Origin of the sequence: Runella zeae DSM 19591 (assembly GCF_000423565.1) — a bacterium.
Taxonomy (GTDB): domain Bacteria; phylum Bacteroidota; class Bacteroidia; order Cytophagales; family Spirosomataceae; genus Runella; species Runella zeae.
This window is the reverse complement of record NZ_KE384046.1, coordinates 8,387-66,057: the sequence shown is the minus strand read 5'-3', so window position 1 is coordinate 66,057 and position 57,671 is coordinate 8,387. Positions and strand designations below refer to the sequence as shown.

51 protein-coding genes (1 of these 51 cut by a window edge) are annotated in these 57,671 nt (G+C 41.9%); 15 read left to right on the top strand and 36 right to left on the bottom strand.

Annotation, left to right across the window (positions count from 1 at the left end; translation table 11 throughout):
• From G563_RS0131870 to G563_RS0131860, 3 genes are all read right to left on the bottom strand, one after another.
• A protein-coding gene (locus tag G563_RS0131870) for an NAD(P)/FAD-dependent oxidoreductase (protein WP_028668907.1) crosses the window boundary here: on the bottom strand, nt 1–1,053 show its 5' portion. Its footprint begins 267 nt before the window's first position; only the first 1,053 of its 1,320 coding nucleotides appear in the window; it begins with the start codon at nt 1,051–1,053; the stop codon falls past the left edge of the window.
• A gap of 124 nt (nt 1,054–1,177) precedes the next feature.
• Entirely contained in the window at nt 1,178–2,311 is a 1,134-nt protein-coding gene (locus tag G563_RS0131865; RefSeq protein WP_084651026.1) for a 5-(carboxyamino)imidazole ribonucleotide synthase, read from the bottom strand.
• A gap of 39 nt (nt 2,312–2,350) precedes the next feature.
• Nucleotides 2,351–2,581 carry a hypothetical protein gene (locus tag G563_RS0131860; RefSeq protein ID WP_028668905.1) on the bottom strand — a complete coding sequence of 77 codons (231 nt, stop codon included), beginning with the start codon at nt 2,579–2,581 and terminating at the stop codon, nt 2,351–2,353.
• Between the two features lie 277 nt (nt 2,582–2,858).
• Here G563_RS0131860 and G563_RS38750 point away from each other — a divergent pair, with 277 nt between their 5' ends.
• The 3 genes from G563_RS38750 (at nt 2,859) to G563_RS0131845 (ending at nt 4,968) form a co-directional block, all read left to right on the top strand.
• Entirely contained in the window at nt 2,859–3,416 is a 558-nt protein-coding gene (locus G563_RS38750; protein WP_028668904.1) for a collagen-like triple helix repeat-containing protein, read from the top strand.
• A 92-nt stretch (nt 3,417–3,508) separates the two neighbouring features.
• Nucleotides 3,509–4,273: an alpha/beta fold hydrolase gene (locus tag G563_RS0131850; protein ID WP_028668903.1), complete on the top strand. Its 765-nt coding sequence runs from the start codon at nt 3,509–3,511 to the stop codon at nt 4,271–4,273.
• Nucleotides 4,270–4,968: an SAM-dependent methyltransferase gene (locus G563_RS0131845; protein ID WP_028668902.1), complete on the top strand. Its 699-nt coding sequence runs from the start codon at nt 4,270–4,272 to the stop codon at nt 4,966–4,968. Before G563_RS0131850 ends, G563_RS0131845 begins: the two co-directional genes overlap by 4 nt.
• Nucleotides 4,969–5,034: 66 nt before the next feature.
• On the opposite strand, the gene rho is transcribed toward G563_RS0131845, so the two are convergent.
• Nucleotides 5,035–6,786, bottom strand: coding sequence for a transcription termination factor Rho (gene rho / locus G563_RS0131840; protein WP_028668901.1), 1,752 nt, complete (start codon nt 6,784–6,786; stop codon nt 5,035–5,037).
• Between the two features lie 434 nt (nt 6,787–7,220).
• Here rho and yidC point away from each other — a divergent pair, with 434 nt between their 5' ends.
• Complete coding sequence (yidC, locus tag G563_RS0131835) at nt 7,221–9,101, top strand: membrane protein insertase YidC (protein WP_028668900.1); 1,881 nt, start codon at nt 7,221–7,223, stop codon at nt 9,099–9,101.
• A gap of 108 nt (nt 9,102–9,209) precedes the next feature.
• Here yidC and hisS read toward each other — a convergent pair whose 3' ends face one another.
• Together hisS and G563_RS36430 are read right to left on the bottom strand one after the other, a co-directional pair.
• Complete coding sequence (hisS, locus tag G563_RS0131830; protein ID WP_028668899.1) at nt 9,210–10,598, bottom strand: histidine--tRNA ligase; 1,389 nt, start codon at nt 10,596–10,598, stop codon at nt 9,210–9,212.
• Nucleotides 10,599–10,923: 325 nt separating this feature from the next.
• A complete protein-coding gene (locus G563_RS36430) occupies nt 10,924–11,280 on the bottom strand; it encodes a hypothetical protein (protein WP_037328759.1) in 357 nt (118 codons plus the stop codon).
• Nucleotides 11,281–11,370: 90 nt separating this feature from the next.
• Between G563_RS36430 and G563_RS0131815 the strand changes: the two genes are divergently transcribed.
• Nucleotides 11,371–12,135, top strand: coding sequence for a class I SAM-dependent methyltransferase (locus G563_RS0131815; protein ID WP_028668898.1), 765 nt, complete (start codon nt 11,371–11,373; stop codon nt 12,133–12,135).
• Between the two features lie 172 nt (nt 12,136–12,307).
• Here G563_RS0131815 and G563_RS0131810 read toward each other — a convergent pair whose 3' ends face one another.
• From G563_RS0131810 to G563_RS38320, 6 genes are all read right to left on the bottom strand, one after another.
• A complete protein-coding gene (locus G563_RS0131810) occupies nt 12,308–12,709 on the bottom strand; it encodes a hypothetical protein (RefSeq protein WP_028668897.1) in 402 nt (133 codons plus the stop codon).
• Between the two features lie 154 nt (nt 12,710–12,863).
• A complete protein-coding gene (locus G563_RS0131805) occupies nt 12,864–13,148 on the bottom strand; it encodes a hypothetical protein (protein ID WP_028668896.1) in 285 nt (94 codons plus the stop codon).
• A 282-nt stretch (nt 13,149–13,430) separates the two neighbouring features.
• A complete protein-coding gene (locus G563_RS0131800; protein WP_157585764.1) occupies nt 13,431–13,829 on the bottom strand; it encodes a hypothetical protein in 399 nt (132 codons plus the stop codon).
• A gap of 524 nt (nt 13,830–14,353) precedes the next feature.
• Complete coding sequence (locus tag G563_RS0131795) at nt 14,354–15,718, bottom strand: HAMP domain-containing sensor histidine kinase (protein WP_028668894.1); 1,365 nt, start codon at nt 15,716–15,718, stop codon at nt 14,354–14,356.
• A complete protein-coding gene (locus G563_RS0131790) occupies nt 15,715–16,404 on the bottom strand; it encodes a response regulator transcription factor (RefSeq protein WP_028668893.1) in 690 nt (229 codons plus the stop codon). The genes G563_RS0131795 and G563_RS0131790 overlap by 4 nt, the downstream gene beginning before the upstream one ends.
• A 230-nt stretch (nt 16,405–16,634) precedes the next feature.
• Nucleotides 16,635–16,796 carry a hypothetical protein gene (locus G563_RS38320; RefSeq protein ID WP_157585762.1) on the bottom strand — a complete coding sequence of 54 codons (162 nt, stop codon included), beginning with the start codon at nt 16,794–16,796 and terminating at the stop codon, nt 16,635–16,637.
• Between the two features lie 473 nt (nt 16,797–17,269).
• Here G563_RS38320 and G563_RS0131780 point away from each other — a divergent pair, with 473 nt between their 5' ends.
• Entirely contained in the window at nt 17,270–18,085 is an 816-nt protein-coding gene (locus tag G563_RS0131780) for a Cof-type HAD-IIB family hydrolase (RefSeq protein WP_028668892.1), read from the top strand.
• Here the strand turns inward: G563_RS0131780 and G563_RS0131775 are convergent.
• The 6 genes from G563_RS0131775 to G563_RS0131750 form a co-directional block, all read right to left on the bottom strand.
• Nucleotides 18,054–20,315 (bottom strand): ATP-binding protein, encoded by a 2,262-nt coding sequence (locus G563_RS0131775; protein ID WP_028668891.1) that lies wholly within the window; start codon nt 20,313–20,315, stop codon nt 18,054–18,056. The two genes, G563_RS0131780 and G563_RS0131775, sit on opposite strands and share 32 nt — an antisense overlap.
• A 7-nt stretch (nt 20,316–20,322) precedes the next feature.
• Nucleotides 20,323–20,937, bottom strand: coding sequence for a biliverdin-producing heme oxygenase (locus G563_RS0131770; protein WP_028668890.1), 615 nt, complete (start codon nt 20,935–20,937; stop codon nt 20,323–20,325).
• Between the two features lie 132 nt (nt 20,938–21,069).
• Nucleotides 21,070–21,504, bottom strand: coding sequence for a response regulator (locus tag G563_RS0131765; protein WP_028668889.1), 435 nt, complete (start codon nt 21,502–21,504; stop codon nt 21,070–21,072).
• Between the two features lie 141 nt (nt 21,505–21,645).
• Nucleotides 21,646–22,995 (bottom strand): 1-acyl-sn-glycerol-3-phosphate acyltransferase, encoded by a 1,350-nt coding sequence (locus tag G563_RS0131760; RefSeq protein WP_028668888.1) that lies wholly within the window; start codon nt 22,993–22,995, stop codon nt 21,646–21,648.
• Nucleotides 22,996–23,135: 140 nt separating this feature from the next.
• Nucleotides 23,136–23,714, bottom strand: a complete 579-nt coding sequence (locus tag G563_RS0131755; RefSeq protein ID WP_028668887.1) for a TetR/AcrR family transcriptional regulator — start codon at nt 23,712–23,714, stop codon at nt 23,136–23,138.
• Between the two features lie 17 nt (nt 23,715–23,731).
• A complete protein-coding gene (locus G563_RS0131750) occupies nt 23,732–25,222 on the bottom strand; it encodes a S41 family peptidase (protein WP_169579828.1) in 1,491 nt (496 codons plus the stop codon).
• Nucleotides 25,223–25,399: 177 nt separating this feature from the next.
• On the opposite strand from G563_RS0131750, the gene G563_RS0131745 reads away from it, so the two are divergent.
• Entirely contained in the window at nt 25,400–25,873 is a 474-nt protein-coding gene (locus G563_RS0131745; protein WP_028668885.1) for a hypothetical protein, read from the top strand.
• A gap of 125 nt (nt 25,874–25,998) precedes the next feature.
• Nucleotides 25,999–27,693, top strand: a complete 1,695-nt coding sequence (locus G563_RS0131740) for an AsmA family protein (protein ID WP_028668884.1) — start codon at nt 25,999–26,001, stop codon at nt 27,691–27,693.
• Between the two features lie 15 nt (nt 27,694–27,708).
• On the opposite strand, the gene G563_RS0131735 is transcribed toward G563_RS0131740, so the two are convergent.
• The 7 genes from G563_RS0131735 to G563_RS0131705 all read right to left on the bottom strand — a co-directional run bounded on the left by G563_RS0131735 (nt 27,709) and on the right by G563_RS0131705 (nt 36,936).
• A complete protein-coding gene (locus G563_RS0131735; protein ID WP_028668883.1) occupies nt 27,709–29,283 on the bottom strand; it encodes a glycosyltransferase family protein in 1,575 nt (524 codons plus the stop codon).
• Nucleotides 29,284–29,294: 11 nt separating this feature from the next.
• Entirely contained in the window at nt 29,295–30,488 is a 1,194-nt protein-coding gene (locus G563_RS0131730) for a hypothetical protein (protein ID WP_028668882.1), read from the bottom strand.
• Nucleotides 30,489–30,585: 97 nt separating this feature from the next.
• Complete coding sequence (locus G563_RS0131725; protein WP_028668881.1) at nt 30,586–33,078, bottom strand: PIG-L family deacetylase; 2,493 nt, start codon at nt 33,076–33,078, stop codon at nt 30,586–30,588.
• Nucleotides 33,079–33,235: 157 nt separating this feature from the next.
• Nucleotides 33,236–34,339 carry a mannonate dehydratase gene (locus tag G563_RS0131720; RefSeq protein WP_028668880.1) on the bottom strand — a complete coding sequence of 368 codons (1,104 nt, stop codon included), beginning with the start codon at nt 34,337–34,339 and terminating at the stop codon, nt 33,236–33,238.
• A gap of 93 nt (nt 34,340–34,432) precedes the next feature.
• Nucleotides 34,433–35,494 carry a magnesium/cobalt transporter CorA gene (gene corA, locus G563_RS0131715; RefSeq protein WP_028668879.1) on the bottom strand — a complete coding sequence of 354 codons (1,062 nt, stop codon included), beginning with the start codon at nt 35,492–35,494 and terminating at the stop codon, nt 34,433–34,435.
• Nucleotides 35,495–35,524: 30 nt separating this feature from the next.
• Nucleotides 35,525–36,271: a 3-deoxy-manno-octulosonate cytidylyltransferase gene (gene kdsB, locus G563_RS0131710; protein ID WP_028668878.1), complete on the bottom strand. Its 747-nt coding sequence runs from the start codon at nt 36,269–36,271 to the stop codon at nt 35,525–35,527.
• 77 nt (nt 36,272–36,348) lie between these two features.
• Nucleotides 36,349–36,936, bottom strand: a complete 588-nt coding sequence (locus tag G563_RS0131705; protein WP_028668877.1) for a Uma2 family endonuclease — start codon at nt 36,934–36,936, stop codon at nt 36,349–36,351.
• 137 nt (nt 36,937–37,073) lie between these two features.
• Between G563_RS0131705 and leuS the strand changes: the two genes are divergently transcribed.
• Nucleotides 37,074–39,887 carry a leucine--tRNA ligase gene (leuS, locus tag G563_RS0131700; RefSeq protein ID WP_028668876.1) on the top strand — a complete coding sequence of 938 codons (2,814 nt, stop codon included), beginning with the start codon at nt 37,074–37,076 and terminating at the stop codon, nt 39,885–39,887.
• Between the two features lie 59 nt (nt 39,888–39,946).
• Here leuS and G563_RS39275 read toward each other — a convergent pair whose 3' ends face one another.
• From G563_RS39275 to G563_RS0131670, 7 genes are all read right to left on the bottom strand, one after another.
• Nucleotides 39,947–40,165, bottom strand: a complete 219-nt coding sequence (locus G563_RS39275) for a type II toxin-antitoxin system death-on-curing family toxin (protein WP_169579827.1) — start codon at nt 40,163–40,165, stop codon at nt 39,947–39,949.
• Nucleotides 40,102–40,338 (bottom strand): hypothetical protein, encoded by a 237-nt coding sequence (locus G563_RS36425; protein WP_037328755.1) that lies wholly within the window; start codon nt 40,336–40,338, stop codon nt 40,102–40,104. The genes G563_RS39275 and G563_RS36425 overlap by 64 nt, the downstream gene beginning before the upstream one ends.
• On the bottom strand, nt 40,338–40,532 hold the full coding sequence (locus G563_RS0131690) for a hypothetical protein (protein ID WP_028668875.1): 195 nt from the start codon (nt 40,530–40,532) through the stop codon (nt 40,338–40,340). The genes G563_RS36425 and G563_RS0131690 overlap by 1 nt, the downstream gene beginning before the upstream one ends.
• A gap of 76 nt (nt 40,533–40,608) precedes the next feature.
• Entirely contained in the window at nt 40,609–44,163 is a 3,555-nt protein-coding gene (locus G563_RS0131685) for a DEAD/DEAH box helicase (protein WP_028668874.1), read from the bottom strand.
• A 62-nt stretch (nt 44,164–44,225) separates the two neighbouring features.
• Nucleotides 44,226–44,684, bottom strand: coding sequence for a hypothetical protein (locus tag G563_RS0131680; protein WP_028668873.1), 459 nt, complete (start codon nt 44,682–44,684; stop codon nt 44,226–44,228).
• A 110-nt stretch (nt 44,685–44,794) separates the two neighbouring features.
• Nucleotides 44,795–46,261, bottom strand: a complete 1,467-nt coding sequence (locus G563_RS37415; RefSeq protein WP_051211334.1) for a M56 family metallopeptidase — start codon at nt 46,259–46,261, stop codon at nt 44,795–44,797.
• Complete coding sequence (locus G563_RS0131670; protein ID WP_028668872.1) at nt 46,258–46,629, bottom strand: BlaI/MecI/CopY family transcriptional regulator; 372 nt, start codon at nt 46,627–46,629, stop codon at nt 46,258–46,260. Before G563_RS0131670 ends, G563_RS37415 begins: the two co-directional genes overlap by 4 nt.
• A 129-nt stretch (nt 46,630–46,758) precedes the next feature.
• On the opposite strand from G563_RS0131670, the gene G563_RS36415 reads away from it, so the two are divergent.
• The 3 genes from G563_RS36415 (at nt 46,759) to G563_RS0131650 (ending at nt 51,309) form a co-directional block, all read left to right on the top strand.
• Nucleotides 46,759–48,231: an endo-alpha-N-acetylgalactosaminidase family protein gene (locus G563_RS36415; protein ID WP_051211333.1), complete on the top strand. Its 1,473-nt coding sequence runs from the start codon at nt 46,759–46,761 to the stop codon at nt 48,229–48,231.
• A 285-nt stretch (nt 48,232–48,516) separates the two neighbouring features.
• A complete protein-coding gene (locus tag G563_RS0131660) occupies nt 48,517–50,793 on the top strand; it encodes a hypothetical protein (RefSeq protein ID WP_028668871.1) in 2,277 nt (758 codons plus the stop codon).
• 159 nt (nt 50,794–50,952) lie between these two features.
• Nucleotides 50,953–51,309 carry a hypothetical protein gene (locus G563_RS0131650; RefSeq protein ID WP_028668870.1) on the top strand — a complete coding sequence of 119 codons (357 nt, stop codon included), beginning with the start codon at nt 50,953–50,955 and terminating at the stop codon, nt 51,307–51,309.
• A gap of 137 nt (nt 51,310–51,446) precedes the next feature.
• On the opposite strand, the gene G563_RS0131645 is transcribed toward G563_RS0131650, so the two are convergent.
• From G563_RS0131645 to G563_RS37410, 4 genes are all read right to left on the bottom strand, one after another.
• Entirely contained in the window at nt 51,447–52,253 is an 807-nt protein-coding gene (locus G563_RS0131645; protein WP_028668869.1) for an FRG domain-containing protein, read from the bottom strand.
• A 67-nt stretch (nt 52,254–52,320) separates the two neighbouring features.
• Complete coding sequence (locus G563_RS0131640) at nt 52,321–52,656, bottom strand: ubiquitination-like system serine protease family protein (protein ID WP_028668868.1); 336 nt, start codon at nt 52,654–52,656, stop codon at nt 52,321–52,323.
• Entirely contained in the window at nt 52,653–54,059 is a 1,407-nt protein-coding gene (locus G563_RS0131635; RefSeq protein ID WP_028668867.1) for a ThiF family adenylyltransferase, read from the bottom strand. The genes G563_RS0131640 and G563_RS0131635 overlap by 4 nt, the downstream gene beginning before the upstream one ends.
• 6 nt (nt 54,060–54,065) lie before the next feature.
• Nucleotides 54,066–54,827 carry a multiubiquitin domain-containing protein gene (locus G563_RS37410; protein ID WP_051211332.1) on the bottom strand — a complete coding sequence of 254 codons (762 nt, stop codon included), beginning with the start codon at nt 54,825–54,827 and terminating at the stop codon, nt 54,066–54,068.
• Between the two features lie 576 nt (nt 54,828–55,403).
• Between G563_RS37410 and G563_RS0131620 the strand changes: the two genes are divergently transcribed.
• The 3 genes from G563_RS0131620 (at nt 55,404) to G563_RS0131610 (ending at nt 57,509) form a co-directional block, all read left to right on the top strand.
• A complete protein-coding gene (locus G563_RS0131620; protein ID WP_028668865.1) occupies nt 55,404–56,513 on the top strand; it encodes a HigA family addiction module antitoxin in 1,110 nt (369 codons plus the stop codon).
• A gap of 112 nt (nt 56,514–56,625) precedes the next feature.
• The gene (locus G563_RS39325; RefSeq protein WP_510186890.1) at nt 56,626–56,895 is read left to right on the top strand and encodes a T9SS type A sorting domain-containing protein; all 270 of its coding nucleotides are present in this window, start codon (nt 56,626–56,628) and stop codon (nt 56,893–56,895) included.
• A complete protein-coding gene (locus G563_RS0131610; RefSeq protein ID WP_028668863.1) occupies nt 56,892–57,509 on the top strand; it encodes a hypothetical protein in 618 nt (205 codons plus the stop codon). The genes G563_RS39325 and G563_RS0131610 overlap by 4 nt, the downstream gene beginning before the upstream one ends.
• Nucleotides 57,510–57,671 lie beyond the last annotated feature (162 nt).

The window sequence follows — 57,671 nt, the reverse complement described above, 5'->3', positions numbered from 1 at the left end:
CACAAAAGGTCTGAGCTCTTCACCTTTGATGATTCGGACTAAATTTTTGGCCAACAATTCACCCTGTTGCATGGCAGGTTGGGCTAGTTGGGGGTGACCATTGGGAAATTTTTCTTCGGTCATCAAGGCTACATCTCCTACGGCAAATACATTGGGCAAACCTTCGACTTGATTAAAACGATTGACTTTGATGCGTCCCCCTCGGCCATATACTTCCGCCGGGATTCCTTCAAGTCCGTTGGCCTTCACTCCTGCCGCCCAAATCAAGTTGTTGGTACGAATACGGTCACCCGTATTGGTGGTAGCATACTTACCGTCAAAATCGATGATTCTTACGCCTAAGCGCAAGTTTACGCCCAAATCTGTCAGATACTGTTTGGCTTTTTTAGAAGATTGGTCAGACATTACTTCCAGCACTTCGGGCGAAGATTCGTAAAGATATATCTGCATGGAGTCGAAGTTGAGTTCAGGATAATCCTTGGGGAGAATGTGGCGTTTCATTTCGGCCAAGGTCCCCGCTACTTCCACACCCGTAGGGCCACCACCTACAATGACCACATTCATCAATCCATGTCGCTCTTCGACGGTTTCGACACTGAGGGCATCTTCAAAATTTTGGAGCATCCGATTTCTAATGGCCAAAGCCTCCGACACTGATTTCATCGGAAGGGCATTTTCCATCATGTTTTTCATTCCAAAAAAATTGGTATCTGCCCCCGTGGCCAATACTAAGTAGTCGTATTCGACAGGCCCTAGTTTAGTTTCAATGACATTGGCAGTTGTATCAATGTTCACCACCTCTGTGACTCGGATGTGAACATTTTTTTTGGATTGAAACACCTTTCGGAGCGGAAAAGAAATAGAGCTAGGCTCTAACCCTGCCATTGCCACTTGATAAAAAAGCGGCTGAAATTGGTGATAATTATTTTTGTCGATTAGTACAACCTGTAAATCAGAACGTTGCGACAGCTTACGAGCAAGCGTAAGCCCACCAAACCCCGCGCCTATAATCACAACGCGTTTGAGTTCGGTTTTGGGGAGATTGGGTGTCATATCAATGGCTAATGGTGATATTTCTTTAGCTAATAAACGAAACTTTCCAAGTTTTAGCTTCAATCAATATTGTAAACTCAGAAAGTCTCTGTTTATCTAACGTTACGTTCTCCCTATTGGTTCGTTATTTTGAGATTACTCTCAAGGCATTTTTAACCCAATCCGCCTTCTGTTTTAAACCCTCCAAGGTGCTGTCAGTGACGGTAATATGTCCCATTTTCCGGAAAGGCTTGGTAATTTTTTTACCGTATAAAAAAGGGTAAACACCATGTACGCCCAATACTTCTTCCATGCCTTCGTAATGGGCGACACCCGTATGTCCTTCTTCACCCAGTAGATTGACCATGGCAGCGGGTGTGTAAGCGGCGGTATCGCCCAAGGGCAAATTGAGAATAGCACGCCAATGCTGCTCAAATTGAGACGTAAAATTAGCTCTTATGGTATGATGACCGCTGTTGTGAGGGCGAGGTGCTACTTCATTGATAAACACTTGTCCATCTTTGGTCAAAAACATCTCGACGGCCAAAAGCCCTACAATACCAATAGCTTGCGCTGTACGGATAGCCAGGTCTTTGGCTTGTGTTTCAATCGCCTCCGAAATTTCGGCGGGGGCAAATAAGTACTCCACCAAATTGGCTTCGGGATGAAACACCATCTCCACAGTAGGGAAAGTAGCTACTTCGCCGCGTTCGTTTCGTGCTACAATCACCGCTAGTTCTTTTTCAAAATCTACGGCCTTTTCTAACAAACCTGGCGCATCAAATGCTTTAGATACATCTTCGGCGGAGGCGATACGTTGCACACCTTTGCCATCGTACCCGTCCTTACCTAATTTGTGAAAAGCGGGTAAAAAATCAAGGTAGTTTTTGACATCCTCACGGTTTTGAGTCAATACAAAATCGGCAGTAGGCAGGCCATGCTCACGATAAAATTGCTTTTGGGTACGCTTGTCCTGAATCAGTCGGATCACATGGGGCTGTGGAAAAACTTTTTTACCTTCTTTTTCCAGTGCTTCGAGCGCTTCCACGTTTACTTTTTCAATCTCAATCGTCAAAACTTCTACGTCTTGCCCAAAATGATACACGGCCTCGTAATCTTGTAAAGAACCCTCAACAAATTCGGGCGCAATAGCAGCGCATGGTGCGTCGGCAGCGTCTAGGATTTTGACGTGCAAGTTCCAGTCGACCGCCGCTTGCAGGAGCATCAGCCCAAGTTGCCCTCCTCCCAAAACACCTACTTTTTGTTTAATATCAAACACGTTATTATTGATTTGTTAATACTTTATTTTTCGCCCTTTTTAATCATCCAATTCGTCGGGGTCGTTGATTTCAAACCACTCATAAATGGCATCTTCGGCCATTTTGAGCGCGGCATCAAGGTCTTTGACTTTTTTGGGAGATTCAAAAACAGTCCCCCCTTCGTCGATGCAGACTACCAATCCATCCCCATTTTCCAATTGTCCAAACTCTACTCTTCCGTATGTCTCCGCCCAGCGGTAGAGATAAGGGTATGATTTCTCTAAGCTCATTGTTGTTTCTGATTTTTGGTTTGGATACAAAGATAAACTAAAACCCATTTCATTTCATTGTAATCCCATTTCCTAATCTTGTGGCGGGGCTATCTTACCCGAATAATAAAATATAAACCGCCCCCTATATGGTTTTTAGACGAATAGGCGTTAGAAGGAAGATTTAAAATAATTTGTTCAATTACAATCCACTCATATCTTTGTCAATGAGCCTCTCAGATATGATTCACTTTTAAATTTATTCTTCGTAGAGGCCGAAGAATTCTCTAACAATACTATGAAAATCTTAAGTTATCTATCACTTGCATTGGTCGTTTTGGTATCAGCTTGCACAGGCCCCCAAGGGGATCCTGGGCCCCAAGGCCCACAAGGGGTACAAGGACCTAAGGGCGACCCCGGTAGCAGTGGGGCGGCGTTTTATTCGACCAATTGGGTCTCTATTCCTAAACAATCTTTTGTGACCAATTATGACCAAAATGAACTGTACACTTCAATAGGATTACAAGGAGGAGCTATTCAGACCTATCTGACTCAAAAAACGCTTGATGGTGGGATGGTATTACTTTACAACCGCGTGGCTTCCAACAAAAGTTTTGTCAATGCAGTACCTTGGGATACTTACTTTGATGGAGCGCATGTGACTTACTCATTTGCTGCCGAACCTGGCAAAATTTCGGCTTTTATCTCTTTCTCTAAAGCCGTGAACGTGAGCAACTTTTTTACGGATGAAGAGTATCGCGCTGTTATCATTCCGCCTGCTACCGGAGCACGTTTGGGCAATGTCAACTGGAAAGATTATAATGAGGTAAAAAGAGTCTTGAATCTCGAAGATTAATTTTTCAATACTAATTAAATCCTCAGAGCACTTGGGGTAGAAAGTTGCCTTGCTATCTTTGTAAAACCAACAAACGCGTTTTGAAGACAGCAATGCAACTTTTTTTTCGTCAAATAGGCGCAGGTCGCCCCATTATTATTCTTCACGGCCTCTTTGGCTCTGCCGACAACTGGCTCACTATCAGCAAAGTGATAGCCGACAACGGTTTTTCGGTTTATACTGTTGACCAACGCAACCACGGGCGGTCGCCCCAAGTCCCTACTCATTCTTATCCCGAATTAGCGGATGATTTGTACGATTTTATCCAACAGCAAGATTTAGAAAAACCTATTTTAATAGGGCATTCGATGGGTGGAAAAACAGTGATGCAATACGCCATGCAATACCCCGGTACTTTTAGTCATTTGGTGGTAGTAGATATTGCACCTAGATTGTACAAAGTACATCATGGGGATATATTGGCAGGCCTGAAAGCTATTCCGCTCGATACCCTCCAAAACCGCAATGAAGCTGACCAAATACTGAGTCAGTATGAGCCTAGTCCGTCGGTGCGTCAGTTTTTACTTAAAAATCTCTACCGCAACGAAGAAGGGAATTTTGCGTGGCGCATCAATTTGCCCGTTTTAGACGAAAACATCGAAATCATTAGTCAGGACATTATCAATCAGCGAGTAGTAGAAGAACCTACGCTTTTTATGAGAGGTGAAAAATCAGGCTATGTACGTGACAAAGATTTACCCAAAATAAAAGAGTTGTTTCCCAATTCGACAGTAGATACTATCGAGGGGGCGAGTCATTGGGTACAAGCCGAGCAACCCGAGGCTTTTGTCAAATCGCTTGTCAGCTTTTTACAATGAAATTATACTTAATTCCGACACCACTTGCACCCGATACTACGGAGGGAGTTTTGCCGATACAAGTTCCCGAAGTAGTTAAAAAATTGGATGTTTTTTTTGTTGAAAACCTACGAACCGCACGGCGTTTTATTAGTTCTCTCAAAACTGGCAAAATCATAGACGAGCTTTCTTTTTTTGAGCTGCACAAAGACACACCCGAAACCGACACGTTGAACCAGCTAAAACAATTGTTGAAAGAAGGCAAAGATGCCGGAGTGATGTCGGAAGCAGGGTGTCCGGGAGTGGCTGACCCTGGCGCGGTTGCCGTCAAAATTGCCCATCAGTTAGGCATAGAAGTCATTCCCTTGATTGGGCCTTCTTCGCTGCTACTTGCACTTATGGCTTCAGGGATGAGTGGACAGTCATTTGTTTTTCATGGGTATTTGCCCATCGAAAAGGCTTCAAAAATCAAAGCTATCAAGCAATTAGAAAAAGAAGCAATTACCAAAAAACAAACCCAGCTCTTTATTGAGACGCCTTACCGAAACAATCAGCTTCTCGAAGATTTGGTACTACACTGTGACCCCACCACCCGTATCTGTGTGGCTTGTCATCTAACGGCGCCAGACGGATTTGTCAAAACATTCACAGCCAAAGACTGGAAAAAACATCAGGTGGACTTACACAAAAAGCCAACCGTTTTTTTAATTGGTTAACTAACTACAAAATTAGCCCGCTCAGTGGAGCGGGCTAATTTTGTAATCTTTATAAATAAAAAACGTTTAGCGATTCATCGATACCAAAAACTCTTCGTTGGTACGAGTTCCTTTCATGCGGTCGAGCAAGAAATCCATTGCTTCGTTGGGATTCATATCCGACAAATGTTTACGGAGAATCCACATACGTTGGAGGGTTTCTTTATCAAGCAGCAAATCTTCACGACGCGTACCTGACGACATCACATCGATAGCTGGATAAATACGTTTGTTGGCCAAACGGCGATCTAGCTGCAACTCCATGTTACCAGTACCTTTGAATTCTTCAAAAATCACCTCGTCCATTTTAGAGCCGGTATCAATCAATGCCGTAGCAATAATCGTAAGTGAGCCTCCATTTTCTACGTTACGAGCTGCGCCAAAAAATCTTTTGGGTTTGTGTAAAGCATTGGCATCTACCCCACCCGAAAGGATTTTGCCAGAGGCAGGGGTAACGGTATTGTGTGCACGGGCAAGGCGTGTAATAGAATCCAACAAAATCACAACATCGTGTCCGCACTCGACCATTCGTTTGGCTTTTTCGAGTACAATTCCAGCCACTTTTACGTGACGGTCGGCTTGCTCATCAAAGGTAGAAGAGATAACTTCCGCCCTTACGCTACGCTGCATATCGGTTACTTCTTCGGGGCGTTCGTCAATGAGTAGTATAATGAGGTAAATTTCGGGGTGATTGCGCGTAATGGCATTGGCTATTTCTTTCAGCAATACTGTTTTACCAGTTTTGGGCTGGGCCACAATCATCCCACGTTGTCCTTTTCCGATAGGGGCAAATAAGTCTAAAACACGAGTCGAATAATTGTCGGCTTTTCCACTGAGCTTGATATGTTCTTCAGGAAAAAGGGGAGTTAAATACTCAAACGGAATACGGTCACGAATTTCTTCGGTTGTTTTTCCGTTGACGGTTTCAACTCTAAGCAACGCGAAATATTTTTCACCTTCTTTGGGAGGTCTTACAGAACCCCGAATACTATCACCGGTTTTAAGGCCAAACAATTTAATTTGTGAAGGCGAGACGTATATATCGTCGGGGCTAGCAAGGTAATTGTAGTCAGCCGACCGTAAGAAGCCATATCCTCCATCAGACATAATTTCCAGCACGCCTTCGTTGATGATTAAACCATCAAATTCTTTGACGTAATTGTTATACTGACGTTTGATTTTATTGTAGTATTCGTCTTTATATTCGCGTGGTTTTTCTTCTGGCTTGGGCGGTTCGATATCAACAGGCGCCTCAGTATCAAGATTTTCAGTAATAAAAGAGGTATCCAAAAATTCATCTTCGGGCAAATCTTCTATTTTTAAATCTTCAAATCCATCCTCCTCTACAAACGCATTAGGTACAACTACTTCCTCCAATACCGGTGCTTCCACTACTGAAGGTGGCATTTCCTCCAAAGCGCCTTGCGCTTCAAGCGCTGGTGTAGTGAATAATATAGGTACTTGAGGATCAGCTTTTTCTTTTTGGATTCGTTGACGCTTCGAACGTTTTTCGCTATGGTCAGAATGAGTATATTCACGAACGGGGGGAATTTGGGCTAAAGGCTGTATTTTTTTCTCAACAGCGGCCGTATCATTCCCCTTACGAGGTCGTTTGGCAGGAGGATTCGCTTCTGGCTGCTCAGCAGTCAGTTGGCGTTCTAAAATCCTGTTTATAAGATCTTTTTTTGCTAATTTATTGTAGTCTTTGAGGCCGATTTGTTCGGCAAGAACTCTTAACTCCGACAGGAGTTTGTTGTTAAGATCGTCAGTACTGAGCATAAAATAGGGAAAGGTAAAGAGAGACTTTACACAAGGAATTCTTTTACTATTAGGTGTTTAACAATTTGAGAGCTAACCAAGAAATTAAATAGGATTGAAAGCTTGAACTGAACAAGGGAGGCGGTTTTTGGGTCTATCAGTATCAGAGGTTACCGCGGTGTTGTCAGAAATGTTTTGCAATGTTAACTCTAAAACGTGATTGTGTCAAGAAAAATTTTCACCAATTATTCTTTTTTTAAGCATTTACGTTAAATTTTCACTAAAATATTACCACTCATCCCTTCTCCAAGTACTATTTCTTGAAAACTCACTAACTTTGCACCCGCTTTTTGAAAAAAATGTTGAAGGAATCTATATCTGCAAAAACAACTATGACGCATCGACCTACCGCAGAATAGGGCTCAACGAATAAAGATAACGTTAAAACCAAAATAATGGAGAGAAATCAAATTATTGGATTAGTGCTTATTTTAGGTATGCTGGTGGGGTATCAGCTTTTGGTACCAAACCCCGAACCTGCCAAGCCTAATCCCACTAGTCAAGCCAAAACTACCCCCAGCACTTCAACCGCTACCGCTCCAGCACAAAGACAGTTGGATTCAGTAGCTGCTAAGGCCATTTATGGAGATTTTTCGAGCGCTGCTCAAGGAACCGCCAAAGATATTGTGGTTGAAAACGAAGACCTGCGTATCACTTTTAGTACCAAAGGCGGAAATGTCAAAGAAGTTTTACTCAAAAAATACAAAACGTATGAGCAACAGCCTCTTTACCTTATCGACGACAAAAGCAGTAAGTTCAGTTTAGAACTTCCTACCACTAAAGGCAATATCAATCTTTCAGATTTATATTTCACCACCACTGCCGCCAATACCACCCTCACAGCAGGACAATCCATCAAGGTTTCGTTTAGATTAGCTCTCGGTGCCAATCAATACATCGACCAAACCTACACCATTCAAGGCAGTGGCTATCTGATAGATTATGATGTACAATTGGTGGGTCTAGATGCTTTAGTTAAAAATGACCCTACGCGTTTTGTATGGCAAGACAAACTAAAACAATTTGAAAACGACATGGCCGAAAACCGTAAAGTAGTAACCACCAACTACTACTCCGACGGGAGCCTTTCTGATATAGGAAGAGGGCAAGGCGAAAATGTAGAAGAAAAAATTGAGCAACCTGTTTCGTGGTTTTCGCACAAAAACAAATATTTCTTGACGGCTTTTATTGCTAAAACCTCTCTACTCAACAATGTCACGCTAAAATCTCTCGTAGACGCCACCAACAATGACTACATCAAAACGATGCAAAGTGAAGGGGCAATTGCTACCACTGATTTGAAAGCGGGTAAAGGCAATTTTCAGTTTTTCTTTGGCCCTAACGACTATCAAGTAGTAAAAGAAGTAAAAGCGGCACCTGATTTTGGGGATAATGTAGACTTGGGATATGCGTTTTTGAAACCCCTCAACAAGTTCTTCTTTGTACCGATGTTTAACTTTTTAGAGAATTTTATTTCTAATTACGGTTTGCTCATCATTGTACTAGTATTGATTGTAAAACTTCTCATGACACCGCTCGTTTATAAGTCGTATGTAAGTATGGCTAAAATGCGCATGCTTGCTCCAGAGCTGGCTATTATCAGAGAAAAAGTAGGCGACGACCCTACCAAAATGCAGCAAGAACAAATGAAGCTCTACCAGCAAGTGGGGGTCAGCCCATTGAGTGGATGTATTCCGGTACTGGCTACGATGCCTATTTTGATGTCTTTGTTTTTCTTATTTCCGAATCTAATTGAGCTTCGTCAGCAGTCTTTTCTATGGGCTAGCGACTTGTCTACTTACGATGCGCCTATTAAGCTGCCATTTTCGATTCCTTTTTATGGAGCACACGTAAGTATTTTTACACTCGCCATGACCGTGTCGCAGCTTGTGTATGCGTGGTACAACAATCAAATCACCCCTACTCAAGTACAGCAGCCTGGCATGCCAGATATGCGTATGTTGACGTATTTTATGCCAGTGATGTTTATGTTTATCATGAATACATTCCCCGCAGGATTGAGCTTCTATTATCTGGTCTCAAACGTAGTGACTATCATTCAACAGCAAGTGATTCGCCGTTTTGTAAATGACGACAAAATCAGGTCTATTTTGGAAGATAACCGTAAGAAAATCGCTTCGGGAGAGAAAAAGAAATCTAAGTTTTCGGATATGCTTGAGCGCTCTATGAAAGCCGCAGAAGAAGCCAAAAAACAGGCTGAAGATGCTAAAAAGCAAACAGACGCAAAACGCCAACAGTTGAAGAAGAAAAACTAAAACGTTTTTAATCAATCATCAAAAAAGGCTTGGGAACTATTGTCCCAAGCCTTTTTTGATGATTATGTCGCTTGAAAATGCAGATTGCTTCAAGAGACAGTCACTTTTCTACAATAAAGTACTGGAAATCTTTGAGATAATATCAGTAAGAATAAGTTTTTCTTGTTCTCCTGTTTTCATGTTTTTAAGGGATAAAACACCAGTTTGAATTTCGTCTGAGCCTACAATCAACACGTAAGGAATACGCTTACGGTCGGCGTAGTCAAATTGTTTTTTGAGCTTGGCGGCATCAGGATATAGCTCTGCATTGATTCCTGCTTCACGAAGCGCCCGTAATACCCCAAGGCCATATGCTTCAGCTTCGGCATCGAAATTGGTAATCATGATTTGGGTAGAAATCGACTGATTTTCTGGAAAAAGTCCCAACTCTTCCAAAACATCATAAATACGATCTACCCCAAAAGAAATACCTACTCCCGACAACCCCGGCATTCCGAAAGTACCCGTGAGATTGTCGTAGCGACCGCCTCCTGAGATACTTCCCATTTGGACGGGTTCGCCGGTGGGCTTATTGGCTTTTACCTCAAAAATAGCCCCTGTATAATAGCTTAAGCCACGTGCGAGCGTGACGTCGAGTTGCATTAATGGAGAATCAAGCCCAAAATTTGAGACCTTTTTCCATACCTCTTCGAGCTCCGAAATGCCTTTCATTCCAATTTCAGAAGTAGCCAACCACTCACGTAGTTTACCAAAAATATCCGTTTGCTCCTCAGCTAATCCGTAAATAGGCTGTAATTTCTGAATAGCCTCTGCTGAAAACCCTCTTTCTGCCAGTTCTTCTTCTACTTTTTCTTTGCCAATCTTATCCAATTTATCAATCGCCACGCACATAGGGCCTTCTTGACCCGGCGCACCTATTACTTCTGCGATACCGCTTAATATTTTACGGTTGTTGATTTTGACGGCAAAGCTTGTAAGCCCCAAGGCGCGAAGCACTTCGTGAATCATCAGTACAATCTCAGCTTCGCAAAGCAGTGAGTCGGTACCCACCACATCGGCATCGCACTGATAAAACTCCCGATAGCGTCCGCGTTGTGGTCGGTCGGCACGCCACACAGGCTGAATCTGATAGCGTTTGAAGGGCATCACAAGCTCTCCGCGATTCATGACTACATAGCGCGCAAAAGGTACCGTAAGGTCATAACGAAGCCCTTTTTCGGAGATTTTGAGCGTTAATTTTTTATAGCCTTCTTGAAGATGCTCTTCTTTGAGGCCGTCGGCGAAGTTGCCAGAATTGAGTATTTTGAACAAAAGCTGATCGCCTTCATCCCCGTATTTTCCCATCAATACCGACAAGTTTTCGAAAGCAGGAGTTTCCAAAGGTTGAAATCCATATTTTTGAAATACACGTCGAATAGTATCAAAGATGTAGTTGCGTTTGGTCATTTGCGCGGGGCCAAAATCACGCGTCCCACGCGCCAAAGAAGGTTTACTCATTATTTTAGGAGTTAATAAGAATCGAAGAGCCACCGTTTGAGTACCTGTAGCCTGTTCAAAGAAACCACAAAAGTAGCACCTCCCCCGAAAAAAAAGCACAGAGCACTTACTTTTTTAAAAAGAAGTCCGTATTTTTGCGGCTCATTTTTTCAGAATCATCATTTAAAGATAATACTACAATGGGTGTGACTAAACTTTTGCGTAAAAGCAAGCGCAACGTAATGATACCACAAAACGAGCAAAAACTAATGAAGCAACGTTTGTGGAAGCCAGAAATCAAAAAAGTTGATGTAGAGGCTATCAAGGCTGAATTCGCCGCTAAAGCTTAACCAAATTTGCCGCCTTGAGCGGCATTTTTCTTTTTAAGGGCAGTCTCCCACTCTTTCTGCATTTTTTTCAATTTTCGGCGCATTTCTTGGCGATATTTATACTGAATGCGAAAAATGACGGCTTGCCCAAACATCACAAGGGCACCATTGATTACGATCAAGCTATACGTACCCATCAAAAACCATTGACGAAAAGGAGCATTGGTGTGCTTGAGGTGCCCTGCTTCGCTAAATACGCACAATCCATACCCCAAAACTATGGTACTCAGCGGGCCAAGTATCATCCATTTGGTACGTGAACTCATGCGTTTGACCAATTTTTGGCCGGGTGGTTTTGAGGTTTTTGGAATCATATTTGTAGTTGGTGTCTTTAGGTTTTGCTTTTAAGTCGAAAAGTAAAAACTTTGCAGGAATTGTTGAAAAAAATCTCATAAAATTAGCGAATGAAAGAAATCATTAGTTGGGTACTGAGACACGTACCGCGCAAATACTTACAACTTGTGAGTCATTTTGGGGCACGTGCGTTATCTATTCTTTATTTAGGAAAAGGGGTCAAGTGTAGCGTATGCGGTAGCGAATTTCGTAAATTTCTACCCTATGGACGTTCAGGACGCGACAACGCCCTCTGTCCTCACTGCTTATCACTTGAACGGCACCGCCTGATGTATCTGTATCTACAGCGTAAAACAAATTTTTTTAAAGATAATCTCAAACTCCTACACGTAGCTCCCGAATATTGTTTTATCGACCGTTTTGAGCGGATGAAAAACTTGGATTATATCACCGCCGATATCGAATCGCCTTTGGCGAAAGTCAAAATGGATATTCACCAAATTCCTTTTCCTGACAATACCTTCGATGTCACTTTCTGTAACCACGTCATGGAACACGTCGACGATGATATAAAGGCTATGTCGGAACTATATCGAGTACTCAAACCAGGGGGATGGGCGATTATCCAATCTCCCCAAGACTTGTCGAAAGCTACGACTTATGAAGACGCCTCTATCACCGATCCCAAAGAAAGAGAAAAGCATTTTTGGCAGGATGATCACTTGCGTCTTTTTGGAAGAGACTATGGCAAACGCCTCGAAAAAGGTGGATTTAAAGTAACTGAAGACCGTTTTGTAATGGACCAACTGACGCCAGAGGAAGTAAAGCTTTTTGCCCTTCCTGCCAACGAAATTATTTATTTTTGTCAGAAATAAGCGATCCCCCAACAAGACGATAAAAAAGCGCCCCGGAGAAAAATCTTCGGGGCTTTTTGTGTTTCAAACCAGTTCTCTAATCTAAACAATAATAGTAATGGTATGGAAGGAAAAGAATCGTTACTCTCAATTTGGTTTGGGGCAATTGCAACCAACTACCCCCTGAGCAAAATTATTTGCTCGATGTATCTTTTTGCTGAGAAGGAGTAGTTTCAACTCTACGAGCAACTCTTTCTTCTACAGACATTGGTTTCTGAATCTTGTAGTGATTGGGCGACAAAAAAGGATTTTGGGGAGCAGGTCCTATCACAGGCGTGTTCAATACGAGCGTTGCCTCTTGCGCTACATTGGCACCGCCTTGTCGCTTATAGTTGTGCGCCGAAGCTACGTTGTTTTGTAAGTTCAACGGTACTGAACGCTCCTCGGTCGATACAACAAGAGAACTCTCACTTTTAGCTGCCTTCTGGCTTACTGGACGCTTGTAGTTGTGTGGCGAACTCAGACTGCTTTGGGCTACAGCTACCGCCGAACCTAGAAATACAAATGCTATAAGGGTATGAACGAACGTTTTCATAATAATCTCTGATTTTTAAAATGGAATACTTCTCTGTTTTTTGGAATACACAGGGTAGCTTTTCTGCTACTATCTGTTTGTCTTTTGACATTACAAAACTACGGCGACGGTATTAGAAGCAACTTAGGGTAATGTTAGAAAAGTATTAGAATTTCTAAGGTGTGCCGCCGAGCTGTTGCAATTTAGCCTTCATCTCATAGAGTTGATAATCGGCGTGTTGTTTGGCCGAATGAAGCGAGTCATAGCTCACTTTCAGTCTATTATGAGCTTTCACTAACGATAAATGGGAGTTTCGGAAATGAAATGCGGTTCCGATTCCTCCGAAAAACAAAAACGCAAACAACAACATACCTATCCCCCACACCAAGCCGTAATTACGCTTCTGAGGCGGGCTAGGAAATGTGTTTTTGAATGAATAATCAAGAGAATAGCGTGCCATGATTTTGAAAATTAAATGTGACAAATTTATCTAGCCATCATTAGATTCAACTTAGACCTACATTAGAATATCCTTAGAAGTTTTTTTAGGCAACCTTCAGATAGTCGAAGACGATTTTGAAAGCATGACTGCCAAAAAACAGCCCCGAAGAAAACTCTTCGAGGCTGTTTGTCTTTAAACCAGTTTTCTAATCTAAACTAAATAACAATGGTATGAATGGAAAAGAATCGTGCTTTCAATTTGGTTTGGGGGCAATTTCTCATTATCACCCCCAGGAGCAATTTACTTGCTCAAACTATCTTTAGGAGCCTCCGGCAATACTACCTTCCGTGCTACCCTTTCTTCTACTTTCATCGGCTTTTGGCTCTTGTAGTGATTAGGCAACAACAACGGATTTTGTGGCACAGGGCCTATCACCGGACTCGACAATACGAGTGTTGCCTCTTGTTCTACACTAGCTCCACCTTGACGCTTATAATTGTGGGCCGAAGCTACGTTGTTTTTTAACTTCAACGGAACTGCTCGCTCCTCGGCTGAAACTACTAGCGCATTTTCGCTTTTAGAAGATTTCTGACTCACAGGACGCTTGTAGTTATGAGGGGAGTTGAGGTTGCTCTGAGCTACGGCTACTGTACTACCTACTAATAAAAATGCCATAAAAGCATGAACGAACGTTTTCATAGTAATCTCTGATTTATATATATGGAATACTTATTGTTTTTGGAATACACAGTGTAATTTTTTACTACTGTCTGTTTGTCTTTTGACATTGCAAAACTAAGGCCTCAACATTAGAACCAACTTAGCGCAGTATTAGAATCACATTAGAATCCATTTACTTACCAAAACTTAAGTAATAGCCAGTTAACCGTCATCAGTTAACTAACTCTTATAAAACACAGATTATCAACAGATTAAACCTACTGAAAGAACAAAAAATAATAGAAATTAATTTTGGGCAATTACTTATCTAAAATACCTATAAACATAAGTTACCTTAATAGACTTGAGCTTCATAGTCAAAAACTAGTTAGGTTTGACTTCTCCAAAGTCTTCTGTTTTTTGCGGACTTGTTTGATAGAAATTCTTTACCTCTCCGAGGCAGAAAGGTCTTATAGCTTCGCAGAAGTCAAACATCAAGCGAAGGCAATGAACCTAGCTAGCATCAAATCACCTAGATTCGGGATGTTCAATGTTAGGAGATACTAAAACTTGTGGGGAAGAACCAAGGTAAAAGTGGTGCCTTTGGGCTCTTCTGACTCTACCACCACTCTGCCTCGGTGTAGCCTTACAATACGCTCCGTAAGCGATAGCCCGATGCCGTGTCCTGCTACTTGGCGGGCATTGGTAGCTCGCCGAAAAGGTTTGAAGATATGCGGTAGCTCATCGGCCGGAATCACTGGCCCTGTATTATGAAACTGAATTTCTAAAGTATTAGGAAGATTATTAAACTTTATATTGACGGTGTGGTTGGGCGAAAACTTACAGCCATTTTCCATAAAATTAGTCAATGCCACTCGCAATAAAGGTTCGTTGCCCATCACTTCAAAGCGCGGCGTATCGTTAGAAAACCCCTCTAAATCAACCTTTATACTAAATTTGGGATGCGCTTTCATGATTTCGCTTCTCACTTGCCAAAATATTTCGTCAATAGCCACAGACGTGAATTTGACTGCCGATTCGTCCATACTTACCTTTGCCAAAGACAATAAACCATTAGAAAGGCGATTGAGTTGGCGAGCATCCTCTAATACCGAGCGCAGGGTATCTTGCCATTCTTGGGGATCATTGTCCATGAGTGCTACCTCTATTTGGCCAGTGATAGCCGTAAGCGGCGTACGAAGCTCATGGGAGGCATTCGAAACAAAGGCCCTCTGCATTCGAAAAGCATCTTCCAAACGGTCAAGCATTTGATTGAAACGCTCGGCAAGTTGCCCTATTTCATCCTGACTATTAGACACTTCTACGCGCAAATCTAGTCGTGTGGCAGTGATATCGTCTACTCGTGCGATGAGTTTTTTGAGAGGTGCCAAAGCGCGATAAGCATATATCCATCCTACCACAGCTACTACCATAGTAGCCAAAAACCACCCAATTGCCATCACAAGCGCCAAGTTTTGAACCTCCCTAAAACCGTATTTGTCTATCCCTGAGCCAAAAACCACAAAGCGATTTTGGCGATCTACCACATAAATTCCCACAATTTCCCGCTGCCCTTCGCGCCATCGTACTTCTTTTTCTACCCTGACCCGGTCGAGGATAGCTTTATCAATATTTATATAATCGGTTCCGCTCTCATAGCGGAGCTTATTTTGATAATCATAAACAATGATTTCTTCCTGATGAAGTACCGTCATTTGATTGCGATCCAGCAATTTGAGCAATTCGGGACTAATGGTTTCTTTATCAAAAAGCAACTCTACCGTAGTACGCGCCTCTTCTCGCAAGCGTTTAAAAAACTCCTCTTGCCGGTGATATTCGGCAAAAAAGTAAATGACAACACAAAACAACAGTAGCAACACCGACACTACTGCCGTAAAAAGTACCGTAAGACGATTTCGAATTGTCATTTTTCTTTGAGGGTATAGCCCATGCCCACTACCGTATGAATCAATTTGGAAGAAGCATCTTTATCGATTTTTTTTCGTAAATAATTGATATAAACTTCTATAAAATTGGTACCAGTATCAAAATCAATATCCCATACTTTCTCGGCAATATCAATCTTAGATACGACTCTCCCCCGATTGCGCATCAGATATTCTAAAAGCGCAAATTCTTTGGCCGTCAGCTCGAAGGCTTGCCCGCCTCGTCGCGCTATTTTCTGATCTAAATCCAGTTCCAAATCGGCTACTTTCAAAAGATTCGTAGATTCATTGGTTTTGACTACCCGTTTGAGCAATGCTTTGAGGCGGGCAATCAACTCCATGAAGTCGAAAGGCTTCACCAAATAATCGTCCACCCCCGCATCAAAACCAGCTAGTTTGTCGGCAGTGGTATCCAATGCCGTCAACATCAAAATGGGAATTTGGGTATTTTTGGTGCGCACATAAGCAGCTAGCTCCACCCCATCCATGTAAGGGAGATTGACATCAAAAATAAGTAAGTCGTAGGTACGTTCGTCAAAAAACTGTTTTCCAAGCCGACCATCTTCCGCAATATCTACTTTGAACCCCTGCCTTTCGAGACCTTTTTTTATGAATGCTGCAACTTTGGATTCGTCCTCTACTAATAACAACTGCGCCGTATTTTCCATTTTGAATGCGTTTGTGATTTTTGAAAGTCGTTTTTAAGGTTTAGACGTAGGCAAGCTAGTATATTTTAATGAGTAGTTTGGAGGATAACTAATCGCCACTTTACTATCTTCTTTTCGGGAGCTTACACTTTTGACATGCGCCGGCCCATATACTCTTTGCAACGCTCGGCTATGGGTTTCAAAAATATACACATTTGCCAAATCAGTCAACCAAAGTTTGTCAACACCCTTTAATTGTCTACATCTACTACCAAAAGTCGGTGCTGGGATTGCTCAGCCAAAAGTAACCAACGTTGGCTGGTGTTTAAAGTCGTAACCTGCCCATAGACTGCGAGGCTCATGCTACTCCCCCAAATCATCAAAAGCACCCTTAGTTTGTTTATATGCTTCATTTTTAAAAGATTTTTCTATCCGCTTTTTCTTTTTTAAGGAAAAAGAAGGTAAGTCATACCCATTTTTTTGTGGCTTGATTGTAAACTAAGACTTAGGTAATTATGCAATGTTAATTAGGATTTTGTTGCGCAATACCTCGAACCTCTTCAAACCCCATGTCGTATCGGCGGTCTGACTTTAGGCTGGGGTGGGTAAAAAAGACCACAACGTAGGGCTTTAGCCCTGATTTTTTTTGACAAAAGCGTAAAAATCAGGGCTAAAGCCCACGTAAAGCTCTCACATTGTATCCCCAGCCTAAAGGCGTGGGGTTAGAGGAGTCGCATATTGTTGATAATATCCAGTTTAATTTTGCTTAGTTGCTTATATGATAAAAAGCATTGATTGGTTTAAAAATAGTGCATTTTTGGAAAAAGCAAACCCAATGTCACCAATCATAGTGAACTTCTAAGTCGCAAATTCTCCTTACATATATATGAAAGACATTAAACTAATAGCTACCGACATGGACGGAACTTTGCTCAATTCCAAAGGGGAACTGAGTGATACATTTTATCCAATTTTTGATCAACTCAAATCTCGTGGCTTGTATTTTGCGGCTGCTAGTGGCCGCCAATATTACAATCTCCGCAAGCGCTTTGAGCCTATCCAAGACGACGTTATTTTTGTAGCCGAAAATGGTAGTTATGTAGTATTTCAAGACCAAGAATTGTATGTGCAATCGCTTGATAATCTTACTACCAGAGAGTTGATTCAGGTAGCTCGTCAAATCCCCAATGCTTACCCTATCTTGTGTGGAAAAAAGAAAGCTTACGTCGAAAATACGGAAGACGCCTTCTGGGCCCAGTTTACGAAGTATTTTGAACGCTACGAATTAGTAGATGATTTACTCAAAATCGACGATGATTCGTGCTTGAAAGTAAGCCTCTGCGATTTGGCAGGCTCTGCCACCAACAGTTATCCGCATTTCAAACCTTGGGAGACATCGCTACAAGTAAAAGTGTCGGCGGGGATTTGGCTAGATATATCCCACAAACTTGCCAACAAAGGCCAAGCTCTTTCGGTGTTACAAAAAACCTATGGAGTGAGTATCGATGAGACTATGGTCTTTGGCGATTATCTCAACGACCTCGAAATGATGCATCAGGCCTACTACTCCTACGCCATGGAAAATGCCCATGAACATGTAAAGAAAGCGGCCCGTTTTAGAGCCAAAACCAACGATGAAAATGGTGTTTTAGAGATACTTAACGATGTACTCAAGGCACAGTCGGGAAATATACACGAATGATTGTCCCGACATTTTTCTCACTTTGAGCTTCTATAAAACCCTGGTGATTTTCCATGATTTTTTTACAAATCGACAGGCCAATTCCTGACCCACGGTATTGGCTTGGACTGTGAATTCGTTTGAAAACCTCAAATATTTGGTGCGCATATTCATTGTCAAACCCTACGCCATTGTCGATAAAAGAAACTTGGTAGAAAGACTTTACTTGTCCTTCTACGGTTTTTTCGACAATGGTACACCTGATTTGGATAGACAAGGGTATCTGGGTTTTGCTAAATTTCAGCGCGTTGCCTATCACATTGAGCCATAGCTGTTTCAATAAAAACGAAACGCCTTTGACGGAAGGCAATGTATCGGATTCTACAACCGCATTTTTTTCGTTGATTTCGCTCGCCAACTCCGCCAATACCTCTTCATTTATCTTGTTAAGGTCGGTATCTACAAGCTGATTTTCGCTTTTACTCACCTGCGAATAAGATACCAAATCTTGAATGAGCGTCTGCATCCTTACGGCAGCATCTTTCATCCTAGTGACCGACTGAATCACCATAGACGAGTAAGTGTTGTGCTCATCTTCCAAAATACGCGACGCAAAAGTCTGTATCTTCCGCAATGGTTCTTTTAAATCATGCGTACTTATCCAGTTGATATTTTCGAGTTCGGATACTGCTTTTTGGAGTTTATCGCTAAGCTGAGCCAATTTGACTTTATCCTGTGTAAGCTGGTTGAGATGTATTTGTGTTTGAAGCGCGTAAGACACCGTAGCAGCGGCTGTCAATTCGGGCTTTTCCCACAAACGACTTTCAAATCTTTTGATCTGCTTCCACAAATCAAAAGATTTTCGCGGTGAAAGACCCTTTGGATTATACTCAATCGATTTTGAGGGATCGCCCGCCCAATTTACTTCTTGAGGCGTCTCTGGTCTAAACCAAAGTATACAATCCTGCGAATATCCCCCAAAAGGATAATATATTACTCCTGCCGCAGTAGACGTAAGTTCCTCAGCTTTAGGGTATACATCTACCAATTTGTTGGTATAAAATACGTTTCCTTCCGAGATTTGGGACAATTGACCTATCAATTGATACACTTCACCTTCGGTGGGTGTTGTACCACTTAGATGTAGTTTGTTGTCGTACAAAATCGCCATTCCTCGAGCGTTTACGACTTTTAAGCTATGTTCATTTGTCAGAAACCTTGCAATAAAATCCTGATGAACGTGAGAGGTCATATTTAAAATTACTTCCAAGCTCTGTTCCACATTTTTGGCCAGAGCATACTCTTCGGCCTGTTGACGGACATTGATTTGCGAAGCTAAAAAATGCCCCTGTAGCAGCGCCGAAAGGCGCGTATAGTGAGGGAGATTTTTGGGACTATAATGATGACACGAAATAAGCCCCCACAATCGATGATTGTTGATAATCGAAATCGTGAGCGTCGCAGCTACACCCATGTTTTTGAGATATTCGATATGAATCGGCGACACGCTTCTCAATACCGACAAACTCAAATCCAAATCGCGGTGAGTACTGAGCTGGGTAGTTAGGATAGGCACTGGCTCATAATGTACATCGGCTATCATACGCATAAGATTGCGCAAATAAAGCTCTCTCGCTTGAGGAGGAATATCAGTATGAGGATAATGAAGCCCCAAAAACGGCTCCAAATCCCCACGCTTGCTTTCGGCAATCACCTCACCATTATATGCCTCATCAAACTTATAAATCATCACGCGGTCGTAGCCCGTAATGTCGCGCGTTTCGGCCGCAATCAACTGACAAAGAGACCGTAACGAAGCTGTCTCTTGAAGATAATGGACAAACTTCCGAGTTTGATTATACAAATCTGGAGTCCGTAAATGACCATCAGGGAAGGGCTCTGCTTCAAACAAATACCACTGTCCAGAAGGTTGTAGGGTACAGTTGTATTTCTCATTTTGATATTCGAGCACAAAAGGCTCAGCCACCTGCGAGCCATATTGTTTGAGATGGGCTTCGAGAGCCACCTCTATGGCAGGAGAAAAAATTGCCCCAAAACGGTTGTTTAAGATTTTCTCAATAGGAATTCCTATAAAAACAGAGCAATTGTCGCTGGCATAAACGACCTTAAACGCTGCATCAAAAGCCAAAAGAAATCCATGCGGCTGAATACTTCCTGGTACATGGATTGGTTCACTTTCACAATCCTTTAAATTGGCTATATCGCGATTGACAATGGTGTTGATAATCATCGAGATACTAATAATTGGTGTCGAAAAATGTTTGTATAGCTACAAACTGCTCCGCTGCGCCTTTTAGTATATTTGGCTCGGCATTTTCTACTAATGCTTGCGTAGTCAGCACTTCCAAAAAAGCTTTCCACATGCTTGCTGTTTGGCTCCCATAGCCATAAAAATAACGCCCTCCCTCCTCAGGCGAAAATCCTAGTTTGGGTTGTAATTGTTTATAAATAACAGCACCTCCCAGTACAGAGCCTTCCATAACGTACATTTTGCCCAACAAATAAGCAGGGGCTGGAGAAGACTCTAAAAAGGTAGGTGCGGCTATCGAAAAAGGTATATCGCTTTTGAGTAGTTGTAAATCCTGTGTAAGCCAAGGGGTTTTTCGACGACGTTCAATAGCCGGTACCCAATCTTTCAAAATTGGGTAATATGCTTCTTCAAAACCAGCTACGACCCCATACATTGCCTTCAAATATCGTAGATAGTCATCTAAATTTACATCTTCTTTAAAAAGAGAAACCGACAATGGGTGCGCTTCGAGCGCTGTATGTTGAGACTGCGTATAGATACGAAGTCTTTTCAGAAATTCTTTTTTTCTATTTTGGGTATCATCAATCGTTGCGTCGTGCATACGTAATTAGTCAAATTATAGTGGTGCAAAAAGATTTTGTTCCCTCCATTTTTTCACTCTGCTTATACTATAACATACGTATTTTATGCACACAAAGATTACATGCGCCTACATCACTCCAATTGCCGTGAATTAGTTGGCACCAATCACAAAACCCTGAGGGCTGGCGATATTCCAGTCCAAAGTCAGGCATTTGTTAAGGATAGCTTTTAGAGACGCAAAATTGCTAGGCTTCGTAATAAAAGCGTTGGCTCCCAGTAAGCGAGCATTTTCGATAGCTTCTTCTTCAGCTGAAGTCGTCAAAATCAACACTGGAAACCTCCGAAATGATTGATTTGATTTAATTTCTTTTAGTAGCTGATAACCGTTTTTACGCGGCATGTTCAAATCTACAAAGATAAGATGCGGGACGGGTGGAGGATTGTCCAAAATGTGTAGCAATTCATCTGCATCTTCTAAAGCAGTGAGCGCGATGCTCTTGTCTACTTCCGCCAATGCTTCTTCAAACAGCATACGGTCGTCGGCATCATCATCAATATAAAAAATATTAACCTTTTCGTTTTTCATATATTAGCAAATATAAGGTCGGAGGTCGGAAAATCCTAACCACCTTCCTGAGACGTCTCTCTTCTCTTCTTGCCAAAACACTCCTAGCGCTTTGCTATTAGATATAAGATTGAAACCACAAAAGGAAATGACATACCAAAACTACCTCAAGTATTTTTTTTTAGCCTCCTTTAACTCTTCAAATATACCATTTCTTTGATTTATCAAACTTTTCATCAAAGAAGGTTTATGACGAAATAATCGGAGAGCTTGCCAAGTATGCCTTAATCTCACTACCACATCCCAATACCACAACACAAAATAACCACTCAAAGGAAGCAAAACCGCAAACCCCAAAGTAAGCCAAACATCTTGAAAAAATGAATGTATCACCCCTATCTGAAAAGCATAGACTACTGGAAAAACAACCACCCCAAGACTCATCATAAGAGGGGCACGATAAGTGATGTCGGACGTAATCAGACGAGCGATTTTGGAAGGAAGTATATAGGGTATATAATTGAAAATCAACCCAAATACATATACAGGAAACCCTATCACTAAAGACAATACCGTCTGCCAAAGGTAGGGATAGATGCGCCGTGTTTGGGCAAATACTTCGTCCGAAAGATGCAACTGCTTAAGATTGTCAAAGTAGTTAGTGAGTTGAGTTTGAAGTGATTTGTAAAGTTGAGGACGTTGCTCTTCAAAATGTCTGACGGCAGTTATGATTTGTTTAATCAAAAAAAATTCATCTTTTTTCAAACGACGATTCAGCAACAAATCTTCAAACAACTGGTTTTTGTACAATGTCTCAATCTGCGCTACCAAGGTATCTTCTTCGTCATCTTCGGTAATAATCACCGTATCACTGAGTCTTTTTTGAATCAAATCCGTCAATTCCTCCACTGTTTCAAAATCATCGGGTCGGTATTTTTCCTTAAAATCTGAAACGGTAATCGGTTGCCCTACGTTTACAAACACCTCACTTCTGAAATGAATAGGGTCGGAATAATTGAGACCAATTGGCAAAATAGTGAGACCTAGCCGAAAGTCGTTTTCGTACTCTGCCCCTAGTGCAATTCTGGCCGTGCCGGTTTTGAGTTCACGCAGACGCCGCTCAATCTCACTTGTTCCTTCTGGAAAAATCAGAATTGTTCCTCGCGCTTCCAAATAATCATAGCACCGTTGGAAAGTTTGTTTGTTGAGTTCGGCAGGCGAAAGTGGCACATCTGAAGTATCTTTTTTGCGATAAACAGGTATGACGTGCAAGTACTTAAAAATCGGTCGCGTAAAACGGTTGAAAATACTGCCATTGGCAATGAAAGCTACCCGCTGTGGCATCAATGTAGCCACGATAAGCGGGTCCATAAAGGTATTGGGGTGATTGACAGCCAATATCAATGGTCCTTTGACCACCTTTAGTTTTTCGAGACCATGTACCTGAAAACGCCTAAAAAATACCCTTAAAGCAACCCGAATTATCCATTTGAGGAGAATATAAAAAAGCATAAATGAAGTTTAGTTAGACCTTAAACAAAAACCTTCTCTCTTCACTTATCAAAAAGAGAGGCTGCATTTCGCGACTCTAATTAAAGCTTAAATGCGCAAAGTCTACTAAAACTTTTATTATGAGGTCATTGAGTAGCTTCCTAGCTTCTAATTCCATCCCAAAGTACACTAAATGTCAGCTCCCATTCGGAGGGGGTTATTTCCTGTTGAGCATAGATAAGTTTTTTGGCTACCTCGTTGAGCATTCCACAAATAAGCGTGACGAGTAGCACAGGATCGGCTTCTTTGATAAGACTCTGATACTGACCTTCTACCACCAAACTATGCAAAGGCTGCGTCAAAAGCTCCCTTTCAACCCGCATGGCATCGTTGACTTCGGCATAAGGTGAGCGAAAATACTGCTCCAAAAAAGCGCCATATTCAGGATGACTTACTTGGTCGAGGAGGTAGTTACGGCTCATTTTTTTGATTTTTATTTTGAGGGGTTCACTCTCTCCAATGTCCCGCACAAGGTCGCGGGCGTGTGCATGATGCAAATACATATACAACTCCCGAATCAAGTGATTTTTGTCCTCAAAATAGATATAAACTGTGCCAGTAGCGACTCCTGCTTCTTTGGCCAAATCCGACATTTTAAGCCCCGCCAACCCCACCCTAGCAATCATTTTGAGCGCAGTGTTTAGAATCAGCTTTACTTTAGTTTCGTCTTTGGTTCTCATATGGCAAGTTCGCTGCTTTACTTATTTTTGACCAATTCATATACTTTCTCAATATCTAAATCCCGATTTTTTGCCACATCTTCATATGTATATTCTACCGGATAATCAGGCATAACGCCGTGCCCTTGGTCACGCCCTGGGAGACGTAGTACTATCTTAAACATCGGAATTCGTACTTTGGCTTTGGTCTGAGGTAAGGTCAAATAAGGCGAAATAAAAGCATTGCAACCATAGCGCCCGCCGCCCGTTTCGCGTCCAATTACTACCGCCCGTGGATTGTACTGCTGGATAATTGAAGGAAAAATCGCCGCCGCCGAAAAAGACCCACCATTGGTAAGTAAGTATACATTGCCCTTGAATCCCCATTTTTTCTTAGGATGATGGACTTTAGCCGTAGAGCGGTTGCTGAGAGTCCCCGCAGGTGTCTTTTTTGACCAAAAATTTCGCGCAAAAAACCGTAATAACTTACCGCCATAATGACGATTAAACGAAGGACGCCGCTTGATGGCTTGAATGGTATCATACACCACATAATCAGCATCCAACAAATACGACATCAGATTGACACTAGCATCCGACCGCCCACCTCCATTCGCCCTCAAATCAATCACCAAGTTTTTGATATTGTTTTCTTGAATACTCCTAAAGGCTTTTTTATAAAACTTACGATGGCCATTGTCCCTAAATGTATTAATATCCAAAATCGCAACAGTACTATCCCTATTCGAAATCTTCAAATTATGACGCCGATCTCCTTTGGGCAGTTTGGGTCGTGGCAAAGGAGAAGCCGTGGGTACGGTGTTAGGTTTGGGAGAAGCTAAGGGCTTGGGCGTATTTTTTCTTTTGGGAGGCTTTGGGGGAATCGTGTACGTTAGGGTCAAATGACGAATTTTGCCAATACTATCCTTTACACTTACTTTAAAAGTATCGTTGTTGCCATACAGATAGCGATAAAACGACCCGAAATTACCGTTGATAAGATTAATCTTAAAAGTTTGATTATAGCCATCCGACGGAATAAGGTCGCGCATTTCGTTCATTATCTTATCAATCGGGCGATTGTCAACCATTATTATTTCTACACCCGGTACGAGTGTAGTGTCGTCGGTACGATTTTGGGTGATTTTGAGTTTGTCTTTGGCCCAAAATACAGAAAGAGGAAACTCTCTGGGTTTGTTTTTTTTGATGTAGCGGGTATACTGTTTGGAAGGATAAATATCCGTATGGCCGCAGCGTATATACGAAAAAACAGGGTTTACGACCCTTCTAAACTCTCGCTCAGTCATGGGATGGTCAAGTTTTTGTTCGGTTTTATCAAAAATCCACCGAATGCTGTCTGGCGAAGTATAGCGATAAATTCCGGGATGAGATTCCAACAATGCTGCTCGCATCAATCTAAAATCACTGCGGGTTTGTTCTACTGAATAAGTCCGTTGAGGGTCAAATTTGGGGCTACAGGCTGTCAAAAAAAAGAAACACAATACACTTAAGATACTATAATATTTCATTGAGTCGAAAATTTCGGATGAGGCTTCATAAGGTCTTTTTGTAGGCTCCCAAACTATATATTTGAATCCTATTTTTGCAAAAAAATACATAAATTGCTTGAAAACAAAAACTCTTAACAAGACGTTTTGCCAACAAGACACAACTTAATGCTTCAACCAACTTAAACATTTAAGGGTATGGCTCGTCCCAATCTTGATCTTATCGCTGCACTCCGCCGCACCGCCAAGAAAATCGAACAAGGCTCTCCTTATCAGTGGGGCCATATGGGTAGCTGCAACTGCGGCAACTTAGCCCAAGAAATCACCCAACTCACCAAAGCCGAAATCCACGCCCATGCGCTCGCCAATGGACGCGGCGACTGGAACGAGCAACTCAACGACTACTGCCCCACTAGCGGCTTGCCGATGGATTTGCTCCTGAATGAAATGATGGCCGCTGGCCTTGCCCCCGACGACCTTAAGCACCTCGAACGCTTATCTGATCCGCGTATCTTGATTCGTCTCCCTGAAAGTAAACGACATCTGCGTCATAATTTTAGGGATGATGTGGTTTTGTATATCAACGAATGGGCCAATCTACTCGAAGAGCAATTGTTGGCTCCTATTCAATTACCTTCTTTTGAGTGGAAACCAGAACTAGCTCATTTTTAACACAATAAGGGAGTTACTTTTTTTTAAGTAGACTTATCGAAGGTTCGGAAGGGCTTATCGGTTGGTACTGGCATAAGTTTTTTAAAGATATAATTTTAGACACACCAGTATCAATCGATTCCAAAATGAGCAATAAAATCACCAAATGGGCCATCATCGTAGGAGGGGCAGTAGTCACCTTGGTGATAGGAGTGCGCCTGATTCGTCAATATTATTTGGAGCCTTTGCTCGCTAAAACCCTCAAAAGCGCCGTAGTAGAAAGCTCCGATGGTATCTATCAAATCAACTTTGACCGCCTTCAATATGCGCCTTTGGCGGGAAATGCAGTACTTACAAAAATTAAACTTACCCTCGATACGGCTCTTTACCAACAACAAATCCATAAACAATCTACCTCGCATTTTACCTACAAAGGCACCATCCCAGAAGTAATCCTGCGCGATATTAAACTACTGAAACTGGTTTTTAGTCGAAAACTCGAAATTGACTTAATCAAAATCAGTCAACCCACTGTAGAAATTATTCAACAAAAACCAGCTCCTCTTACCACTCGGACCAAGCCTTCGCCTTACCGAGTGATTTCAAAATTTGTAAAATCTTTTAGGGTAAAAAAAATCGACTTTGAAGACATTAAATTTACTTTTTCTGACAAAACTAAGCCTCATCCGCAGCGGATCGTTCTCGAAAAGCTCAATGTCAATATCACTGATTTTTTGATTGATTCATTATCTCATCAAGATTCTACACGTTTTTATTATTCCAAAAATACCGCTTTTCAACTCTCCAACCTATCGATTCCGTCGATAGGGGCATTGCACGATTTTCGGCTTGATAGCATTTCATTTTCCTCGCAAAAAAGACGAATTAGTGTCAAAGGAATTCATTACACACCTCGATTTAAGGGGCGAGCCTTCACCACCCGCGCAGACGGCAATGATCGAATCGGCTTTGTATTTCACGACATTGAGGTCACTCAAGTTAACCTCGATGCGTTGGTTTTTGAAAAAAAGTTGATAGCTGACCAAGCCATCATCAAACGCGGCAACATTGATATTTTTGGGGATGGTACCTACCCTGCGCGTGGGTCGAAAGTGGGAAAGTACCCTCAGCAGCAATTTCGCCGCTTACCTTTCAAAATGAAACTTGATACTGTGCAAGTAGAAAACTTTTTGATTTCTTATTCAGAATTCAATCCCGACACCGAAGCTAGCGGGGGCGTTAATTTCAATCTTACCCACGGCAAGCTCTACAACCTCACCAACGATACCCTCGCGCTTCTCCAAAATCCTATCTGTGAAGCTCACATCCAAAGCGAATTTATGGGAGTAGCACCACTTCATACGCTCTTTAAGTTCAATATCGCCTCACCAACAGGCACTTTTAGTTGCGACGGCGAACTAGGCGAAATAGATTTAAAGCGCCTTAATCCAGTCACTCAGCCGCTTGCTTTAACCAAAATTGAGTCGGGAGTGGTCAGAAGTTTTAAGTTTTCGATGAAAGGTGACGAATATGGTGTCAAAGGACAAGGTACGTTGCTTTATAACGACCTCAAAACTTCAATTCTGAAAATAGACGAAGAAGGCAATTTGAGCAAGCGAAAACTTATTACTGGAATCGCGGATGTGATTTTTATTCAAGACAACAACCCTTCGCCCAATGCACCCATCCGAAGCGGTGCTATCGACTATACCCGCGATCCTAAAAAGTCTTATTTTGCTACCTTATGGCGAAGCCTAAGGCAAGCCATGGCCAAATGCGTTCTGAAACGTAAAGGCTTGAAAAAAATTAAAAACCTGAATGCTAGCGTAGCAGGAAAATAATCATTGGTAAATATTTTATCTAAACCGGTATTGGGCAGTATACATTCCCTTGGCTCTAAACTGCTGTAATTTTTGGAAATGAGTATCAAAAAAGTAAATAAAAGCTTGCTTATGGGTCAAAGGAGTCGCGGTTTTATCCATTTCTGAATCTCCCGCTACCACTATCCAAAAAGTATCGGACTGTTGTTTGTTGAGATAAATTTGCCTTAAAATCCCCCGCTCATTCACAGGAGGAACTACATCAATCGTAAACATCTGATAAGTCCAATTGAGGCCTTGTACTTGGTTATAATAGGGAAGTGCTGAAGCTATATGATTGATATACAACGTTTCCTGATTTTTTTTGTGCATTTTCAAAAAAGAAATCGCTTCTTTTATTTCTCTTCGTTTCCATCCTCCAAATTCTTTTTCGTAAGCAACATCTTTTACCGCCGAAATCATCGGTGCCATCACCATCAGCAATAGCCCCAACCATACAGCTTTGGGCCATTTTTGGGCAAGCGCTTGGTATAATTGCTGCGCACCGATAGCCATCAAAACAAAAAAATAAGGTACTGCAAACAACATAAGCCTTTCAGAAAATGGATATTTCCCGAAAGCAGATGCAAGGTAAGTCAATCCTACGGGTAAAAGCAGCAAAAGTAGTTCGGCTCTCGAACGATTGTACAGTACCCAAGCGCCTACTATCATTGCCCCCAAAGCAAAAACGGCAAAGGTAAAATAATAAGGAACGTAGGGTGGCAAAAACGACCAATTAAGCCCCAACGGATAATCGAAAAGAGAAAATAGAGTAATAAAATGCCATTTCAAATCTGCTACTGACGTAGGCGGAAAAGGTGCAAAAGCATCGAGCCACATACTTTGTATTTCGCCTGATTGAAGGCTATTAGGAGCAATAATAAATAGGTAGTTTAACAAAAAGCTAATTCCCCAACTTGCATAAATTACCACAAAAATCCGCAATTGCACCCATTGTTTATGGCGCAAAAGCTGCCAACAATGTACCATTCCGATACTCACTAAACCAAACAAAGACGAATATGAAAACCACAGCATCACTACTCCTGCGGCGGCATATACTAAGTAATCGCGCCATGAAGTAGTATTTCTAAAACGGAAATACATCAAAAGCCCTAAAATAGTACACAGCACCTCCACAATGTATTGCTTCGACTCTGACGAATAATATACCAAAGGATGAGCAAAAGCAAAAGCAGCAAAACCCACCATACCGCCGACTATACCTACTCGAAAAGCTTTTAATAGGCTTCCAAACATAATCAATCCGACCAGACCCACTACCAGTGGAAAAAGACGCAATGCAAGCTCACTATTTCCCGCCCATAAAAGGTTGAATTTTTGTACCCATAAAAAAAAGAGTGGTGCATGTTGAGCTGTATCAAGGGGCTGCGTCAACTCGCCAAAACTGCGCACAAGCAAGTTGTTGGCTAAATACGCTTCATCAGTATAAAGAGACCGATTGCTGAAATAATGAAAAAGCCTAAAGAAGGCACCCAAGCCCATACAAACCCATATAAAACGCTTGTAGTGCTGCTCAGAAGGCTGCCAGAAAGACGAAGTTTGACTCATATAATTAAAAACTAAGCCCGCAAGAAAATTTGGATTTTTAAAATAAGGGGCGACAACCAACTCATCTCTGGCCCGTATACGTAGTAAGTAGGCACCAACATACAAATAACCGCTAGCGACAGAAGCACCCGCTCCATTGGTACCGCACTACGAGGCGAGTAAAGATAGACCAAGCCAAAGAGTATCAGCAAAAAGCCATAGCTAAAACTACGAGTAAGGTCAATAACAATCATGCCTCCCCCAAAAACCACCAATAAAGTAGTGATAAATACAACCGCAAAAGGCCAATCCCGGCGATAAAAAAGAGCGGCAATAGCCATCAAAATCACAGTCCAAGCTCCTTCGAAAGTCATAAATAAGGCAATAGGCCATGTATTCATGTTTTGGAGAATAGGATTCTTACCTATCAGCGAAGTATCGACCTCAAGCGTCGTAAAACGTAGCACCATGATTCGAAGACTTATCACAAGCAATACTCCAAATATAGTAGCCCAAGTTGCCCTATATTTTTTAAAATCTGCTAGGTCTGAAAGGTAAAGTTTACCTTTACTCTCTTGCCATAGCCACCACAGTAGTATCCCGCCACTTCCAATCACAGATCGCTCATCTACAAAACCTGATACCACAACACTCCCAATAGTGAGAAGTGGATTTCGAGACATAACAGCCACAAACATGAGTAAAAAAGCCGTAGAGTCGTAATAAAAAAAGTCGTAATAAAACCACTTAACCACAAACAAATTGGCCATCATGAAAGCTGATATCATGGCTATCCGCACATTTGTATATAATGTAAGCCACCTTATAAGTCCCCATAAAAACAAACACCCTAACAAATGCTGTATCCAAATATAATGCTGAGCATTCAGCCCTAAAAACCTACAAAATAGCGGTACAGCAACACGTCCTGGACGCTTGGCAAAATGGGATTTCATACCACTACCTAACTCTTCAGAATTGAGATAATGGGCGGGGAAGTTTTGAAATGGGTGAGCCCCTATCCAATCTACTAGTTTTAGGATATAGACTGTTTTTTTGCTATCGTTTCGATTTCCACCTAGTAAGTAATAGTTGGGACAAGAAGTGATTAGAATATAAGCAGTCAAAAAAGCAACATACTTCCATTGCCAATATTTTGTAGCTGTAAATCTATCAATCCAATGTACAATCGCTAAGTATGCTTTGTCGTATATCTCAAAAAACATTGAAAAAATGGTAGTGAATAAGTTTTTAACTTACAAGCCTTGAAAAGTACTCAAAATACTTCCCAAGGCTTTATTGAATATTATAACTGAGCAAAGATTATTTTTTACCTAATGAAATCATATTGGCAAAAAGCCGATACGCCCCAGGAACGCCAGCGGGTAATTCCCTAAAAAACACAATACCTGTATAAATAAAGTGCCCTTTGCCGTAAGGCGCATAAATAAGACTACCTTCTTTGGCCGCTTCTCCCGTATCATTGGCCGAGAAGAGTGTCACGTAATTTTTATCCCATTCTACCGCAAAATAAATCCCTCTTTCCTGAATCCAGCCCTCAAAATCTTTGGTGGTAATCTTGTTAGGAGTATTCAAAATCGGATGTGCAGGTTGCAAAATTCTCATTTCGGCATCTTCTTCCGTCACGCGGTCGCGACCTACTTTGAAAGGATACGGTCCCATTTCTTTGACTTTGAGGGTATTCCCAAATCCCCCCGCCGTCACGTATTGTACCACCATAGTGCCGCCATTTTTGACGTAATCCATGAGTTTTTCTTGAAAATACTTTATGCGTTCTTCGGTATTGTAAGCCCTCACTCCCACTACAATAGCGTCATACACGGCGAGATTTTTGCTCAATGCACCCTCATCAAGCAAAGTCACTTGGCAGCCCATCTGACGCAACGCCGCCGGCACTTCATCTCCTGCCCCGGCGATGTACCCAATATTTTTTGCTTTGTTTTTGATGTCAAGTTTTACCAAAGCGGTAGTTGCGGTAGGAAAAATCGTTTGGGTAGGAATATGCTTATAATCCACCGTTTTGAGACTATAGGCATTTTCTCCGTTTTCGGTTTTTGTGATAACTTTTAGCTTCACTTCACTTTGTTGAGCCGACGGAAACACCTTCACTGTCACGATTTTTTCTTGGTATTTTTCCGGTAATTCAAACGGAATTTGCGCTGGTTCGACACGCCAGCCAGAAGGCACCTCAAAAGCCATCGTACCTTTTACATTGGGGCGATGCGCTTTTACCAATACTTCTACTGTTTTGGGCTGATTGTCGGCAAAGACATATACTTTTTCAGTAACGTTGGCGGTCACTTCGGGGCGTATTTCATAAGGGCGATACACTTCTCCATCCACGGGGTCGGTAGATTTATACACCCAAGGTTTGCTAAATGTAAAAGCCTGTCCGTCTATTACAAAGGTAAAAGCCGTTTGGAGAGTTGGGATATTTTCGGGTGTACTTAGCTTGGATTGGTCATCTATCTGAAAAGCCCCATTTTTGATGGGTTTTTCGAGCCAATACGGTTGTGAAATAGGCGTTGACTTAGGTATTTGAAAAGTAAAAGTGAGGTTGGTCAACTCATTGTTTTTAAGGTCTAAACTCAAGGTCGAATCTCTATTGACTCCCAAAAACTGCAACTTTGTAAGTTTTAAAGGATAATTACCTCTTTTCACTACGCTCACTTTGACCTCAGCGCGGTCGCCTTGCGCCACAGCATAGTCGGTAGGATTGGTTTCAAACCAAAGCCCCAAACAATTTTGAAGCAATACTTCTACTTCGGCTTTTTTCTGCTGAACATAGGTGTTTTGAGCGTCTAATTTCCCTAGTTCTTGGTATATTTTTACCAACACAGGCACTGACGAAGCAGGATAGTTGACATTGTAATTTCGAATTGCTTGATCCACTAGCAACGCTACTTGTTCGCTTCCTTTGACCCGACTCCACGACAAATCAACGCCATCAAAAAGGTCTTTTTCGGCAGGAGAACCGTCTTTATGCATCATAAAATCCACCCTTGCGTTGCGATTGGCACCTGAGCCAAACCCTTGGCTTTTGTGAGAACTACGGCTTTCGGCGGCGATTTCGGCATAAGATTTACCCAAATAGGTATTGTACCCACCAATATCTACCGTTATGAAGCTCCCTTTGTCGGTGGGTTTTTGGTTAGAAAAACCCGGCGAAAATGTATTCCACACGATGCGTTTAGGCTGCCACGGTTTTACTTCTTTGAGTTGTTCGGGAAATTGGGTAGGGTCACCTGCCATCTTAAAGGCCAATTCAGCCAAAAAAGCGGATGAATTATGATGACCATGTCCTGCGCGTGCATCTGGCGGAAAGCGCGTAATAAGCACATCAGGCTGGTTTTTACGTATATGATACACTACATCCGACAGGATATTGTTTTCTCCCCAAAACTTTAGGGTTTCTTCGCGAGTTTTGGAAAAACCAAAATCATAGGCTCTCGAAAACAACTGCTCAGCACCATCGATACGACGAGCGGCTAGGAGTTCTTGCGTACGAATGATACCGATGTACTCGCCTTGCTCAGGCCCGATGAGATTTTGGCCGCCATCACCTCGGGTCAAGGCCAAGTATTGCGTTTTAACGAGCCGTTCTTTCGACAAATAAGTAAGAAGCAGCGTGTTTTCGTCGTCGGGGTGAGCGGCAATGTGCATCGCGCTACCCAACACGTTCAATTTTTTTAGATTTAACAAAATCTCGCTCGAAGTGAGCGGCTTTACTTGGGCTTGAAGAATAAGGGTGGAAAAGAGAAAAGTAAAAAGGGGGTAAAACTTGGTTCTTCTCATAGTTTGGCAAAATTTGCGAGTGATTTGACAAAACTACAAAAGTTTGCATAAGAATAAATTTCTTCTATTTTTGATTATAAATTCTTCCACCATTTTTTAATCTCAAGCACTCAAAAAATACCGTTACGCTGATGTAATGATAGAAATTTTCAATTTCTTAATAGCGCTTTGTTTTACTCACGGCCTCCATCAGCCCACGCATATACCCGATAGCATAGAGCGTTCCGATTGTGCTGTAGCCAGGGTACTGATTACTATCTCCTGCCATCGTAGGAACATGGTCGGGACGAATCGCGCCTCGAAATCCAATTTCATGATAGGCTTTCATCGCTTCATACATATCAATGATTCCTTCATCGTGAAAGGTTTCTTCAAAATTGTATTTATCGCCGCGCACATTTCTAAAATGCACAAAGTGAATACTTTTGCTAAATTCTTTGATAAGCTGTGGGATGTTGATGTTTTTGTCCATCAATGCAAAATTCCCCTGGCACATCGTAATCCCATTGCTCGGACTCGGATACATTTTCAATAGTTTCTTGAACGAATCCACCGTATTCATGATACGCCCTATCCCCCTTACGCTATCTACTTGCGGGTCGTCGGGATGCATCGCTAGGTTTATGCCCACTTTTTCGGCTTCGGGCACTACGGCCTTCAAGAAATAGTCTAGGTTTTTCCACAAGCTTTCTTTCGAAACTTCCCCGTATGAGGTGAGTGGAAGTGATTTGATAGCTTCATTGTCAAAAGCCGTTACCAATGCCCCTCCACGCCCGGGGCGGTCGTTTTGGGTGCGGTACCAGCCTATTACGGGCATCCAGTTGTAGCATATGGTATCTATTCCCACTTGGGAAAGATTTTTCATGAACGTAATAAAATTGGCGATTTCTTCGTCACGCCCTTCCAAGCCTAGTTTTGTTTTTTCGCCCAAGGAAGGCGGCCCTTCGATTACCTTGAGTTGAAGCCCCACTTTATTCCATGCTTCTTTCACGGCTTTGACGGCGGCCATTTCCCAAGGCTTTACCTCTTTCAATCCCACCATCGCGGGGCTGATTCCTCCTACTGCGCCTAATACATCAAGCTGCTTAGTGAGGGCTATTTTTTGTTCGTTCATTCCAAAAAAATACGCCTCACAAAGCTGCATTCCTGCATCTTTTGTAAAAATACGTAAGTCTTCATTGGAAACTGCCGAAGCACCACCCATAGTGAGGGTCGCAAAAGAAGCACTTTTTTTGATGAAAGTACGGCGAGAGTGTGACATGAATCGTGGACTTTAAGTTACATTGTTTTCAAAGTCCAAGACTGTCAGATACCTACTGTTTTTGAGATTCAGTTTTATCTTAGATTGACGTTATTACATCCATCCACGCCTCTTGAAATACACCAACAGCCCCATTGCTAGTATCAGCATTCCGCCCAAAGTATAAAAATAGCCATCAGGGTGACGAAGCTCGGGCATGTTGTCGAAATTCATCCCATAAATCCCCACTATAAAAGTCAAAGGCATAAAAACCGCCGAATAAATCGTGAGCGTTTTCATGACAGTATTCATACGCGAGCTGAGAGTCGAATAGTGAATATCTATCAAGCCTGTTAATAATTCCCGATTGGAATCAATAGAATCGATGACATTGGTGACGTGGTCGTGTACATCTCTAAAATACGGAAACACACTCTTGCTGATAAGTTTAGAGTTTTCGCGAAGCCCCTGACTGAGCATATCACGCAAGGGCCACACATGCTTACGCATCAAAGTAAGCTGACGTTTTAGGTTATAAAGCTGCCCGATGGGGTCTTTGTGTTTGCCTGCCAAAATCTTTCCTTCAAGCTCCTCCAACTCTTCACTTACTTTTTCGAGGATTTCGAGGTAATTGTCCACAATCAAATCTACCAACGAAAACAGCAGATAATCCGCGCCATTGCGGCGGGTTTTGCCCACGGAGGCTTTGATACGCTCTAGTACGGGCGTGAAAATATCGCCTGTTCTTTTTTCCTGAAAAGAAATGAGGTAATTGGCTCCTAACAAAAAACTGATATGCTCCGCATCTATTTCTCCCTCAGCATCGTCCCAGTAAAACATCTTCAAAGTCACAAACACATAACTGTCGCCATAAAACTCAATTTTGGGCTTCTGCTTGGTATTCATAATATCCTCTAATATCAGCGGGTGAATATTATGCAGCTTACCCACGGTTTCGATAACCTGTGGCTCATGAATCCCGTCCACATCAAGCCAACTGATATAGGGCTTATCTCCCGATACTTGGCAGTCTTTCAGGTGTTTGAGAGAACGGTGTTCGTAGTATTGCTCATTGTATTCAACCAAAGTAATGGTAGTATCATGTGCTACTTCGGGTCCTACGTACACGAGCGTTCCGGGCGAAAGACCAAAATTAGAAGACGAGGGAGGTGTCATATCAGCGATTGTACTTATAATAAAACAGGCTTAAAGATGCATCATTCGCAGCACTTTTTCTACGTCTTCGGGCGTATCAATGCAATGACTTTCGTAAGAAGTAAGCACCATTTTTATTTTGTAACCGTTTTGTAGCCACCGCAATTGCTCCAACGATTCAGCTTTTTCTAAATCCGAAACAGGCAATTGAGTGATTTTTTCTAAAATATCCGCCCGATAGGCATACATTCCCACCTGACGATAGTAGGTATGATGTTTGTGCCATTCTTGTGGGTCAATGCCTTTCAAAAATGGTATCACCTGACGGCTAAAATAGATAGCTTCCAAATCTTGATTTACAATCACCTTTGCTTCGCCCATATCAAACAGCAACTCGTGGTCGCTCACTGGAATCATCTGCGAGGCCAATTCTACATTGCCATCAAGCACGGCCCCCAATTCATCAATTTGCTCAGGTGCGACAAAAGGCTCATCGCCTTGAATATTAATGACATACAGCCCTTCTTTTCCGTGAGTCGATACCGCTTGAATTGCTTCCCAACATCTATCGGTTCCGCTAGGATGGTCGGGATGAGTCATAATGGCTTTACCGCCAAACGATTCAACATGTTCGAGAATACGTAGGTCGTCGGTGGCAACAACAACCTCTGAAAGGCATTTAGCTTTAGCGGCTTGCTCATATACCCGTTGAATCATGGTTTTCCCCTGAATATCAATGAGGGGTTTTCCTGGGTAGCGCGTCGAACCATAACGTGCAGGTATAATTCCGATGATCATTAATTAACTATTTTGTTCCTTTTATAAAATGTTCTGTCGAAAACTAACAATGTTTTTGGTCAAAAATTTCAAAAAAATTACTCAAAAACGCTCAAATCTAACTCAAAATCCAATAATACATCCTCACCAGAGATTTTTGGAGCAGTAAAAGCTACGCGTGAAATCGTCCCATTTTGGCGATATACCCATACTTCTTTGCCCGCAAGGTCGATAAGCCAGCCCAATCGAACACCATTCTCAATGTACGATTCCATTTTAAGCTGTAGTTTTTTAAGGCTATCTGTTTTGGAACGCAGCTCCGCCACAAAATCAGGAGCAATGTGTGCAAACTGATTTTTTTCACTATCGGGTAAGGCGTCGAACCGTTCTTTGAGGATAAATGACGCATCTGGCGCGCGCATCGAGCCGTCTTTGAATGTAAAGCCTGCGGAGGAGCTAAAGGTGTATCCTAAATTGGACTGAATGGCCCAATTTCCCAAAAGAATAAGCAATTTATTCTCGTAAAATCCTGATAACGTATTGGTAGGTGACATAACAATAATGTTTCCTTGGGCGTCTCTTTCGATATTGAGTTCGTCGTTCATGCGGCAAAAGGCCAAAAACGCGGCATCATCCCAACGAATTTCGTCAGGCAACTTCAATACATATTCATTCAAGGCAACCATAATTCTAATTGCGTTTTTTTACCAAAAATAACAATTTCAGTCTCAAACCCCAAAAGTCATCAAAAACCTGTAATTTTGCGGCCTAATTTTTCATTTGTAAAACAATAACTATTTCCCCATTGGGGATTAGAGGGTTTATGGAATACAATCACCGCGAAATTGAAAAAAAATGGCAGAAGTTTTGGGAGGAAAACCAAACCTTCAAGACCGAAATCGACCAAAGTAAGCCTAAGTACTATGTCCTCGACATGTTTCCGTATCCTTCGGGGGCAGGGCTGCACGTAGGACACCCGCTGGGTTACATTGCTTCTGACATTATTTCGCGTTACAAAAGACTCAAAGGGTTCAATGTCTTGCACCCAATGGGCTTTGATAGTTTTGGATTGCCTGCCGAGCAGTATGCGATTCAAACGGGTCAACACCCAGCCATTACGACCGAGCAAAATATCAATACATTCATTTCTCAGCTAAAAAACATTGGTTTTAGCTACGATTGGAGCCGCGAGATTCGTACATCCGACCCCAATTACTATAAGTGGACGCAGTGGATTTTCATGCAGTTGTTTAACCACTACTACGACCGTACGGCTGATAAGGCATTGCCAATCAGTCATTTGGTAAAGCAATTTGCACAAGGTGGTTCGGCAGCGGTGAATGCCGTTTGTGACGAAGACGTGACAGAGTTTAGCGCAGACGAGTGGAATGCGATGAGCGAAAAAGAACAACAATTGGTGTTGTTGAAATACCGCTTCACGTTCCCCGAAGAATCGTACGTCAACTGGTGCCCAGGATTAGGTACTGTACTTTCAAACGACGAAGTGAAAGACGGCGTATCGGAGCGGGGTGGCTTTCCAGTGGAGCGTAAGTTGATGAAACAATGGTCGATGCGGATTACTGCGTATGCCGACCGTTTGATCAATGGTCTAGATACGATTGACTGGCCAGAGCCTCTGAAAGAACAACAACGCAACTGGATTGGTCGCTCACAAGGGGCTTCTGTAAAGTTTGCCATTGACACTACCCTAAATCCCTCTCCTGTAGGGGGAGGCAAGGTGGGGGTTATCGAAGTATTTACCACCCGCGTTGATACTATCTACGGGGTGAGTTTCATGGTGTTAGCCCCTGAGCACGAGTGGGCTGCTGAACTTACCACTACTGACCAAAAGGCGGATGTAGAAGCTTATATTAAGTGGGCAGCGAGCCGCAGCGAGGTGGATCGTATGGCCGAGAAAAAAGTCTCTGGGGTATTTACGGGAAGCTATTGCATCAATCCATTCAACGGAGAAAAAGTACCTATCTATTTGGCCGATTACGTATTGGCGGGTTACGGTACGGGTGCCGTTATGGGGGTTCCTTCGGGCGATCAGCGCGATTGGAACTTTGCGACGCATTTCGGTTTACCCATTATCCCGATTTTAGATACACAAAAAGACACTGACCAACAGGCCGATAATACCAAAGAAGGGCACTATATCAATTCGGGTATTATTAATGGAATGACGTACCAAGAAGCTACTGACACACTTATCAAGTGGTTGGAAGAACGTAAATTGGGTAAAGGAAAAGTGCAGTATCGTTTGCGTAATGCGGTGTTTAGCCGTCAACGTTATTGGGGAGAGCCTGTGCCTGCGTATTTCAAAGACGGTGTGCCGTACTTGATTGATGAGGCTGATTTACCATTAGAATTACCTAAAATTGACAAATACCTTCCCACCGAAACGGGTGAACCGCCATTAGGTCGCGCCGAAGGTTGGAAATACAAAGGAGAGTACGATTACGAGTTGAGCACGATGCCAGGTTGGGCGGGCTCGTCGTGGTATTGGTACCGCTACATGGATCCTCAAAACAACGAGGCATTTGCTTCTAAAGAAGCCATCGACTACTGGCAGCGCATCGACTTCTACTTGGGTGGTTCAGAACACGCTACGGGACACTTGTTGTACAGTCGTTTTTGGAATAAATTCTTGAAAGACTTGGGCTTAGTTCCGCACGAAGAGTTTGCCGCTAAGTTGGTGAATCAGGGCATGATTCAGGGACGAAGTAATTTTGTATATCGCTTAAAATCAAGTGATAACGCAAAACCTGTTTTTGTAAGTTATGGCTTGAAAGACCAGTACGAGACGACCAAATTACACGTTGATGTAAACATGGTAGAAAATGACGTGTTGGATACTGAAGCTTTCAAAAATTGGCGTGAAGACTTTGCCAATGCTGAATTTATCTTGGAAGATGGCAAATACATCTGCGGTTGGGAAGTCGAAAAAATGTCAAAATCGAAGTACAACGTCGTAAACCCTGATACTATCGTTGATAAATACGGTGCTGATACGTTGCGGATGTACGAAATGTTTTTGGGGCCATTGACCGATGCTAAACCTTGGAACACCAACGGTATCAGCGGAACGTCTAACTTTTTGCGTAAGTTTTGGCGGTTGTTTTTTGAGGACCAAACGGGCAAATCGAAATTAGTAGATGCCGAGCCGACGGCCGACGAATTGAAGGTATTGCACCGTACCATCAAGCGCGTGGAGGAAGACATTGAGCGTTATTCCTTCAACACAGTTGTTTCGACCTTCATGATTGGGGTCAACGAATTGAGCGATTTGAAGTGCCACAAAAAAGCGATTTTGAAAGAAATGGTGATATTGTTGTCGCCGTACGCACCGCACATTACCGAAGAACTTTGGGTGGCTTTGGGCAACGAAGCGGGTACACTTACGACGGCTCCGTTCCCAGTATTTGAGCCTAAGTATTTGGTAGAAAGCTCGTTTGAGTATCCTATTCAAATCAATGGTAAAGTGCGCGCCAACCTCGCTTTCCCTGTCGATATGTCAAAAGAAGACATTGAACAAGGCGTATTAAGCAACGAAACCGTTCAAAAATGGTTGGAGGGCAAACCCCCTAAAAAGGTAGTAGTGGTTCCGAAACGGATTGTAAACGTAGTTTTGTAACGAAAATATCAAAAACTCAACGTTGGCAAGGTTTTGGACCTTGCCAACGTTTTTTAGGGTTAAACTTGTACGGAGTTTTCCTTAAACCATTCTTTACATTCTTCCAGATTTGACTGACCAGAAGCCACTTTTAGGATAAAATCTGTCAAAATTGTGTTCGTGACTTCAAGTCTTAATTCGTAGTGATTAAGATTCATGAAAATCAAAGAAGATGCTAATCCTGTTCGTTTATTGCCATCGCTAAAAATATGGTTGCAGATAATGTTGTAGCAATACAAGGCAGCTTTATCAGATATAGTGGTTCTCCAAACATTTCTGCTTGAACAGCCTCCAACAAATAATCTAAATTTTCTTCGTGCAAAAAGTTGTTGGGAGGCATAAAATTTCCCCCGTGTGCTTCAATTGTCGCTATATTTAACCGAATAATCTGTTGTTTTGTAAGATAAATCATTACGCAAGTGCCTTAAACGTCTCTTCGTAACGGGCAAAATTTTTGCGAATTAATGCCTCAAAATCAGCATCTTGTGAAGATTTTACTTCTTCAATAAATGTTTCTATTAGCATTTTTTTAAATAATGCGGGTTCTTCTTGAATCAACTCACGAAGGGCTTGTTTCACGATACTTTTGTCCAATACTACTGTCATAGTGGTAGTTATTAAAATGCCTGAACTCGATTTCTAAACAAAGATGCAATTTATTTCATTCCAATCGGTTGCAGTTTTACCCCAGTCTCACCAATTCCCGTAAATCACTGTTAGACAAATCTCCTAGCCACGTTTCGCCATCCGTGACGGTGAGGTTGGCGAGTTCACGTTTGTTTTGGATGAGTTTGTTGATTTTTTCTTCAAAACTGCCCTGCGTGATAAATCTGTGAACCAACACATTTTTGGTTTGGCCAATCCGAAAAGCGCGGTCGGTAGCTTGGGCTTCCACGGCGGGGTTCCACCACAAATCGTAGTGAATCACGTTGTTGGCAGCCGTTAAGTTTAGCCCTGTTCCTCCCGCTTTGAGCGACAAAATCAGGATACGCGTCGAACGATTGTGCTGAAAATCCTCTACCATTTCGTCGCGGTTTTTACGGCTGATACCTCCGTGAAGGAACGGCACTTCCAACTGCATTTGCTCCTGAAACATCGTTTGTAACAGCGTCCCCATTTCTTCGTATTGGGTGAAAATGAGCGTTTTTTCGCCATTTTCGAGAATTTGACGAATCAAATCCAACAGCAATTGCGTCTTGCCTGATGCTTCAGGTTGAGCGCCGCCTTTTTTGAGGTAGTGCGTGGGGTGGTTACAAATTTGTTTGAGGGCGGTCATCATTTTAAAAATCAACCCACTGCGTTTGAATCCATCTTTTTGACCTTCAATCCCGCGTAGTGCTTGGTCCACTACACTTTGATACAAGGCCGCTTGCTCGCCCGTGAGCGTACAAGTTTGGTCGATTTCAATTTTGTCGGGCAAATCTTGGATGATTTTTTTGTCCGTTTTTACCCGTCTTAAAATAAACGGCTCAGTCACCCGCTTAAACTTGTCCAAAGCGTGTTGGTCGCGGTCAATCTCAATCGGAATGGCGTAATCACTCACAAATTTTTTCAGATTACCAAGATAGCCTTTGTTAGCAAAATCAAAAATAGACCAGTATTCGGCCATGCGGTTTTCGACGGGCGTACCACTCATGGCGATTTTGATGCCCGACTTCATCTTTTTAACGGCTTTGGTTTGGGCCGTATTGGGATTTTTAATGTTTTGTGCCTCGTCAATGACTATCACTGCCCACTTTAGCTTGCTCAAACCCTCTTCCTCACTGCGGACCACGCCGTAGGTGGTGAGCAAAATATCAGCTTCCTTGAGAGGTGCCAAGCTACGCCCCGAACCATGATACAGGTGCAGACGAAGTTCGGGAGCAAATTTGCTGATTTCCTTCGACCAGTTGGTGAGCAACGTCGTGGGCACTACGACCAGCCCTTTCAATTTATTGAAAGCCCCTTCTTGCTTCATTTTCAGGAGGGTAGTAATGACTTGCAGGGTTTTTCCCAATCCCATGTCGTCGGCAATCAGGCTACCCATTCCCAAACGAGCATTTTTGTAAAGCCATTCGTAGCCACGCTGTTGATAGGGGCGTAAGTTGGCAGAAAGGCGCTCGGGGAGTGCAACGGTTTCGTTTTTCAACAACGATTTCATCCACTTTTGCGCCGACTTGGTGAGGGTCACGCCCGTACCGTTGAATTCTTCAGTAAGGGCCGTTTGGAGTAATTCATTGCTATCCAGCGAAGGCGGATTTTTGAGCTTTTCGAGTAAGGTTTTGATTTCTTTTTCGTCAAAATACGCGTATTGGTCTTTGATTTTTACCAAACCTCGGTAGTTCTCAATCATCCGTACAAAGCTTTGGGTATCAATGTGTTCGTCGCCCACGGCTACTTCCCAGCGAAACTTGAGCATATTTTCCAAACTGATAATCGACGAAGCCGCAACTTTGCCATCTTCCTCGCTGTCGAGTGTCATGGTAAGCTGCGGACGAAGCAATTTTTGGAGCGATTTTGGCAACTGAATTTTGATGCCAAACAGTTGAATCGTTGGCAAAATCTTTAGAAGAATATCGGCAAATACCTCGGAATCGAACTGCAATGTCTCTGCTCCTTTGCTGGAAATCAGGCGATTGAGTTGTGGAAAATGCTCCGCCATCATCGACAAATCGCGCATGACTCCTATCCGCACTGGCGCGTAGTTACGCTCTTCCATGAAAGTTTGGAGCGGAATCGGAATACCGAGTTCGGACTTTTTATGTTCGACAAACATATTGACTTTAAATCCGTCTTCCACTTCTTCCACTTGCACCAACGGCACGTAATCACGCTGGGCAATAAAAAACTTATTCAGCCATAACTGGATGTTATTAGGGATTTCGCGGGCTTCAAATCGGGAAAAAGAAATCATTGCGCTCCTAAAAAACATTTCGTCGGTTTCGGTGGCTTTGTAGTTGTACTCATCATTAAATTGGCGTACACGTTCGGTCAAAATGAGCGAACACATGGCATTTACAAAGTCATTATCGTTTGGCACATAAATATCGCGCTTACCGATTTTGTAATACAGGATTTCGGGAGGCAATACCGCCCGCAACTGCGTGGATAAAGTGGCGACTTGCTCATTCAATACCGCTGGAATCCACCGAACCAAATGGTATTCATGTTTAAGTTTTGCGCGCAACAATTGCGGAATAATAGCCCCTCGCTCCATTAGCTTTAAGGCTAAACGATTGAGAAAATAAAGGCCTTTGAGCGTGGGAGAAAGCTGGGGCAACTGCGACGAGGGCAAATGATGAATCCAATCAATAAACTTGGGGAGTTCGTTGAATTGAAACACAATCCGCTCGCGGGTATCTCTAAAATTGGCCTGTAAAAAGCCCAGAGCTTCGTCCATGATGATTTCGGCACTTTCTACAGCATCAATATCTTTGTCATATTCTTGCTCTTGGGGTTCTTCAGAAACGGCAAGTTCACGCGCTTTTTTGGCAGTATTAACGTAAAATTTTTGTAAAATCTGCTTAAAATTTCCCGTTCTGTAAAACAACGGATTATCACTCAATAGCGACAGCAAATTATCAGAAATATCGGGAAGCGTCGAAAAATCCAGCGCTGTATAGAGAGCTTCATCGGGCTGAAAAACGGTTTCTTCTGAGCCCTCAAATGGCTGACGAATATCGGCTACGTCGAGCATTTCTACGTCTTTTTGGTCAGAGGAAGCAAAGCCCAACGTTTCGAGGTTTTTGAACAAATCGAAATCACGCAGTTCAAAAATTAAAAACGGGTTTTTATCAATTTCGTTGGCAACCAGATATAATACTGCCGCGCGGTGTTTGCAAGGGTCGCCCCAGTCGGGACACGAACAGTCGGAATGAAATGCCTCCCACGAACGGGGAAACAATGAAATACCTTGCTGGAGGCAATCGTTGTAAAGTTCTGACGGAAGTTGGCGATTCAACAACTGCGTCAGGTACAGGGGATTATCGGCGATTAAACTCAAAAGCCGAGCTTTGTCCGAAGGCGAAAGCGGGTCAATTTTAAACGAAATCTTGTAGGGCCTAGGCGACGTTCCTTTCACCCGTGCGGCAATCTTATTTGTCTCAAATGCAATACTTTGCACGGAGCCATTGTTGGCGTAGGTACGCCCCCTAGCTAGTCTGCCACTTTCATCAAGCCCTTCCAATATTTTTATCCACTGCTGTCCCCACCACGTTTGCCCAAAGGTACTACCTTTACTTTTCCGTCCTCGTTTCATTCATTTGTATGTTTTCGGCAAAAATAATAAAGCCAGAAACAATACAGATAGATACAGAGAAGTCATTTATTATAAAAAACTTTTTCGCTCCATTTCAACGAATCTGGAAAAGGGAGACGATATTTGGAGAAATCTGACCAAAAAATCAAAATTTTATGGGTAGAAACGTCTTTTGAAGAAAGAATGACGGGAAATTGTTTGTGCTCTACCAATCTCCATTTGTTTTTAGTAAAATCGACAAAGTAGCGTTGATATTTATAATCGACATGGTCTTTGATAAGCTGATTTTTGTAGGCATAATGATAATGAAACCTCAAATAAGGAGTGTAGGTACGAGAAAGGCGTTTTTCTTCAATAGCATCTATCGTGGCTACTGCAAATGTTTGATTTTCAATAATTTGTTTCTTGTCACGGGCACTTGTGATGCTCATATAAAGTGCAGGAAGAGCGATGAGTACAAAGCCCCAAATTGAAAAAAACAGCGCCCATTCAAAATCTGACTTTTTAGGTATTCCTTCCATAACAGCTGCTAATAGTAGTTTTTAAAGTTACGGAAATACCTGTTTTAACACAAAAATCCTCTTACTTGTGTAGAGGATTTTTTGTGTTCACGATATTTACTTATCTATTATTATTTTTTCTTCGCTTCATTTTCTTTTCTAAATTTCTCAAAATTAGGTCCAAGACGATAACGTTTGTCGGCTAACCATTCAGCACGGTGCTTTTCATAATGAGCCGTGGTCATCAAGTCAAGTTGATACTTGTATTTATAGCCAATCGTAGCTTGGGCATTTTTGTAAAGTTTACTGATAAATACCTGCGAAAAATCCGAGGCTTTATAGTTGTTCAAGGCCGAATTAGGTACTTTCTTATTGTCAATCCACACGCCATATACTTGAGGATTTTTGTACGATTCAAATTCTTTTTCTGTAGGTGTAATCCGTGGAAAAGGCTTTAAAGGAGGATTCATCGCCAATTCTTGCTCCAACTGCTGCTCCTTGCTCATAGCTCTGAATATCACCTCCATCCGAGCGCGGTCTGTCTCAGTGGGTTGGTGAATTGTGCTCCATTCTCTACCGTCTTTACCTATTCCTTTTTTAATATGCTTATTCATCAGCTGCTGATACTCTTTTATCAACTCAGCCGACACTCCTTCTTCGGTAGCACTTGCTGCTGATTTGGGAGATTTTAGGGTGTTAGGGGGCGTTTGTTGCGCAAAACTCACTTCGCCAAATACTGCTATCAACGACGTGCAAAGTAAGGCTACTGCACCTTGGAGTGCATATTTTTTTGGTAAAGAAGTGATTTTGTGCATCATTTTCAAACGTTTTTTGGTGATAAGATAATTGAATGAACTCGTCAGTACGATGCCATTACTTTGACATACTTTATTTAACAATAAATACTGATAGCTGCTTACACTTTGGATTTGATGAATGACCCAATCATCCGCCAAAAATTCATGATTGAGCCTCATTGCTTTTCGATATATCCACAAAACAGGATTCCACCATGCTACCACCAAAAACACTTCCATAAACACCACATCCCATGAATGTCGCTGCTGTATATGAGCCTGCTCATGCAGCAAAATCTCTGGCTCGATTTTATTCTTTTCAAAATCGTCTTGATTCACAAACACATACCGTCCAAAACTATACGTAACAGTAAGCTGCGGCACTAGCACAAAGTGTAGTTGTTCTTTTTTGACCTTATTATTAGACCTAATCTGATGCCAGAGTAAGCCTATATTTTTGCTAAAACGAAACAGCAATCCCAACGAAACCAAGCCATAGATACCCCAAATGAGGTGGTTGATTTCTATCTTTTCCTGAGCCGTTATAGTTGCTGCAACAGGCGCAGCAATTTCTTCACGTACAGGATAAACGTTTTGTGTTCGCTCAATCACCGTCGCGATTCGCTCCGCATCACTCATTGTTAGTTCAAAAGAAAAAAGTGGTACTAAGGCAGAAAACACAAGGCTAAAAATCAGATAAAACCGATTGAATTTCAGCATTTTTTCTTTTTCCAACACCACCCCATACAGCAGTAGCAGCAAGGCCGAGCAAGCCGCAAATTTGAAAACGTAAAGTATCATGACTGTTTATTTTTGATTTGTTCTTCAATGATTCCTTTCAGTTCTTCTAGTTCGTCGGCGGTCAAATCGGTAGCATTGGTAAAAAACGATGCAAATTGCGCTACCGAGTTTCCAAAGAAGTTTTTGATGATTCCCCGCATGTGTTTTGAAAAATAATCTTCTTTTGAAACCAAGGCGTGGTATTGACGAGAATTGCCGAAAATTTGGTAGCCCACAAACCCTTTTTCTTGCATGCGCTTGAGCAAAGTTGCCAAGGTGGTAGGGGCAGGTTTGGGGTCGGGATGAGCCTCTAAAAGGTCTTTCATAAATATACCGTCTTGTTGCCAAATCAACTCCATGACTTGTTCTTCCGTTTTTGAAAGCTGCATCTTCTACATTTTTAGATTTGATTCTACAAATGTAGAATCAAAATAAGAGAAAGCAAATTTTTAGTTGATTTTATTTTCTACTTTTTTTACAAACCCAAATTCCACATTATACTCCTAACCCTTTTTATCATGCCCAATTACCTTCTCCGTTTTTGTTCAAATACGGTTCTTTTTTCATTCGTAGTCATTATTTTATCCGCAACTTTTCTCGGTGCTCAGTCGCCCGACACGATTCAGATTCGCTATCCTGCCTACTTAACTCCTATTATCAAGCCCCAACACGCCTATCATCAAACATTGACGATGAAGTTGTTTATGGCGCAGGCTTTGTTTGACGGGAAGTTGAAACGCAAAGACAACGGCCAAAGCGAAGTCTTTGTCAACTTTGCACAAGCATTGGAAATCATCAAAAAAATAGATAATCTCACCCTAGGTATTCCCAAAATCATCTATCTCGTAGGCTGGCAATACAACGGTCATGACTCTAAATATCCCGCTTGGTCTGAAGTAAACGAACGCCTCAAACGCCCCGAAGACAAAACAGGTTTGGAAAGCATGATTTGGCTCATGAAAGAAGCCCAGAAATACCACACTACCGTGAGCGTACACATCAATATGTTTGACGCCTATGAAGACAGTCCTTTATGGGAAACCTACGTTCAAAACAATATCATCGCCCGCAATGCCGACGGCTCGCTAAGGGCCTGCGAGTGGGGCTATCCGATTAGCTATGCGCGCGAATGGGAAACAGGTTTTGCCCAAAAGCGCATCGACCAACTTTGCCAACTCCTTCCATTAAGCAATGCCAAAACGGTGCACATTGATGCTTTTCATACGTGGCCACCAGTCCCGAAAACCGTAGACGGAAAAACCACCCTTGATTTTTCTCCCACCCCTACGAGCCCTTATTTGCGCAATACCATAGCCGACGAAGCCAATGCACAGCGCAAAATTTATCAATATTGGGCCTCGAAGGGCGTCGATGTCACTTGCGAAGGGGTAGATTTTTTGAGGGCTTCTACTTTTGAAGGCTATCAGCCTATGGCTTGGTGGTTTAGCGGTTTAGACAAATACCTCAAATGGCCCGCTAGTTATTATTGTGGTGGCCAAGACAACGACCAATGGGGACGCCTTTTCGGAACAAGTATGCACGGAGAAGATGTCATAAAAAAATCGCCTGAACAGCTTACGGGTTTTATGCAGCAGTTTTGTAACAAGACCCTTATTTGGTATTATCTCAACCGACTTGAGCGCAAATATGTAGTCTCGACCCAACAAGAAAAATCAGTGCATTTTTCAAACCAAACCGTGAGTAGTCGTACCAATAACCTATTTACGGTAAAAAACCAAGAGATGATTTTGACCGAAAATGAAGATGTATTTGTACCTGCACTCTGGCGTAAAACCCCGTCGGTCATTGCTTATAGTAAAAAAGGCTATCAAAATCGTAGTTGGAAACTGCCTCTTTCGCTTCGTCAAAAACGCCAAGTCAAAGTTTCTAGCATCACGATTGAAGGTCTGAAATCTACTAAAACGCTATCCGTAAAAGCTGGAAACATTACACTGTCAGTCAATGCCGACGAAGCACTGCTGATTGAATAGTGGATTTTTAATTATTAAAATTTGTAAATATTGTTTTTGAACAAAAATCATCACAGTCAACGGTACTTTATGATTTTACTTGCAAAATTCAATCTCACCCCACCCTCACGGTACGCTGTCGCGGCCTTTCTGGAGAGGGCTTTGAATTCCCTTCTCCTTCCAGGACAGGGCCGCCTGAGCGGAAGGGTTAGGGATGAGGTTAAAATTCAAAGTGCAAGTAAAATCATAAAGAGCCCAGTCACCTCATTTTCAATCAATTCTCCGCCGCAATTTACACATTTAGCTATGCCTTTACGCTTTGCCTTTTTTCTAGGATTTTACTTGCTATTGTCCATCACCGTTTACACTCAGAATGACTTTAGTAGTCATTATTTCAAGATTCATGTCAATTCCAAAGGCTGGATTACGAGCATGAAAAACATTACGGTGAAGCCGCATCGTGAATTTAGCCCTGCTACCAAGCCTTCCCCTCTCCTTTCTCTTTATGACAGCAAAAAAAATCAATATTATCAACCCCAAAAAGCTACATACAACAAGCTCAAAAAAACTTTTACGCTAAACTACTCCAACGGTTCGGTAGCGACGGTTTCGTTGGTACCCCAACCCAAATATTTGAAGTTGACATTGGTATCATTAAGCCCGCGCAATGGTATTGATGCGATTCAATGGGGAAGCTATCATACCAATATCACTAACCTTTTTGGTGAAATCATCGGCGTAGCACGCGACACGAGCGAGACCGTCAACTATGCTATCGGAATGCTTGCTCTCAATGACAATACCCTAGGAGGCACCTCTGAAACCGTGGCCGATGCCGCACCTTTTCAGTATATTATTCACAGTCCCGACAAACAGCGCTTTCCCCTTCCGGCGCATCTGCGCGAAGGACAAGTGTTTCCTATCGGGGGCGACGGTATCAATGATGTCGCTTTTTATGCCCACAAAGAGCCATATTATCGAATTTTGTATGGTAATGCCGCTTTTGTAGATGACCAAGGTCGGGTTTCGATTGCTTATTCGTCCAGAGACCGGGCGCCCAAAAGAGAGGTATATTTTTCATTGATTCCTCATATGGCCGTCAATAGCCCCAATCATCAAGAAGTACAGCCCTTGCCGGGGATTGATTACGTTGGTTCGTCGGTGGCACTCTGGGGAAGCCCCGATAGTACCGCTCTTCTGGATGTGATTCAAAATATTGTGCTGGCAGAAGGACTACCTTATCCTACTTTCAATGGTAAATGGGTCAAAGACCCCGCCGCTTTTATACCCGATGCCCTCACAAGCGGCGGGCTATACGATAGTATTGTACCTTATACGCATCAGCTGGGTTTCAAAACCATCAGTTTGTATGACCAAGGTTTTATCAGGCCCGACCGCTCAAACGGGGGCTACATTGACGGAAAAAACTTTGAGAAAAAGCCCCTCAAAATGACGGCTGGCAACAAATCTCACAAAGAATTTTCTGAGTTGGCCGCCCGCTACGGCCTTATCATTGGCCGAACGCCCATTACTACCTCGTTGGCTCCTGGCACCAAAGATGCCAGTCCACTGCCTAGCGATAGCCTATGTTATCAGCAAAAAAGATTGTTGACAAACAATCTCGCCCCCAACGACACTATCATTCAGGTCAACGACCCACAATATTTGGAAGAAATCGCAAGCTGGGAAGGGCATTGTACCAATCTCAATATGATAAAAATCGGAAAAGAACTGATTCATTATCTGGGTGTTTCTAAAACAGCCCCCTATCGATTGCTCAACGTAAAACGTGGTTACTGGAATACCACTGCCGCTAGTCATTTGGCAGGCGATACGATTTATAAGCTCCAAGTCACCATCAACTATGGCTATGATGGCTTGATTCCCAATATTCAATTGCAGGACAAAATTGCTCAGTACTACGCCGATGTATGCCACCTCAACGGTTTGGCTTATTATGATTTCGACGGACAAGAGTTTTTGTTTAACAGTGGTCACGGGTATTATTCGGTGAAGCGTTTTTTTCGTCAAATGTTTGAGCGAGCCAAAACCCTCGGCGTGCCTTATATTCGTTTTACGGGTTCTACCCTTTCGGAGGGTTCGTGGCATTATCAGAGTATTTGGAATGTGGGCGGGGGCAAAAACCTATACGATGTCGAAACCAGAGAATGGGGAAGTACCACTAGCCAAGGGAAAGACCTTAGGGATGTTACTTATTCTAACTTTTTTCCTGTGGGTATGGGAAGCAACTTCCCAATCAAAGCCTCTTCGACAGTACCTCAGTACGAACACATTCAGGCTATTTCGGTAGGTATAGGTAGCACTTATAGTTTACAACTCAACCAAAAAGACGTGGAAAGTTGCCCGCAGAAATACGCTATTTTCAAAGCTATCCGCACTTGGGAAAACGCCCGTGCTGCCAATGCTTTCCCGCGTTGGGTAAAAAAAGAATTGGTCAACCCCTCCAATCAATTTCATTTAGAAGAAGTCAATCCCAATACGTGGCAACTTTACAAAACTGACTTAGACGGAAAAAATCCTAAGCTGTTTTGTGTGCTAAAAAGAGATTCTAACTATCCTTAATTGTCTACTTGCGTCGGAGACGCAGCACCGTTTTGCCCCAAATCATAGTTTGGGGCGAGCAATGACATTAACTTCTATTTTTTACGTAATGGGAGCTTTAGCCGAACGCCAAAATAACTTTAACACTTTTGAATTTTCTGTATCGAAAGGAGGTGAGGAGTGAATGAGCTTCCTCGCAATACGTCACTAAATCCTATCAGCATCAAGCTCTATCGCAGAGAAGCCCATTTGTTACGTGATTACCTGCTCAAAATCTTGGCTGATGTATATGAGCTTCAGGGAGCAGCTCCCACCTCTCATCTTATATTGTCAGAGTGGCTCTGTACTAAATTCATGGCACGTAGCTTCCGCATAGAACAAGGTTCGCCCGCCCTCCCAAAGTCAGTTATCATCCTCCTGAGCATAGCTCGAATCTTAGTGACGGAAATGACCAATACACCCATACCCGCTCACCTCAACATGGTGCTTGGGCAAATCCATCGACAGCTTACTAATCGTAATTTTTTACCACAATAAAATCCAACAACTATGGAAGGAATCAAATAGCCCCTTCACTCGTGGTCGAAAAGTTTTATTTAGCTCATTAGTTTATAATGAAATGGCTAAAATTCATAAAATTTGGTCATTTTATTATAAACTTTAGCTTACCATGATTATGAGCACTTTTTTCTTACACCAGTAGCCACTGCGCTGACTTCAGGCTGATCTCCTCTATAAACACTAGATTTATTGTAACCCATTTGATGTAAACGTTCTCTAAATTCCGCCTTTAGCAATTGGGGAATTATCACTTTTGTCAAATATGGATTCTTCGGGTCATTTTCGTTAACAATAAATTCCTCCAAATCTTCCAATGGCGTTAAAAGTTTATCATTGCCAAATACAAAAAATTTGCCTTTTTGAGCAAAGCGATTTTGATAACCACTTGCACTCTCGAATGAGATTTGATTGTTCCAATGCATAGGGGGATTGGCATAACCACTTTCATTGAATCTTTCCAATGGAATGTGGTAAAATGTATCATCCTTTAAAGTTAAATCCCAATCTACATACTGTACCCAAAAAGCACCATCTTTATCATCATGCTGAGGTGCATCTTTATCTCCTTCAACTGCAAAAAATAAAGCAGTCTTAAAATCATTCGTCCAATCTAAAAGCCTGGTCGGTAATCCAATATGTTGGCATTGAAAGAGCCAATGCCAGTCTTTCTCTTCACAGCCTAATCCCGGACGAAAATTAAAATGAGAATTTAAGCCAGCACTATCAACTTCCTCTTTAAATGAGGTTAAAAGAGTTTTTTCTTTTTTGAGAACCTTACTTAAATCAGTTTCATTACGGCAAAGGGTCGGTGAAAGTTTCCATGTTTCATCGGCATGTCCTCTATAGAAGTGCTGACCTGGTTCCGAAAAAAAGGCCTCAAATTCTTGCCAATTGTATAATGTCTGAGTTTTATATTTCATATTTTCTGCTATAGTTGTTTACTATTTATAATTGTTGCGGCAAAAAAATTTCCCGCAACAATCAAAATCAATCACACCATTTTATATCTCCTTTTGTCAAAAAGAAGTGGCTTTTACAGCCTTTAGTAAGCCAAACAGAAGGTTTCAAGCTTAAAGTTCCTTTTTTATGAATTGTCAAATGCCAACATGGCCTTTCTTCTGGTAGAAGTATCAATTCAATTTTTTTCTTACATCCACATGGACATAGAAGGCCTGCCAACCACTCATTGTTCGGCTTACCAAGTAGGTAAACCGTCTTTTCTTTCCATACATCTGGAAAATCCTGAACATAAAGGTATTGATAGAGTGGTTTCCGTATGCCCAACCATACCAGTAACTTATACCATAATTCGACGATTTTCATGACGAGTGTGGTTTAACAATTAACATAGGTGACAACAAAAGCGGCGAAACAGTCCCTCTTCCAATGTGTTTTGCCAAAGCTAAGTCAGGTTCTCCCTCAGATTGATTCTCCAGAAAGAATCCCGCGATACTAAAAGTTATTTCAGCGAATTGTTTATTGGGCTCAGTTCTAAAAGGATGTAATCGAGCTAATAATTCGTTAACTGCCTGAGCGGAAAAATATGTATTAACGCTAATAACTGCTGGGCTGTCAACCTTCGCAGCTCTGATGTAGCTTTCCTTTACTTGTCTATCGTACTCCTTAGGATCAGTACGCGCTAAATCAGCTGCTCGAAGTCTTTCTAAACTATATCGCTCTCTTGAAAATAATGACGACCTGCCTGGTTGTATATAATCAACACGCCCCAGCACTTCATCGATCCCCCCCTTTCCGTCGGCATCTAATCGGATACCAATATCAAAGTAAGGCAGGATAAAGAATGTAGCGATTCGATTTAGTAGATGCCTTCCATCAACAGAATCCATACAGCCAAAAACAATATCACAACCTGCGGCTTCTTGATAAGCTTCATAGCTGTGTAGCCCTAATGGAACGGCCTTCACGGTTATCCCAGTCCCTTGTTTTTCGATTGCACTTTTTAGTACATCGACTTTGTATCTGCCTTTTTCAGCATCCTCATATGTAGTATTTGGAATCCTATTCAAATTCTTAAACTCTACTCTGTCGGGATCAATTAAGACCAAACATCCTACCCCGAGTCTACTTAGCAATTCCACTACAATACTTCCTGTTCCCGAACATCCTATCACTCCAATACGTAATTTACGTAGAATATTCACTGTCCCTTCTCCAAACAACTGACGTGTTCTTAGTTGTATATCATCAAGGTCAATGGAAGTAATGTAGTTTGAAGGGGAAAAAAACTTTATTTCATCGCCCGCTACCATTACAGAGTCGACTGTAAGGAATTCACAACTAGGTAGTACCAATCGGGCTATAATGTCGCCTTCTGGAAGCATTATGGCACTAATTATTGGAATATCATTATCAAGCCAGCCCGTCACTGTTTCAGAAAGTTGCCAATCTGACTCATTGTCATACTCCGAAAATTCGGCTCCACCACCTGGATGACAGTGAATTTTTAGTAGATACAGCCCTTCATTTTTACATTCTTCAAATAAATCAACAATCTCGACTGGAGACCAGATTACTTTATCTGGATAGCGTGCAATACATTGTTCGTTTGGAAATAATTCAAGTTTGTGAACGAGAAAAATTTCCTGTTCCTCATCAAAGTAGCGTCCGCATAAGGCAAAAGCAATGGATTCCTTACCGTCTCCTGAAAGTAAGTGATGATAGAGGGCTTCGTAATGAAGCCCCCCTATTCTTAGTTTAATTTTCATGGCCAATTATTTTTGTAGTTCTTGATTTAGCCATTCTGTAATTGCCAAAACATGAGTCTCCAGATTATCAATACTCGGCCGCCACATACCGGGAGGGCGATGGCGTGACCATCGTTGAAAATTTTTACCATCAACATTATGACTCGCTAACGCACGAATCCCCCTGCCATCTGACCGGCTTAATTCAGGGTAAAAGTACATCATATCGATTTCCGTTGAAGGGTAAGACGCCGGAAGCATTAATGCAAGGCATGTTTTTTTTGTATTGTATCCATCAGGAATCGGGAAATCGTAAACCAATATCCATCCTACATTTCCAACCATAAGAGCCTCCCATCGGAGGCCCTCATTTTTTAAAAATTTCAAATCGTCTGGTAACAAGTCAAATTGAATACGTTGCTGAACTTGTGGATTGTTGCCCTCCGTTGCCTCTTTAGCAACTGATTTAAAGCGCTCCAGTCCAGGAATACGCAGGTCGATACTTTCATCCGGAGCAATTGCTTTTTGCTTTCCAGTTCCCAAAAGGAACAGCTTATACTTGTCGGGAGAGAGTCCTACTAAGGCTAACAACTCACGGCCTGTAATTAAAGGCTTCTTCCTTTCAAATATTGACTTGTCAACTCGAAATCGGTAGTGAATAACAATACCTGGATCATAAGTCGGAAGCGTTTTTCCGTCACGGGCAAATTGTTCAAGATCGATTACTACTGCTTCAGGTGCAACCACAGAGGCTCCCTCGTGGTCTTGCTTTTGTTGGAAATTTTCCATTGTTTTGTGATTATTAATACTAAAAAATAATTTTACTTTTTGTGAATTGTTTATATATAGTTGTTGGAGCAACTACATATATTTTTTGTTTGTACTATTAACTAACATTTTCCTACATTGCTCTTCCTCCTTTCTGTTTTGGATGAACAAATGTATGATAAAAAATTTACAATTTGGTGAATATTTTTAAAAAAAATCTTCACCAAAGCATGGTTATTCGTTAAATTGTAGTTAACTTTGAGCCTAAATAGTTGAATATCATATATTTTACCGAGAAAAAATTAGAAGGTCTTTACGATCATAATAGCACCTCATCTAAGCGCTTTAAGTGTTCAACGCGCTTTAGGAAGCGATTTATTTTTATAATTAGTGCTCTAAGGGCATGTATGACCCCAACCGAATTCCTCAAAATTCCGTATATAGAAGGGAGGATACTTGATCATGAATGTTCTTTATATTCTGTGAAAGTTGACGATACCTACTGTCTTGAGTTTACTTGTCAAGCAAATGAAGACGGTGGGATAACTATTATTATCTATGGCCTAAGTGGATAACAAATTTTAAAACCTGCTATTTATGCATTCAAACACCTCACTCGTTCCAAATCAAGCAATTCACCCTGGGCTTCATTTGAAGGAGGCTCTTTTACAAAAAGGGATAAAACAAAATGAAATTGCCGCTGAAACAGGAATCCAAGCATCCCAGTTAAATGAAATATTAAAGGGGAAACGCTCAATTACGCCTGATTTTGCTATTCTATTGGGAGCAGTACTAAATATGGATCCAGAATTTTGGAACAATTTACAGGCCCAGTACAACTTAGATATAGCCAAAATTGAGAAAAATGTACAAGAGAAAGTCGAAGCAATTAATAATTGGAAACTGATCAAGCCACTAATACCTGTATCATATTTTCGAAAGCGACAAGTACTATCTGGGGAGCTAAAAGAAGATGTACCTACCATACTGAAGGTGCTAGGTTTTCATTCCCCCATAGAATTACAAAAGGAACTTTCAAGTAAATCCTTGGGAGGAGTACATTTTAAGAAATCAAGTAAATTACTGGAATATACTTCGTATGTCAATTCGTGGATCAGATATGTGAAGTTTTTATCCACAAATGTTAAAGTTGAAGAGTTCGACTTTTCATCTCAAGAGCTTCTTTTAAAAGAGCTAAAAAAATTGTTTCTTAAACAAAATGTGCTGGAGAATCTACATAAATTAATGTCTAAATATGGCATTAAGCTAGTTATTTGCGAAAAGCCAGACCATGTGCCATTAGACGGAGCCGCTTTTTGGTATGAGTCTAGTCCAATTCTAGCACTAACGTTAAGGCATCATCGCTACGATAACCTCATTTTTACAGTATATCATGAAGTAGCGCATATTTTTTTGCACCTAAAAAACAATAAAGAAATCTCATTTGTAGATAGTTTAGAAGATTCTAAAATGGATATTTCTCAAACTGAAGAGGAAGCTAATGATTTTGCCCGTAACTCCATGATTTCTAAAACTGATTGGAAAGAATTTACATTTGGTAAGTCGAATTTTACAGATGTAGATATAACTTCCTTTGCCGCTGAACAACAAGTCCCTCCACCTTCAGTTTGGGGAAGGTTATGCTTTGAAGGTAGAGTTAAGTACTCCACACCTTCTATTTTTCAACGGCAGAATCAAATTCCTTAAAAAGCGAAAGCCTCCCAATCGGAGGCTTTTGCTTTTTCAATAGTCCCAAGTCAAACATTCAATCTTCGTCTTATTCTCTTTCCTGCGCCCGTCTACGGCAAGTGTTTTTACGTTGTCTTCAGTTTTCCACTTGTGCTTCTTTCGGTACTCAGTCAAGAATCAATCTCAACTTGGTTTTAAAGTTCAGAGAGAAGGAAACGTAAAAATAGACCTAATGAGTCTTCAAGGTAAAATCATCCGCACGTTGAGTAATAAAAAATATTCGAGTGGAGTTTATTACTTAACGCATGATTGTACCACAGAACCGACAGGGGTTTACTTATGTAAAATGGAATTGGATGGTGCTTTTGTAAAAACTGAGAAACTAATCATAGAAAAATGAAAAGGTTACAGATAACCCCAACATTTGTGTTAGGATGGGTATGTGTTATTTTGGTGTTGGGATGCCGTAAAGACACCAAAGAAGAACCGCTTCCCTCCCCTCGCAATTCTGCTCAAATAGTAATGAATGGCGAACCTTGGAATAAAGTCTTGCCCAATGGTGTCGCTGTTGCCACTCGAACTTCGTGTGGTTCTTGCTGGGCTGAACGTTTAGATCCTCTCTATAAAGATTTCTTTACGTTGGCTATGCATCGTTATTATGACTTTGAAGATTATAAAAAGTATCCTTTTGAGAGTATAACTTTTGGGGCAATTCCTCTAAAAGTAGGTGAGTATGTATTTGAAGAAGGATATAGACCCGCCTGTCGTCCTGACACGATTCCACAAGCTATATTTTTTACACATGAATTTGATGCAGGTAAAGACCAGTATACTGTGTTACCCAGTGAAAAGCAATATTTTAGGGTAACAAAGCTTGATAAAAGTACAGGCTATATAGAAGGGGAATTTATGATGACTTTTATTCGAACTCGAAAAGGGAGTACCTCTACTTATCCTGATACTTTGCGTATTCAACCCTCTCAATTTTCTGCTTTTATTGGGGCAAATAATTGAGGAAAGATTTAAGCAAAAGCCTCCGATTGGGAGGCTTTCGCTTTTTCAATAGTTCCAAGTCAAACACTCAATCTTCGTCTTATTCTCTTTCCTGCGCCCGTCTACGGCAAGTGTTTTTACGTTGTCTTCAGTTTTCCACTTGTGCTTCTTTCGGTACTCAGT

What these genes read in the sequence shown, in the direction of transcription:
- G563_RS0131725 (WP_028668881.1), bottom strand. Translation starts at nt 33,078, where the DNA reads ATGAGAAGAACCAAGTTTTACCCCCTTTTTACTTTTCTCTTTTCCACC.
- G563_RS0131705 (WP_028668877.1), bottom strand. Translation starts at nt 36,936, where the DNA reads ATGGTTGCCTTGAATGAATATGTATTGAAGTTGCCTGACGAAATTCGT.
- G563_RS0131750 (WP_169579828.1), bottom strand. Translation starts at nt 25,222, where the DNA reads ATGAAATATTATAGTATCTTAAGTGTATTGTGTTTCTTTTTTTTGACA.
- G563_RS0131755 (WP_028668887.1), bottom strand. Translation starts at nt 23,714, where the DNA reads ATGAGAACCAAAGACGAAACTAAAGTAAAGCTGATTCTAAACACTGCG.
- G563_RS37415 (WP_051211334.1), bottom strand. Translation starts at nt 46,261, where the DNA reads ATGATACTTTACGTTTTCAAATTTGCGGCTTGCTCGGCCTTGCTGCTA.
- G563_RS0131765 (WP_028668889.1), bottom strand. Translation starts at nt 21,504, where the DNA reads ATGAAAAACGAAAAGGTTAATATTTTTTATATTGATGATGATGCCGAC.
- G563_RS36430 (WP_037328759.1), bottom strand. Translation starts at nt 11,280, where the DNA reads ATGATTCCAAAAACCTCAAAACCACCCGGCCAAAAATTGGTCAAACGC.
- G563_RS0131740 (WP_028668884.1), top strand. Translation starts at nt 25,999, where the DNA reads ATGAGCAATAAAATCACCAAATGGGCCATCATCGTAGGAGGGGCAGTA.
- corA (WP_028668879.1), bottom strand. Translation starts at nt 35,494, where the DNA reads ATGACACCTCCCTCGTCTTCTAATTTTGGTCTTTCGCCCGGAACGCTC.
- G563_RS38320 (WP_157585762.1), bottom strand. Translation starts at nt 16,796, where the DNA reads ATGAAGCATATAAACAAACTAAGGGTGCTTTTGATGATTTGGGGGAGT.
- G563_RS0131770 (WP_028668890.1), bottom strand. Translation starts at nt 20,937, where the DNA reads ATGCACGACGCAACGATTGATGATACCCAAAATAGAAAAAAAGAATTT.
- G563_RS0131670 (WP_028668872.1), bottom strand. Translation starts at nt 46,629, where the DNA reads ATGCAGCTTTCAAAAACGGAAGAACAAGTCATGGAGTTGATTTGGCAA.
- G563_RS0131780 (WP_028668892.1), top strand. Translation starts at nt 17,270, where the DNA reads ATGAAAGACATTAAACTAATAGCTACCGACATGGACGGAACTTTGCTC.
- hisS (WP_028668899.1), bottom strand. Translation starts at nt 10,598, where the DNA reads ATGAGTAAACCTTCTTTGGCGCGTGGGACGCGTGATTTTGGCCCCGCG.
- G563_RS0131660 (WP_028668871.1), top strand. Translation starts at nt 48,517, where the DNA reads ATGCCTTTACGCTTTGCCTTTTTTCTAGGATTTTACTTGCTATTGTCC.
- G563_RS0131735 (WP_028668883.1), bottom strand. Translation starts at nt 29,283, where the DNA reads ATGAGTCAAACTTCGTCTTTCTGGCAGCCTTCTGAGCAGCACTACAAG.
- G563_RS0131745 (WP_028668885.1), top strand. Translation starts at nt 25,400, where the DNA reads ATGGCTCGTCCCAATCTTGATCTTATCGCTGCACTCCGCCGCACCGCC.
- G563_RS0131645 (WP_028668869.1), bottom strand. Translation starts at nt 52,253, where the DNA reads ATGAAATATAAAACTCAGACATTATACAATTGGCAAGAATTTGAGGCC.
- G563_RS0131795 (WP_028668894.1), bottom strand. Translation starts at nt 15,718, where the DNA reads ATGACAATTCGAAATCGTCTTACGGTACTTTTTACGGCAGTAGTGTCG.
- G563_RS0131620 (WP_028668865.1), top strand. Translation starts at nt 55,404, where the DNA reads ATGCATTCAAACACCTCACTCGTTCCAAATCAAGCAATTCACCCTGGG.
- G563_RS0131845 (WP_028668902.1), top strand. Translation starts at nt 4,270, where the DNA reads ATGAAATTATACTTAATTCCGACACCACTTGCACCCGATACTACGGAG.
- G563_RS0131640 (WP_028668868.1), bottom strand. Translation starts at nt 52,656, where the DNA reads ATGAAAATCGTCGAATTATGGTATAAGTTACTGGTATGGTTGGGCATA.
- G563_RS0131635 (WP_028668867.1), bottom strand. Translation starts at nt 54,059, where the DNA reads ATGAAAATTAAACTAAGAATAGGGGGGCTTCATTACGAAGCCCTCTAT.
- G563_RS37410 (WP_051211332.1), bottom strand. Translation starts at nt 54,827, where the DNA reads ATGGAAAATTTCCAACAAAAGCAAGACCACGAGGGAGCCTCTGTGGTT.
- G563_RS36425 (WP_037328755.1), bottom strand. Translation starts at nt 40,338, where the DNA reads ATGATTTATCTTACAAAACAACAGATTATTCGGTTAAATATAGCGACA.
- G563_RS0131815 (WP_028668898.1), top strand. Translation starts at nt 11,371, where the DNA reads ATGAAAGAAATCATTAGTTGGGTACTGAGACACGTACCGCGCAAATAC.
- leuS (WP_028668876.1), top strand. Translation starts at nt 37,074, where the DNA reads ATGGAATACAATCACCGCGAAATTGAAAAAAAATGGCAGAAGTTTTGG.
- G563_RS0131680 (WP_028668873.1), bottom strand. Translation starts at nt 44,684, where the DNA reads ATGGAAGGAATACCTAAAAAGTCAGATTTTGAATGGGCGCTGTTTTTT.
- G563_RS0131810 (WP_028668897.1), bottom strand. Translation starts at nt 12,709, where the DNA reads ATGAAAACGTTCGTTCATACCCTTATAGCATTTGTATTTCTAGGTTCG.
- G563_RS38750 (WP_028668904.1), top strand. Translation starts at nt 2,859, where the DNA reads ATGAAAATCTTAAGTTATCTATCACTTGCATTGGTCGTTTTGGTATCA.
- G563_RS0131850 (WP_028668903.1), top strand. Translation starts at nt 3,509, where the DNA reads ATGCAACTTTTTTTTCGTCAAATAGGCGCAGGTCGCCCCATTATTATT.
- G563_RS0131790 (WP_028668893.1), bottom strand. Translation starts at nt 16,404, where the DNA reads ATGGAAAATACGGCGCAGTTGTTATTAGTAGAGGACGAATCCAAAGTT.
- G563_RS0131610 (WP_028668863.1), top strand. Translation starts at nt 56,892, where the DNA reads ATGAAAAGGTTACAGATAACCCCAACATTTGTGTTAGGATGGGTATGT.
- rho (WP_028668901.1), bottom strand. Translation starts at nt 6,786, where the DNA reads ATGCTCAGTACTGACGATCTTAACAACAAACTCCTGTCGGAGTTAAGA.
- G563_RS0131690 (WP_028668875.1), bottom strand. Translation starts at nt 40,532, where the DNA reads ATGACAGTAGTATTGGACAAAAGTATCGTGAAACAAGCCCTTCGTGAG.
- G563_RS0131775 (WP_028668891.1), bottom strand. Translation starts at nt 20,315, where the DNA reads ATGATTATCAACACCATTGTCAATCGCGATATAGCCAATTTAAAGGAT.
- G563_RS0131730 (WP_028668882.1), bottom strand. Translation starts at nt 30,488, where the DNA reads ATGTTTTTTGAGATATACGACAAAGCATACTTAGCGATTGTACATTGG.
- G563_RS0131800 (WP_157585764.1), bottom strand. Translation starts at nt 13,829, where the DNA reads ATGAAAACGTTCGTTCATGCTTTTATGGCATTTTTATTAGTAGGTAGT.
- G563_RS0131860 (WP_028668905.1), bottom strand. Translation starts at nt 2,581, where the DNA reads ATGAGCTTAGAGAAATCATACCCTTATCTCTACCGCTGGGCGGAGACA.
- G563_RS0131760 (WP_028668888.1), bottom strand. Translation starts at nt 22,995, where the DNA reads ATGCTTTTTTATATTCTCCTCAAATGGATAATTCGGGTTGCTTTAAGG.
- kdsB (WP_028668878.1), bottom strand. Translation starts at nt 36,271, where the DNA reads ATGATCATCGGAATTATACCTGCACGTTATGGTTCGACGCGCTACCCA.
- G563_RS36415 (WP_051211333.1), top strand. Translation starts at nt 46,759, where the DNA reads ATGCCCAATTACCTTCTCCGTTTTTGTTCAAATACGGTTCTTTTTTCA.
- G563_RS0131720 (WP_028668880.1), bottom strand. Translation starts at nt 34,339, where the DNA reads ATGTCACACTCTCGCCGTACTTTCATCAAAAAAAGTGCTTCTTTTGCG.
- yidC (WP_028668900.1), top strand. Translation starts at nt 7,221, where the DNA reads ATGGAGAGAAATCAAATTATTGGATTAGTGCTTATTTTAGGTATGCTG.
- G563_RS0131805 (WP_028668896.1), bottom strand. Translation starts at nt 13,148, where the DNA reads ATGGCACGCTATTCTCTTGATTATTCATTCAAAAACACATTTCCTAGC.
- G563_RS0131685 (WP_028668874.1), bottom strand. Translation starts at nt 44,163, where the DNA reads ATGAAACGAGGACGGAAAAGTAAAGGTAGTACCTTTGGGCAAACGTGG.